The sequence below is a fragment of the Hymenobacter segetis genome (assembly GCF_054776495.1).
Genome location: NZ_BAAHBV010000004.1, coordinates 1 through 54,135 on the forward strand (window position 1 = coordinate 1; position 54,135 = coordinate 54,135).

62 protein-coding genes (1 of these 62 only partly in view) are annotated in these 54,135 nt (G+C 61.1%); 39 read left to right on the forward strand and 23 right to left on the reverse strand.

Translation table 11 applies throughout. From position 1 onward, the window contains the following. Positions 1-182: 182 nt before the first annotated feature. Positions 183-935, reverse strand: coding sequence for a DUF6794 domain-containing protein (locus ACYU70_RS20815; RefSeq protein WP_342300163.1), 753 nt, complete (start codon positions 933-935; stop codon positions 183-185). Positions 936-1,063: 128 nt separating this feature from the next. Between ACYU70_RS20815 and ACYU70_RS20820 the strand changes: the two genes are divergently transcribed. Further along, on the forward strand, positions 1,064-1,624 hold the full coding sequence (locus tag ACYU70_RS20820) for a hypothetical protein (RefSeq protein WP_342300161.1): 561 nt from the start codon (positions 1,064-1,066) through the stop codon (positions 1,622-1,624). A 144-nt stretch (positions 1,625-1,768) separates the two neighbouring features. On the opposite strand, the gene ACYU70_RS20825 is transcribed toward ACYU70_RS20820, so the two are convergent. Further along, the gene (locus tag ACYU70_RS20825; RefSeq protein ID WP_342300158.1) at positions 1,769-2,116 is read right to left on the reverse strand and encodes a hypothetical protein; all 348 of its coding nucleotides are present in this window, start codon (positions 2,114-2,116) and stop codon (positions 1,769-1,771) included. A 557-nt stretch (positions 2,117-2,673) separates the two neighbouring features. Here ACYU70_RS20825 and ACYU70_RS20830 point away from each other — a divergent pair. The 9 genes from ACYU70_RS20830 to ACYU70_RS20870 all read left to right on the forward strand — a co-directional run bounded on the left by ACYU70_RS20830 (position 2,674) and on the right by ACYU70_RS20870 (position 11,301). Continuing rightward, positions 2,674-2,952 carry a hypothetical protein gene (locus ACYU70_RS20830; RefSeq protein ID WP_342300156.1) on the forward strand — a complete coding sequence of 93 codons (279 nt, stop codon included), beginning with the start codon at positions 2,674-2,676 and terminating at the stop codon, positions 2,950-2,952. Between the two features lie 156 nt (positions 2,953-3,108). Further along, positions 3,109-3,717, forward strand: coding sequence for a TetR/AcrR family transcriptional regulator (locus ACYU70_RS20835; protein WP_342300154.1), 609 nt, complete (start codon positions 3,109-3,111; stop codon positions 3,715-3,717). Between the two features lie 77 nt (positions 3,718-3,794). Next, positions 3,795-5,060 carry a TolC family protein gene (locus tag ACYU70_RS20840; protein WP_342300152.1) on the forward strand — a complete coding sequence of 422 codons (1,266 nt, stop codon included), beginning with the start codon at positions 3,795-3,797 and terminating at the stop codon, positions 5,058-5,060. A 13-nt stretch (positions 5,061-5,073) separates the two neighbouring features. Then, entirely contained in the window at positions 5,074-5,982 is a 909-nt protein-coding gene (locus tag ACYU70_RS20845) for an HlyD family secretion protein (protein ID WP_342300150.1), read from the forward strand. Positions 5,983-6,049: 67 nt separating this feature from the next. Further along, positions 6,050-7,003, forward strand: coding sequence for an ABC transporter ATP-binding protein (locus tag ACYU70_RS20850; RefSeq protein ID WP_342300148.1), 954 nt, complete (start codon positions 6,050-6,052; stop codon positions 7,001-7,003). After that, entirely contained in the window at positions 6,984-7,772 is a 789-nt protein-coding gene (locus ACYU70_RS20855; protein ID WP_342300147.1) for an ABC transporter ATP-binding protein, read from the forward strand. The genes ACYU70_RS20850 and ACYU70_RS20855 overlap by 20 nt, the downstream gene beginning before the upstream one ends. 72 nt (positions 7,773-7,844) lie before the next feature. Beyond that, a complete protein-coding gene (locus ACYU70_RS20860) occupies positions 7,845-8,957 on the forward strand; it encodes an ABC transporter permease (RefSeq protein ID WP_342300146.1) in 1,113 nt (370 codons plus the stop codon). A gap of 141 nt (positions 8,958-9,098) precedes the next feature. Then, entirely contained in the window at positions 9,099-10,217 is a 1,119-nt protein-coding gene (locus ACYU70_RS20865) for an ABC transporter permease (RefSeq protein ID WP_342300144.1), read from the forward strand. A gap of 517 nt (positions 10,218-10,734) precedes the next feature. Further along, positions 10,735-11,301: a hypothetical protein gene (locus tag ACYU70_RS20870; RefSeq protein WP_342300142.1), complete on the forward strand. Its 567-nt coding sequence runs from the start codon at positions 10,735-10,737 to the stop codon at positions 11,299-11,301. A 124-nt stretch (positions 11,302-11,425) separates the two neighbouring features. Here the strand turns inward: ACYU70_RS20870 and ACYU70_RS20875 are convergent, their stop codons facing one another. Further along, positions 11,426-11,713 (reverse strand): DUF7710 domain-containing protein, encoded by a 288-nt coding sequence (locus ACYU70_RS20875; protein ID WP_342300141.1) that lies wholly within the window; start codon positions 11,711-11,713, stop codon positions 11,426-11,428. A gap of 106 nt (positions 11,714-11,819) precedes the next feature. On the opposite strand from ACYU70_RS20875, the gene ACYU70_RS20880 reads away from it, so the two are divergent. Continuing rightward, the gene (locus ACYU70_RS20880) at positions 11,820-12,326 is read left to right on the forward strand and encodes a hypothetical protein (protein WP_342300140.1); all 507 of its coding nucleotides are present in this window, start codon (positions 11,820-11,822) and stop codon (positions 12,324-12,326) included. A gap of 524 nt (positions 12,327-12,850) precedes the next feature. Here ACYU70_RS20880 and ACYU70_RS20885 read toward each other — a convergent pair. From ACYU70_RS20885 to ACYU70_RS20895, 3 genes are all read right to left on the reverse strand, one after another. Beyond that, complete coding sequence (locus ACYU70_RS20885; protein WP_342300139.1) at positions 12,851-13,507, reverse strand: toxin-antitoxin system YwqK family antitoxin; 657 nt, start codon at positions 13,505-13,507, stop codon at positions 12,851-12,853. A 156-nt stretch (positions 13,508-13,663) separates the two neighbouring features. Beyond that, the gene (locus tag ACYU70_RS20890; RefSeq protein ID WP_342300138.1) at positions 13,664-13,897 is read right to left on the reverse strand and encodes a hypothetical protein; all 234 of its coding nucleotides are present in this window, start codon (positions 13,895-13,897) and stop codon (positions 13,664-13,666) included. A 92-nt stretch (positions 13,898-13,989) separates the two neighbouring features. Beyond that, the gene (locus ACYU70_RS20895) at positions 13,990-15,438 is read right to left on the reverse strand and encodes an FG-GAP repeat domain-containing protein (protein ID WP_342300137.1); all 1,449 of its coding nucleotides are present in this window, start codon (positions 15,436-15,438) and stop codon (positions 13,990-13,992) included. A 160-nt stretch (positions 15,439-15,598) separates the two neighbouring features. Between ACYU70_RS20895 and ACYU70_RS20900 the strand changes: the two genes are divergently transcribed. From ACYU70_RS20900 to ACYU70_RS20935, 8 genes are all read left to right on the forward strand, one after another. Continuing rightward, the gene (locus tag ACYU70_RS20900; protein ID WP_342300135.1) at positions 15,599-16,138 is read left to right on the forward strand and encodes a contractile injection system tape measure protein; all 540 of its coding nucleotides are present in this window, start codon (positions 15,599-15,601) and stop codon (positions 16,136-16,138) included. 54 nt (positions 16,139-16,192) lie between these two features. Next, a complete protein-coding gene (locus tag ACYU70_RS20905; RefSeq protein WP_342300134.1) occupies positions 16,193-16,357 on the forward strand; it encodes a DUF3606 domain-containing protein in 165 nt (54 codons plus the stop codon). A gap of 49 nt (positions 16,358-16,406) precedes the next feature. Further along, positions 16,407-16,925 (forward strand): hypothetical protein, encoded by a 519-nt coding sequence (locus ACYU70_RS20910; protein ID WP_342300133.1) that lies wholly within the window; start codon positions 16,407-16,409, stop codon positions 16,923-16,925. A 147-nt stretch (positions 16,926-17,072) separates the two neighbouring features. Beyond that, positions 17,073-17,291: a hypothetical protein gene (locus tag ACYU70_RS20915; RefSeq protein ID WP_342300132.1), complete on the forward strand. Its 219-nt coding sequence runs from the start codon at positions 17,073-17,075 to the stop codon at positions 17,289-17,291. A 249-nt stretch (positions 17,292-17,540) separates the two neighbouring features. Further along, positions 17,541-18,299 (forward strand): toxin-antitoxin system YwqK family antitoxin, encoded by a 759-nt coding sequence (locus ACYU70_RS20920; RefSeq protein ID WP_460616094.1) that lies wholly within the window; start codon positions 17,541-17,543, stop codon positions 18,297-18,299. Between the two features lie 113 nt (positions 18,300-18,412). Beyond that, entirely contained in the window at positions 18,413-18,745 is a 333-nt protein-coding gene (locus ACYU70_RS20925) for a hypothetical protein (protein ID WP_460616095.1), read from the forward strand. A 157-nt stretch (positions 18,746-18,902) separates the two neighbouring features. After that, the gene (locus ACYU70_RS20930; protein ID WP_460616096.1) at positions 18,903-19,370 is read left to right on the forward strand and encodes a hypothetical protein; all 468 of its coding nucleotides are present in this window, start codon (positions 18,903-18,905) and stop codon (positions 19,368-19,370) included. Between the two features lie 136 nt (positions 19,371-19,506). Continuing rightward, on the forward strand, positions 19,507-19,938 hold the full coding sequence (locus tag ACYU70_RS20935) for a hypothetical protein (protein WP_460616097.1): 432 nt from the start codon (positions 19,507-19,509) through the stop codon (positions 19,936-19,938). A 74-nt stretch (positions 19,939-20,012) separates the two neighbouring features. Here ACYU70_RS20935 and ACYU70_RS20940 read toward each other — a convergent pair whose 3' ends face one another. Beyond that, positions 20,013-20,264, reverse strand: a complete 252-nt coding sequence (locus ACYU70_RS20940; RefSeq protein ID WP_460616098.1) for a hypothetical protein — start codon at positions 20,262-20,264, stop codon at positions 20,013-20,015. 115 nt (positions 20,265-20,379) lie between these two features. Between ACYU70_RS20940 and ACYU70_RS20945 the strand changes: the two genes are divergently transcribed. Beyond that, entirely contained in the window at positions 20,380-20,760 is a 381-nt protein-coding gene (locus ACYU70_RS20945; RefSeq protein ID WP_460616099.1) for a DUF2750 domain-containing protein, read from the forward strand. A gap of 121 nt (positions 20,761-20,881) precedes the next feature. After that, entirely contained in the window at positions 20,882-21,730 is an 849-nt protein-coding gene (locus ACYU70_RS20950) for a hypothetical protein (RefSeq protein ID WP_460616100.1), read from the forward strand. Between the two features lie 157 nt (positions 21,731-21,887). Here ACYU70_RS20950 and ACYU70_RS20955 read toward each other — a convergent pair whose 3' ends face one another. Then, on the reverse strand, positions 21,888-22,433 hold the full coding sequence (locus ACYU70_RS20955) for a hypothetical protein (RefSeq protein WP_460616101.1): 546 nt from the start codon (positions 22,431-22,433) through the stop codon (positions 21,888-21,890). Between the two features lie 149 nt (positions 22,434-22,582). Here ACYU70_RS20955 and ACYU70_RS20960 point away from each other — a divergent pair, with 149 nt between their 5' ends. Continuing rightward, positions 22,583-23,089 (forward strand): hypothetical protein, encoded by a 507-nt coding sequence (locus tag ACYU70_RS20960; RefSeq protein ID WP_460616102.1) that lies wholly within the window; start codon positions 22,583-22,585, stop codon positions 23,087-23,089. A 108-nt stretch (positions 23,090-23,197) separates the two neighbouring features. On the opposite strand, the gene ACYU70_RS20965 is transcribed toward ACYU70_RS20960, so the two are convergent. Then, the gene (locus ACYU70_RS20965) at positions 23,198-23,770 is read right to left on the reverse strand and encodes a hypothetical protein (protein ID WP_460616103.1); all 573 of its coding nucleotides are present in this window, start codon (positions 23,768-23,770) and stop codon (positions 23,198-23,200) included. 260 nt (positions 23,771-24,030) lie between these two features. Here ACYU70_RS20965 and ACYU70_RS20970 point away from each other — a divergent pair, with 260 nt between their 5' ends. The 5 genes from ACYU70_RS20970 to ACYU70_RS20990 all read left to right on the forward strand — a co-directional run bounded on the left by ACYU70_RS20970 (position 24,031) and on the right by ACYU70_RS20990 (position 26,733). Continuing rightward, on the forward strand, positions 24,031-24,399 hold the full coding sequence (locus tag ACYU70_RS20970; protein ID WP_460616104.1) for an ArsR/SmtB family transcription factor: 369 nt from the start codon (positions 24,031-24,033) through the stop codon (positions 24,397-24,399). After that, positions 24,396-25,019, forward strand: coding sequence for a mercuric transport protein MerTP (gene merTP, locus ACYU70_RS20975; protein WP_460616105.1), 624 nt, complete (start codon positions 24,396-24,398; stop codon positions 25,017-25,019). Before ACYU70_RS20970 ends, merTP begins: the two co-directional genes overlap by 4 nt. A gap of 10 nt (positions 25,020-25,029) precedes the next feature. Next, entirely contained in the window at positions 25,030-25,260 is a 231-nt protein-coding gene (locus tag ACYU70_RS20980) for a GDCCVxC domain-containing (seleno)protein (RefSeq protein ID WP_460616106.1), read from the forward strand. 479 nt (positions 25,261-25,739) lie between these two features. After that, positions 25,740-26,117, forward strand: coding sequence for a hypothetical protein (locus ACYU70_RS20985; RefSeq protein WP_460616107.1), 378 nt, complete (start codon positions 25,740-25,742; stop codon positions 26,115-26,117). Between the two features lie 76 nt (positions 26,118-26,193). Beyond that, positions 26,194-26,733, forward strand: a complete 540-nt coding sequence (locus tag ACYU70_RS20990) for a helix-turn-helix domain-containing protein (protein WP_460616108.1) — start codon at positions 26,194-26,196, stop codon at positions 26,731-26,733. A gap of 54 nt (positions 26,734-26,787) precedes the next feature. On the opposite strand, the gene ACYU70_RS20995 is transcribed toward ACYU70_RS20990, so the two are convergent. Continuing rightward, positions 26,788-27,189, reverse strand: a complete 402-nt coding sequence (locus ACYU70_RS20995) for a hypothetical protein (RefSeq protein WP_460616109.1) — start codon at positions 27,187-27,189, stop codon at positions 26,788-26,790. A 115-nt stretch (positions 27,190-27,304) separates the two neighbouring features. On the opposite strand from ACYU70_RS20995, the gene ACYU70_RS21000 reads away from it, so the two are divergent. The 3 genes from ACYU70_RS21000 to ACYU70_RS21010 all read left to right on the forward strand — a co-directional run bounded on the left by ACYU70_RS21000 (position 27,305) and on the right by ACYU70_RS21010 (position 28,274). Beyond that, complete coding sequence (locus tag ACYU70_RS21000) at positions 27,305-27,664, forward strand: hypothetical protein (RefSeq protein WP_460616110.1); 360 nt, start codon at positions 27,305-27,307, stop codon at positions 27,662-27,664. An 86-nt stretch (positions 27,665-27,750) separates the two neighbouring features. Beyond that, on the forward strand, positions 27,751-28,071 hold the full coding sequence (locus ACYU70_RS21005) for a hypothetical protein (protein WP_460616111.1): 321 nt from the start codon (positions 27,751-27,753) through the stop codon (positions 28,069-28,071). Positions 28,072-28,109: 38 nt separating this feature from the next. Continuing rightward, complete coding sequence (locus ACYU70_RS21010; protein WP_460616112.1) at positions 28,110-28,274, forward strand: DUF3606 domain-containing protein; 165 nt, start codon at positions 28,110-28,112, stop codon at positions 28,272-28,274. A 49-nt stretch (positions 28,275-28,323) separates the two neighbouring features. Here the strand turns inward: ACYU70_RS21010 and ACYU70_RS21015 are convergent, their stop codons facing one another. From ACYU70_RS21015 to ACYU70_RS21070, 12 genes are all read right to left on the reverse strand, one after another. After that, on the reverse strand, positions 28,324-29,373 hold the full coding sequence (locus ACYU70_RS21015) for an LLM class flavin-dependent oxidoreductase (RefSeq protein ID WP_460616113.1): 1,050 nt from the start codon (positions 29,371-29,373) through the stop codon (positions 28,324-28,326). A 77-nt stretch (positions 29,374-29,450) separates the two neighbouring features. Beyond that, the gene (locus tag ACYU70_RS21020) at positions 29,451-30,575 is read right to left on the reverse strand and encodes an LLM class flavin-dependent oxidoreductase (RefSeq protein ID WP_460616114.1); all 1,125 of its coding nucleotides are present in this window, start codon (positions 30,573-30,575) and stop codon (positions 29,451-29,453) included. A gap of 91 nt (positions 30,576-30,666) precedes the next feature. Further along, complete coding sequence (locus ACYU70_RS21025; protein WP_342298944.1) at positions 30,667-31,572, reverse strand: NmrA family NAD(P)-binding protein; 906 nt, start codon at positions 31,570-31,572, stop codon at positions 30,667-30,669. Positions 31,573-31,618: 46 nt separating this feature from the next. Beyond that, positions 31,619-32,365 carry an NADPH-dependent F420 reductase gene (locus ACYU70_RS21030; RefSeq protein WP_342298942.1) on the reverse strand — a complete coding sequence of 249 codons (747 nt, stop codon included), beginning with the start codon at positions 32,363-32,365 and terminating at the stop codon, positions 31,619-31,621. A gap of 96 nt (positions 32,366-32,461) precedes the next feature. Next, positions 32,462-32,737, reverse strand: coding sequence for an ArsR/SmtB family transcription factor (locus tag ACYU70_RS21035; protein WP_243514952.1), 276 nt, complete (start codon positions 32,735-32,737; stop codon positions 32,462-32,464). Positions 32,738-32,818: 81 nt separating this feature from the next. Then, a complete protein-coding gene (locus tag ACYU70_RS21040) occupies positions 32,819-34,249 on the reverse strand; it encodes a TolC family protein (protein WP_342298938.1) in 1,431 nt (476 codons plus the stop codon). Between the two features lie 5 nt (positions 34,250-34,254). Next, positions 34,255-37,440, reverse strand: coding sequence for an efflux RND transporter permease subunit (locus ACYU70_RS21045; protein ID WP_342298936.1), 3,186 nt, complete (start codon positions 37,438-37,440; stop codon positions 34,255-34,257). A gap of 15 nt (positions 37,441-37,455) precedes the next feature. Further along, positions 37,456-38,616 (reverse strand): efflux RND transporter periplasmic adaptor subunit, encoded by a 1,161-nt coding sequence (locus ACYU70_RS21050; protein ID WP_342298935.1) that lies wholly within the window; start codon positions 38,614-38,616, stop codon positions 37,456-37,458. A 260-nt stretch (positions 38,617-38,876) separates the two neighbouring features. After that, a complete protein-coding gene (locus ACYU70_RS21055; RefSeq protein ID WP_342298933.1) occupies positions 38,877-39,164 on the reverse strand; it encodes an ArsR/SmtB family transcription factor in 288 nt (95 codons plus the stop codon). A gap of 358 nt (positions 39,165-39,522) precedes the next feature. After that, positions 39,523-40,419, reverse strand: coding sequence for an IS3 family transposase (locus tag ACYU70_RS21060; protein WP_342298931.1), 897 nt, complete (start codon positions 40,417-40,419; stop codon positions 39,523-39,525). Continuing rightward, on the reverse strand, positions 40,416-40,550 hold the full coding sequence (locus tag ACYU70_RS21065; RefSeq protein WP_342298929.1) for a hypothetical protein: 135 nt from the start codon (positions 40,548-40,550) through the stop codon (positions 40,416-40,418). The genes ACYU70_RS21060 and ACYU70_RS21065 overlap by 4 nt, the downstream gene beginning before the upstream one ends. 45 nt (positions 40,551-40,595) lie before the next feature. Further along, on the reverse strand, positions 40,596-40,733 hold the full coding sequence (locus tag ACYU70_RS21070; RefSeq protein ID WP_342298927.1) for a hypothetical protein: 138 nt from the start codon (positions 40,731-40,733) through the stop codon (positions 40,596-40,598). Positions 40,734-40,985: 252 nt separating this feature from the next. Here ACYU70_RS21070 and ACYU70_RS21075 point away from each other — a divergent pair, with 252 nt between their 5' ends. Beyond that, a complete protein-coding gene (locus ACYU70_RS21075) occupies positions 40,986-41,573 on the forward strand; it encodes a DUF1345 domain-containing protein (RefSeq protein ID WP_342298926.1) in 588 nt (195 codons plus the stop codon). Between the two features lie 197 nt (positions 41,574-41,770). Beyond that, a complete protein-coding gene (locus ACYU70_RS21080; protein WP_460616115.1) occupies positions 41,771-42,253 on the forward strand; it encodes a hypothetical protein in 483 nt (160 codons plus the stop codon). A gap of 436 nt (positions 42,254-42,689) precedes the next feature. Here the strand turns inward: ACYU70_RS21080 and ACYU70_RS21085 are convergent, their stop codons facing one another. After that, a complete protein-coding gene (locus ACYU70_RS21085; RefSeq protein WP_342298921.1) occupies positions 42,690-43,397 on the reverse strand; it encodes a S1C family serine protease in 708 nt (235 codons plus the stop codon). A gap of 275 nt (positions 43,398-43,672) precedes the next feature. Here ACYU70_RS21085 and ACYU70_RS21090 point away from each other — a divergent pair, with 275 nt between their 5' ends. From ACYU70_RS21090 to ACYU70_RS21120, 7 genes are all read left to right on the forward strand, one after another. Continuing rightward, entirely contained in the window at positions 43,673-44,242 is a 570-nt protein-coding gene (locus tag ACYU70_RS21090) for an RNA polymerase sigma-70 factor (RefSeq protein WP_342298919.1), read from the forward strand. Between the two features lie 117 nt (positions 44,243-44,359). After that, positions 44,360-45,361, forward strand: coding sequence for a FecR family protein (locus ACYU70_RS21095; RefSeq protein WP_342298917.1), 1,002 nt, complete (start codon positions 44,360-44,362; stop codon positions 45,359-45,361). Between the two features lie 130 nt (positions 45,362-45,491). Continuing rightward, positions 45,492-48,956: a SusC/RagA family TonB-linked outer membrane protein gene (locus ACYU70_RS21100; protein WP_342298915.1), complete on the forward strand. Its 3,465-nt coding sequence runs from the start codon at positions 45,492-45,494 to the stop codon at positions 48,954-48,956. Positions 48,957-48,974: 18 nt separating this feature from the next. After that, positions 48,975-50,444 (forward strand): SusD/RagB family nutrient-binding outer membrane lipoprotein, encoded by a 1,470-nt coding sequence (locus ACYU70_RS21105; RefSeq protein WP_342298914.1) that lies wholly within the window; start codon positions 48,975-48,977, stop codon positions 50,442-50,444. 93 nt (positions 50,445-50,537) lie between these two features. Further along, positions 50,538-51,818: a DUF5689 domain-containing protein gene (locus ACYU70_RS21110; RefSeq protein WP_342298913.1), complete on the forward strand. Its 1,281-nt coding sequence runs from the start codon at positions 50,538-50,540 to the stop codon at positions 51,816-51,818. A gap of 71 nt (positions 51,819-51,889) precedes the next feature. Continuing rightward, positions 51,890-53,389: a calcineurin-like phosphoesterase family protein gene (locus ACYU70_RS21115; RefSeq protein WP_342298910.1), complete on the forward strand. Its 1,500-nt coding sequence runs from the start codon at positions 51,890-51,892 to the stop codon at positions 53,387-53,389. Between the two features lie 2 nt (positions 53,390-53,391). After that, on the forward strand, positions 53,392-54,135 hold the 5' portion of the coding sequence (locus ACYU70_RS21120; protein WP_342298908.1) for a glycerophosphodiester phosphodiesterase family protein. Its footprint extends 141 nt past the window's final position; the window shows 744 of its 885 coding nt (coding positions 1-744); the start codon lies at positions 53,392-53,394; the stop codon falls past the right edge of the window.

Consider the following 54,135-nt stretch of genomic DNA (forward strand, 5'->3'; position numbering starts at 1 on the left):
GAAACTAGCTAGATGCGCGCTGATGCGCGCATAAAAAGCCCATTTAAGCGCCTTTTTAGCTTAAGTCGGCTCGTCGACCACTCCTTTAGCGGCTTCACTAAGAGTTCTGCAACAGCCACGACCCTTTAAGTGAACTTCTTCAATCGGCTTGCGCAAGGATGGAGCGTAGCCGCCTCCATTGATTACGTCTGCGCCCGGACGTAATTCTGGTGCCACCGCAGCCGTACGGTGTCGTTTGTTACGGCGTTGCACTTGATGACCCGACGTTTTCTACGGGCGTCGACGTAACGCGTGATTTTCATGTCCAGGTCGTTCCCCACCCACTGCACCACCGTTCCCTCGAGAAGCGTGCGTTCGCCCATGGGCAGCAGGCCGCACTGGTAGTCGATGTAGACCCGCAAGTGAGCGCCCGGATGCAACGTGGCTTTCTCCGTTTCGAGTTGCTTATTCTCGTGCGCCCTCCGGGCGGAATCCTGTTGCGCCTGCACCGTGGCCCGGTACGCCGGGTCGGTTTTCCAACGTTGTTCGTGCACCGCGGCCGCTTGCCAGTAGTCGCGGTAAAACTGGACCTGTTGGTCCAGTTGCCAGTCCTGCCCGCGCAAGGTCCGATAATAGCAGGTGAGGATAACGCCCGACATGTCGTCCGGGTGGTAAATGCCCAGGGTGTGAAAGTGCTGGGCCAGCGGCCCGCCCCGCCACAGGCCCCAATTATTGCGCATCCACATCCCCACCCCGAAGTGGGCGCGGGCAATGAATTCGGCTTCCGTTTGAGCGATAATGCGCTGCTTGAGCGAATCGCTGTGGATTTTCTGCAGTTGCCCAACGGCCGCCTCCAAGGTCCGAGGCTGGTACTTCTGGTCCGCTTTGGAGAGCGGCTGGCCCAGCGCCGTCGCGGCGAGGAAGCAGGCGAGCAAGAGTAGGGCTAAGCGTTTCATGGCAAAAAGTCCAAAATACTTTAGCGCAACATAACCCTCCTTCAACTGAAATTGCCGCGTTTACCTTCGGACCCTTTTCTTAAACGCGAAACAGGCCTTATCTACCTTTAGGTGTTCCCCCTGCCCTCATGTATCGATTGCTCTGGCTTTTCATGTTCTTTCCATGGCCGTCCAGGGGGCAGATGGCTCCCGTGACTCGGCAGGACAACCAAGTCCACTTCCAAGCACCCGTGGAAGTTTACTTCCGATTGAACTCCCCCGTTGCGGAAGCCGAATACGTGTTGGTGATGGAAGCGGCCTTGGTGCCGGTGCTGGATACCCTCTCGTTTCAGGGGTTGCTGCGCCACCCAGGCATCTACTTTTCGACCCTGTACAGCAGCACCGCTCCGGTAAAACCGACAGGAAAATACCGCCGGGCCCGGCCGGTAGCGCAAGGCACAGGCGAGTACCCCTTCAACAACCAAAAAGTAAACGTGGCGCCCTTGGAACGCCCGATGCAGGGCCGGTTCTACACCCGAAAAGAAGCCGCCGCCAATTACGCACGGCATTTTCGGCGAAAAGCCCCGTCCGACTTTGGGCCGGCTATTACACCCGATACATTGCCCGGGGTGGATTCCGTCCGCGTGGTTTACGTGCTGGAGAAGCTCCCGCTCACGAAACGAGGGCCGGGCAAAATGGCAAGGAAATAATGCGCGCGTTTACCTTCGGACCGTTTTCGCGGATTGGCCACCAGTCGAGGCATTCTGCCACTTCCTATCGACCAGCATCAGGGCCACAGCTAACTCAACCCGCATGGGCTTACCCACGAGGCTGCGTAAGCCGCTCGTTTCCCTCTACAAAGCCGTGTAGGTGGTCGTGCGAACGAACTGGGTGCCACTTACGGAAACACTGGTTTCCACGTAGGATAACGTCGTGGCCGTGAGCTCCTGTATCCGGTAATGAATATCGGGGGGAGTGCCCGGGTCGAAAAGCATTTCCGTTTCATTCGAGGCGAATTCCCACTTTCCGCTAGAGGTCTGCGCGCCCGAAGGCGAGCATTTAACGGGTCCCTGGTTCACGACCACCGTCCTATCCGTATTAAAATGGGTATAGTCGTCCTGCGCGCACGGCAGTGTGGCGTTGTAAGGCCGCACGTCGTTGGTAACGGTGGTGCCCGAGGGGGCTGTTTGGACTTCTATCATGCTCGACAACTTCCAATTAGGCGTCGTCAGCAGCACTTCCCGCGCTGAGGGCTGTTTGGGAACGGGTTCGCTGGACTTGCCGCATCCAGCGAAGGCGAGGGTAGCAAGCGCGAGCAGGTAGCAGTGTAAAGAAGTGGCCATCGTCGAAAGGAAGAGGGATAAGTCGTTGTCAAAAGTACAGGCCAACTGCCTTCTTTTGACTAGTATCAAGGTGCTTGGCCGGACTTAAATCATAAAGAACTGCCCTGTAGCGAGCGGCACCGGCCAGAACATGTAAAACAAAATGGCTCCTTCAACTGAATTGCTGCGTTTACCTTGCTACCGTTAAAGTGAACAAACTAGTTTTTATGCGAGCAGCCCTTCATGCGTTGCATATATTCGCCGCTATGCTCTTACTGAGCAACTTGGCCTGCACGCCCCAAGACGACCTAGTTTCAACGGTTAGCGCGGAATCCTCCGGTTACAAACTCGCTGGCCAACGGGTAGAGTGCCAAGCAGCCGTTACGACCAGCGGCATGGAGACGGGGGGCGAGCGGTTTGATTTGGTTTCCGTTTCCTTGACTAGCCTCTCGCAGCCAGAACCTGACGCCCCCAGCCTTATCGTAGACTTTGAGAGGCCAGCGGGACAGCCAACGGGCCCCTACCAACTCAAATATATCCTCTACCTCAAAGGCGATAACGACCCGCCCGTTTTTTACGAAAACGCCCACGCAACCCTCACCGAAACGGGTCGCGGCTTGTTTTCCGGCACCTTCTCCGCGACCAGTCCAACGGAAGGTGCTATCACGGAAGGCAGCTTCGCCAATACGCGCGTCATCAAGGACTACCCTTGGTAGCGAACCCCCTCACGTTAAACAACGCGTTTAGGCTACCACCGTTTAGGTAGACACCAGTACATAAAGCAACTGCATATCCAAGCATTGGATTTTTGGATATGCTGAATACCACGCATATTTGCCGTATCTTAACCAAATAGTTAAACCACCTGCTCAATGGATACACAGAAGCTTTCCACCGAAGAACTGATTCTAGAAGCTGCCCAAGCAGTGTTTCTGGAAAAGGGCTTGGCGGGCGCGCGCATGCAGGAAATTGCCGACCGGGCCGGCATTAATAAAGCGCTGCTGCACTACTACTTCCGCAGCAAGGAAAAGCTGTCGGCGTTGATTATCGACCGGGCCATTGGCGTGATTTTGCCGCGGGTAATGGCCATTCTGGAAACGGACCAGGACCTTTTCGACAAAATCCGGCAGGCCGTGGACCAGTACCTCACTTTCGTGAGCCGCAACAGCTTCCTGCCTTTGTTCATTGTGAACGAGGTAAACCGCAACCCGCAGTTTTTCTTCCGCAACGTGGTGGCGCACGAGAAGCCTCACCTCGACAAGTTCCGCCGGCAGGTAGACGAAGCCGTAGCACAGGGCCGAATTCGCCCGGTAAGCTCTGCGCAGCTATTGATGAACATGATGTCGATGCTCATCTTCCCCTTCCTCGGCAAGCCCGTTTTTCAGGTCGCGCTTGGCTTGTCCGACGCTGATTTTGAACGCGAAATGGAAAGCCGCCGCATCGAGGTGGCGGAATTTATCATCCGAGCCATTCAGGTTTAATATTTTTTGCCCACTCGTTAACCAATTAGTTAAAGTGCATGGATAAGAAACAAATTGTAACATTCGTCCTCTGCCTAATGACCCGCGCGGTCCTCGGGCAGCCAGTGGCGCCTGCCGCCACTGGTCCTGTGCTGACGCTGGCGCAGTGCTACGAGTTGGCAACGGTACAGGCTCCCCTACGACGGCAACAGGCCTTGAATGACACTCAAGCTGCCAACAATACTGCCCGGCTGGCCACCCAGTTGCGCCTGCCCCAGCTAGCCATCAACGGCCAGGCGAGCTACCAGAGCGAGGTAACCAAAATCCCGCTGGAAGCGCCCGGCATCAACATCCCAACGCTTTCCAAAGACCAGTACCGGCTGACCCTCGACGCCAGCCAGACGCTGTTCGATGGGGGCGCCACCCGCCGCCAGCAGGAACTGGAAACCCTGAGCAGCCAGGTGAGCAACCAGCAGGTAGAAGTGAGCCTGCATCGGCTGCGCGAGCAGGTGAACGGCCTGTACTTCGGTGCCTTGCTTAGTGAGGAAACCACTCGCCTGCGTCAGGGCCTGCGTGCCGACTTGCAGCAGCGCCGCAAGGCCCTGCTGGCCCGTCGCGCCAACGGCGTGGCCACCGGCCAGGACGTGGCCCGCCTCGATGCCGAAGTGCTGAACCTCAACCAACAGTTGCGCGAGTTGGCCACCACCCGCGCCGGCCTGCTGCGCCAGCTGGGCGAGCTGCTGGGCCAGCCCCTGCCGTCCGACACCCGCCTGACCACTCCTGCCGAGCTGCCCCCGGCCGCGCCCCGGCCCGAATTGGCCTTGTACACGCAGCAAAAAGCGCTGTTGGCCGGGCAGCAAAAGCTCAGCGATGCCCGCCTGGCGCCCCGCTTGAGTGCGTTTGGGCAGGTGGGCTACGGCCGGCCCACGCTCGATTTCCTGCGCAACGACTTTCATGGCTACGGCCTGGCCGGCCTGCGCCTCAACTGGAACCTGAGCAACTACTATACGCGCCGCCAGGACCGCGAAACCATTCGCCTGGGGCAGGAGGCTGTGGCCGTGCAGCAGGCAGTGTTCGAGCAAAACCAGCGCGTGGCCCTCGCCGGCCAGCAAACAGCCGTGGAACGCTACCAGACCCTGCTCGGGACCGACGCCGCGCTGATTGCCCTGCGCGAGAAAATCCAGGCCACGGCCGCCGTGCAGCTCGACAACGGCATCATCGGCTTCAGCGACTATTTCACCGAGGCCAACAACCTGAGCCTGGCTCGCCTCAACGAGCAGTTGCACCGCCTGCAGCTGCTGCAAGCCCAGGCCGACGAGCAAACTACCCGCGGCACCATGCCGTCCGCTTCTCCCACGCGCTAATCACCTCGCTTTCATGAAAATTTCCCTGCTTTCTCTCCCGACGGCGCTGAGCGCGGCGGCCGGCTTCCTACTCATCGGCTGCCAATCCGAAGAACCCCGCTTCGATGCTTCCGGCAATTTTGAAACCACCGAATACGTGGTGGCCGCCAAGGCCCAGGGCCAGCTCTTGCGCTTGGCCGTGGCCGAAGGCGACGAGTTGCCCGCCGGCCGCGAAGTTGGCGTCATCGACACCACGCAGCTTTATCTGCGCAAGCGCCAGCTGCAGGCCAGCACCCGCGCCGTGCGCCAGCAAACGCCCAACGTATCGGCCCAGCTCGGTGCCCTGGCCCAGCAGCTGGCCAACCTGCAGCGCGAGCGCCGGCGCGTGGTGAATTTGGTGAAAGCCGATGCCGTGCCCAGCAAGCAGCTCGATGATATTGACTACCAGATTGCCACTGCCCGCCAGCAGTTGGCCGCGCAGCGCTCGGCCCTGAGCACGCAGGCCAGTGGCACCGCGGCGCAATCGGCCCCGCTGCAGGAGCAGGTGCGCCAGGTAAACGACCAGCTGCGCCAAAGCCGGGTGCTGAACCCGGTGGCGGGCACCGTGCTCACGGTGTATGTGGAACCCAGCGAGGTGGTGAGCTACGGCCAGCCGCTCTACAAAATCGGCGACACGAAAACGCTGCTGCTGCGGGCCTACGTGGCCGGCGACCAACTCACGCGCGTGAAGCTGCGCCAAGCCGTGAAGGTGTTGGTGGACGCGCCCGGCGGTAAGCGCCGCGAGTACCCCGGCCGCGTGCAGTGGATTTCGAGCAAGTCGGAGTTCACGCCCAAAGTCATCCAAACCAAAGAAGACCGGGTGAACCTGGTGTACGCTATGAAAATAGCCGTGCCGAATGATGGCAGCTTGAAAATTGGCATGCCGGCGGACGTGCTGTTTTAAAAACCAGGGAATAAAAGTAGGACGTTCTAACGCACTGCCCGCCACCTCAGCATTTTACCACTCCGCCATGCCCGCCGTCGAATTAACCAATATCAGCAAAGCCTACGGCACCACTGCGGCCGTGCGCGACGTGAGCCTGACCGTGGAGCCGGGCGAACTGTTCGGCCTTATCGGGCCCGACGGAGCCGGCAAAACCACCTTGTTCCGCATCCTGGCCACGCTGCTGCTGGCCGATGCGGGCACCGCCACCGTGGCCGGGCACGATGTGGTGCGCGACTTCCGTGCCATTCGCAACGTGGTGGGCTACATGCCGGGCCGCTTCTCGCTCTATCAGGACCTGACGGTGCAGGAAAACCTGGCGTTTTTTGCGGCCGTGTTTCGCACCACGGTGCAAGAAAACTACGAGCTGGTGCGCGATATCTACGAGCAGCTGGCGCCCTTCAAAGACCGGCGGGCGGGGGCCTTGTCGGGGGGCATGAAGCAGAAGCTGGCCTTGTGCTGCGCCCTTATCCACAAGCCCGAAGTGCTGCTGCTCGACGAGCCTACGACGGGCGTCGATGCTGTGTCGCGGCAGGAGTTCTGGCACATGCTGGGCACGCTCAAGGCCAAGGGCATCACCATTGTCGTGTCCACGCCTTACATGGACGAGGCCGCGCGCTGCGAGCGGGTGGCGCTGCTGCAAACCGGCCAGGTGCTGCGCGTCGATACGCCCGCTGCCCTGCGCGCGGCCTATCCCTGGCCGCTGTATGCGGTGCGGGCCGCCCGCATGCACCCGCTGCTGCAAGACCTGCGCGCCTATCCGGGCACGCACAGCTGCTACGCCTTTGGCGAAACCGCCCACCTGAGCCTGGCCCGGCCCGATGCGGAAGCCACAGCACACCTCACAGCCTACCTCACCGGCAAGGGCCACCGCGACGTGGCCGTGACGCCGGTGCCGGCCACCATCGAAGACACCTTTATGGAGTTGCTCACGCAACAGCAACCCGCTAACCCTGAGCCTCATGAACCAGCAGCCCAGTAACGTAGTCGCCGGTGCCGGCCGCACCGCAGCGGCCGGCCCGGTCATCACCTGCGCGAAGCTTACGAAGCGTTTCGGCGACTTCGTGGCCGTGAATGCCATCAGCTTCGAGGTGGCGGCGGGGGAAATTTTCGGTTTCCTAGGTGCCAACGGCGCGGGCAAAACCACGGCCATGCGCATGCTCTGCGGCCTGTTGGGGCCCACCGAAGGCGCTGCTGCGGTGGCGGGCTTCGACGTCTTCACCCAGGCCGAGCTTATCAAGCAGCACATCGGCTACATGAGCCAGAAATTCTCGCTCTACGAAGACCTGACCGTGCGTGAAAACATCCGCTTCTACGGCGGCGTGTACGGCCAGACCACGGCCGCCATCCGCCCAAAAACCGACGCCCTGCTCCAGCGCCTGGGCCTAGAAGCCGAGCGCAACACGCTGGTAGGCAGCCTGCCGCTGGGCTGGAAGCAGAAGCTGGCTTTCTCGGTAGCCTTGCTGCACGACCCGGCCGTGGTGTTCCTCGACGAGCCCACCGGCGGCGTCGACCCCATCACCCGCCGCCAGTTCTGGGACCTGATTTACGAAGCCGCCGCCCGCGGCGTCACCGTCTTCATCACCACCCACTACATGGACGAGGCCGAGTACTGCGACCGGGTCAGCATCATGGTCGATGGCAAAATCGAAGCCCTCGACACGCCCGCCGGCCTCAAGCAGCAGTTCGCCGTGGGCACCATGGACGAGGTGTTTCTGCACCTGGCGCGAGGGGCGAAAAATGTGGAGTAATAGAGATGCTTCGACAAGCTCAGCATGACGACCAGGAATAATTCATCACAGCACTTCAGCTAATCAGCCCCCATGAAAGCCTTCCTGATGTTCGTGCGGAAAGAGTTTTACCACATTTTCCGCGACCCGCGCACGCTGCTTATTCTCTTTGGGATGCCGGTGGCACTGGTCACGCTGTTCGGCTTCGCGCTTACCAACGAAATCAAAAACGCCGACGTGGCCGTGCTCGACTTCGACCACGGGGTGCACGCCCGGCAGGTGCAAAACCGGCTGTTTTCGTCGGGCTATTTCGGGCTGCGCGACTACGCCCGCAGCTACCCTGACGTGGCCGCTGCTTTTCGCCAGGGTCACGTGAAGCTGGCCATAGTATTCCCCGCGGGATTTTCCCAGGACCTCGACCACCTGGGCCACGCGCAGGTGCAGCTCGTGGCCGACGCCTCAGACCAGAACACGGCCATCAGCCTGGTAAACTACGCCACGGCCATCATCCGCAGCTATGAGCAGGAGGTTGCGCCGCGCCGGGCGGGCAGCCCCGGCCCGCGGGTAGAGGCCGTGGCCCGCCTGTATTTCAACCCCGGCTTAAAGGCGGCCTATACTTTCGTGCCCGGCACCATGGCCCTGATTCTGCTGCTGGTGTCGGCCATGCTCACCAGCATCACCATTGCCCGCGAGAAAGAAACCGGCACCATGGAAGTGCTGCTGGTGTCGCCGATGCGGCAGCTGCCCATCATCATTGGGAAGATTCTGCCTTACTTCCTGTTGTCCTTCGTCAACGGCCTCATCATCTTAGCGTTGGGCGTGTGGGTGTTGCACATCCCGGAGCGCGGCAGCCTGGCCTTGCTCATCGGCGAAACGCTGCTCTACATCTTGGTGGCCCTCACGTTGGGCGTGCTGATTTCGACGCGGGCCGCCTCGCAGCAAACCGCCATGCTCACCTCCATGCTGGGTTTGCTGCTGCCCACGCTCATTCTCAGCGGCTTCCTGTTTCCGATTGAGAGCATGCCCCTGCCGCTGCAAACCATCTCACGCATCATTCCAGCCCGTTACTTCATCGTTATCCTGAAAGGCATCATGATAAAAGGCCTCGGCCTGCGCGAGCTCTGGCGCGAAACGGCGGTGCTCATCGGCATGGCCGGCGGCCTGCTGCTGCTAGCGCTGGGCTCGTTGAAAAACCGCTTGGCGTGAATTCTGACCCGCACCTGCCAGCACGTCATGCCGAGCGCAGTGAAGCATCTCGCGTGCTTCGTTGAACGATTCAATTACTACCACAAGCGAGATGCTTTGCTGCACTCGGCATGACGTTCTAAAATTATCAGCTCTCTCACTATGCGTACCGTCTGGTTTCTCATCGAAAAAGAAGTGCGGCAGCTGCGGCGCAACCGCACGCTGCTGGCCTTGCTGCTGGTGGCGCCCATCGTGCAGCTGGTGCTGTTGTCGTTCGCGGCCAACTACGAAATCAAGAACCTGAACCTAGCCGTGGTCGACCAGGACCACAGCCCCGCGGCCCGGCGCCTGCTCGACAAGTTTCAGTACACGCCCTATTTCCGGCTGGTGCAGGTACGCCCCAGCAGCGCGGCCGCCGACCAGGACCTGCTCAGTGGCCGTGCCGATTTAGTGCTCGTCATCCCGCCCCACTTCGAGCGCGACTTGGTGCGGGGCGGGCAGGCGCGGGTACAACTGCTTGTTAATGCCCTCGACAACGTAAAGGCAGGCCTGGCCAGCTCCTACGCGGCCGGCATTGTGCAGGCCTACCAGGGCGAGGTGCGGCCCGCCACGGTGGCGGCCGCGGTGGGTGAGGTGCGCGGCCTGGAAGTGGTGCCGGCCTATTGGTACAACCCGCTACTGAACTACAAAACCTTCATGGTGCCGGGCATCTTGGTCGAAATTATCAGCTTGATTGTGATGATGGTGACCACGCTCAATATCGTGCGCGAAAAGGAAATCGGCACCATCGAGCAGCTCAACGTGACGCCCATTCGCAAGTGGCAGTTTATTCTGGGCAAGCTGCTGCCGTTTTGGGCGGCCGGCCTGTACCAGTTCACCATTGGGCTGCTGCTGGCGCGCTTTCTGTTTCACGTGCCCATGGTGGGGAGCGTGCCGCTGCTTTATGGCATCATGGCCGTGTTTTTGGTGGTGCCGCTGGGGCTGGGGCTACTCATTTCTTCGGTAAGCGAAACGCAGCAGCAGGCGCTGTTCGTGGCCTTTTTCTTCCTGATAATCTTCATTCTGCTCTGCGGGCTGTTCACGCCCATCGAGTACATGCCGGCCTGGGCCCGCGCCTTCGACCGCCTCAACCCGCTGGCTTACATTATCGACATTGCCCGCCGCATTTTGCTCAAGGGCAGCACCCTGCGCGACGTCCTCCAGCCCGTGCTCACCCTGCTGGGCATGGCCGTACTGGTGAACACGCTGGCCGTTTGGCGCTACCGCAAAACGTCTGGCTGATGCTCCACGGATGGTAGCAAGGGGATTGTTGTTCGCCTTAACGCAAAATTCCCGCAGGGAAGGGGCGTAGTCTCTAGGCGAGGTCATGACTCGTGGACGCACCGCCAAGCGAGCGTCGGGTCGGGCAGGAACTGTTAGCGGCAGGTAATGTGCGCCCGGCCCAGGCGTTTGCTTTTGGCAAGAGCGCGCCTCATGGCCCAGCGGGCCCGGTCCTGACAAGGAATGCTTTTTAATGCCCCAGTCAGTGGCCTGCATCCGCTGGGAGTTGTTCTATCCTGCTGCCGCTTGCAGCACCGGTTTCGCCTGCTTGAGGGGCATCATTGCTGGACGGCGCTGGCAGCCGACGAGCAGTCACAAGGCAAGCGGCAAAACAGAACGGAACGCACGAGTAGATATGTCATCGCAAGTGAAGTGGGAAAACGGACAAGTTAGACGGGACTTTTTATGGAACCGCTCCTTTGAATGAATGGAGTAGTTTAGTGCACCACCCTTTTCCTGAACTACGCACATGTTTGCTATGCGCTCAGCTTATGCCTTGTGGGGCGCACTTGGCCTTTTCTGCTTTACGGCCTGCGTCCGCTTGCCGGGCCATGTCCTGCTTCCTTCCCTGCCACCCGCCGTCACGCTCGGCGTGTTGCCCGGGACTTCGCGCACGGAGGAAATGGTGTTGTATTATCCTTTTCCGAGGCGGGTCTGGCAAGCGGGGCCATTGCTGGGGATCAGGACCGCAGGCGGGCAAGTAGAATACCGCCGGACGGGGGTATGGCGCACGTTCTACCGCAGCGGCAGGCTCATGAGCCTGCACGACTACGGCACCTTGCGGACCACTTACTTCCAGCCGGATGGTCGCCTGGTCAGCGACACGTACAATGACAAAGAAGAGGCGTACCCAGGGGATTCGCTGCAGCGAGCATCGGAAGTGCTCTTTGCTCACGGCAGCCGGACCGATACGCTGGTGGTGAAGCATACCGAGTACCGAAATAATCGGTTTTTGCGCCGCTTCTATTCGAAGGATTTTGCCGGTAACCAGCGTGTTGCTTTTCCGGAAACACCTGATAAACCGCGTTCGAAACAGAGAAACTAAGCATGTTTGATAATATGCTCGGAAGGTAAATGAAGTGAGCCTCGTTCACTGCTCCTGAAACCCTCCTTTCACCAAACAATGCGCGTTTACGGCACGACCGTTTTGGCGAACGGCTGCGTGTTATTCATCCGATGTCGTTTGGGTCGTAGTGGTAGTGCTCTTGGCTGCCCGAGGTAAACCGTTGAATAAAGGCGGCTTCGGTGTGTTCCGGCTTGGTGGGCTGGAACAACTGCTTTTCTTGAGCCCAATCATATACGCCTTGGTCCATGGGGTAGCGCGTTAACACCCCGGTTAGGTCGTGCTGGTGAATCCACGCCTCGGCCTTGTCACGCGTGGTGAACACCCCGCTGGCAAACCGGCCGCCCGCGCCGTGAAAGACCCAAACGCCGGAATCGACATCCTCTTGCTCCATTGTTTATTTTCAGCTGAGTGAGAAGGCGCAAACCTACGGCAGTTACACAATGACGCGTTTATCTTCGGACCGTTTCGCTGAACCAGAAAGCCGAGTACCTTCGGCCATGACCTGGCGCCTGCTCCTGCTTGCCCTGCTGCTGTTGCACGGCTTTCTGGCCGCGGCCCAGCCCACGCACTACGAATGGCCCCGCGCGGCGGGCACCGACTCCATCGCCTTCGAGGGCGTGCTGCCCTGGCCGGCGGAAGCCGGCACCGAGGCGGAACGAGCAGCCCTGGTCCGGCGCTGGTACCACACCCGGCTCAACGAAACCCAAGACCACGGGCTGATGGAATGGCGGGCTCCCGAAGCGCGCACCTACGCGGGCCTGCCGACGGGGGCGCACCAGGAGTTACCGTTAACCGAAGAGGTCTGCCGCCTCACCTTCCGGCTGGCCTTGCGCCCCACCCCGGCCGGGCTCGCGTACCGCCTCTGGGCGTTTACCATCGGCCGTGCGGGGTTCGACAACGCGACCGTTTCCGACCTGGAGCAGGTGCTGCGCGAAGTACCCGGGCCGCACCCCGAACTGGACCGGATGCAGCACCGCCTGCGCGTGGCCTTAGCACATTGGTAGCCGTGCTGCGCTGATTAATTCACCATTTTAGTGAACACATCATTCGTTCGATAGCGTTTTGGCTTATGAGTAGCATGTTACTTCTGAAATACTTATTTCCGGATGAGCCACCGGCCTGTTCGGTCCTTATCGACCGCATCAGTTCTTTGGCCGGTGAGGGTCTGGCATACGACGAAGAAGTGGACATGTACACCTGCCCGGCCATGGACAACGAGTTGTTATGGTTCGATTCCATTGAGCAGGACGGGCAGCGGGGCTACCGCGTTAATTCCTTTGCCTTCCCGAGCTCTTACTTAGTAGATGCCACGATTGCTGTGCTACGGGCGGCGGGCGGCGTTGGCCCAGCCCCGAGACACGACGTATCGGGGCGGTCTTGGCGGGATGCTAAAACACGCTATCCCCGCTGGCTCCCATAAGGCCAGAAAATGTGAGGGTACCACTCGTTTGATTGAATGGAGCGCGTTTACCTTCGGACCGTTCAAGTAAACCGTGAAGGCCGGCCGTGGCCACGCTGAAAATGCGCCTCAACGCGGCAGGCCAAACAGGTAGGTGGTGACGGGAAACGTGTCGATGAACTTGCTGCGGATGACCCGGCCGCTCTGGTCGTAGAACACTTGCTCGAGGAGCCGATTGTGGGGGTTGGTTGGCCCGGCCTTAATCAACTCGTACTGCAAGTACCCGTCCTTTCCGTAGCAGTATTCGCCCGATACCAGCGTGCCGTTCCGGTAGAAGGCTTTGCGCCGGATGCGCCCGCTCGGGTAGTAGTAGTCGTAGTACCACCCGTCCAGTTGCCCCTGGGCAAAGGGCGCTTCGATGGTTTTGCGGCCCTTGCGGTACGCCACCCACGGCCCGTGGTAGCGGCCCTCGCGGTACGAAATTTCCTGGAAGAGGTACCCTTTCCGGTAAAGCCGGAACGGCCCGTCCAACTCCCCGTTTTGGTAATGGGCTTCGTGGTGCAGGTCACCGTTGGGGTTGTACCCCGTGGCCAAGCCGTGGCGCAGGCCGTGGGCGTAGGTGGCGACTTCTTTAATTTTCCCGGACGGGTAACGGGTCGTCACCTGGCCGGTGAGCGTATCGGCCCGCACCGCCGGGCCATGGGCCGCGCACCGCGCCGGACGGACGGAAACCAACTCGGTGAAAAGCACTGCCCTGAAGGACCACAACAGCAACAGGAAGGTCATCGACGGCGGCGTGATACAGGTGGTCGTTGGGGTTAGGCTGCGCGTAAGGTAGCAGGTAACTGCATTTTCGTCTAAAGGCTCCTTCAACTGAACAGAGCGCGTTCAGGGCACGACCCTTTTCGTGAACGCAGACAACAGGCGGCTTTACATTTGGGGTTAACTCAGCACCTTCAACGGCGGCGGTCCCTCCCGGCGAACCTTTTCGATGGCCTCCTGCCAGTACGCCCAAAAGGCACTATCGGCGGGGATGTCGGGGGCAAGGTATTCGCCGCCGCTTAAAATGTCGGTCAAATCGGTGGAGTTCGTCGCTTGCCAATAGGCGGTGAGCGTGTAGAGCATGGCTTCGTAGCCTTCCTTGTCGGTGATGGTTCGAGTGCTCGTTATTTTCATACGCGGGACCACAGGGCATCAAAGTGAACAAGAGGACAAAGTTGAAATTACGCTCGTTATTCTGTTCGGACCGTTAAAGTGAACAGCTTCCGCTACGGTACGCTCAGCCGCGCGGCGGGCAGCTGGCCAACGACGGCACCGCCCATGCCCAGGGCGCGCAACTGCACGATATACAGCCCCGGTGCCCACGCCGCCGTTGGCAGTTCGGCCTGGGCGGCGCCGTGGCCCACCGGCAGGGCGTAGGAGCCCACGAGGCGCCCCGTGGCATCGAGCACGGTGGCCTGCACCGCGACCACCGCCGGGGGCAAGCCCGCCAGCGCGAGCCGGGCGTGCTCCGCGGCGGGGTTGGGGGCGAGCGTGGCGCGGGCCCCGGGCAGGCCGGAGCGGGTGGCCAGCGGCGTGGTCTGCAGCAACACCGCCGCGGCCGCGCTGGTGTAGTTGGCCGCCAGCAGGTCCCGCTGGCCGTCGCCGTTCACGTCCGCGGCCACCACGTTGAACGGGGAGGCGAGCGGCCCCGCGCCGCTGCCGGTGGCAAAGGTGAGCGGCGCCTGGAAGGTCCCGGTGCCCGTGCCCAGCAGCACGCCCAGCGCATCGGTGCCGAAGTTGGCCGTCACCACGTCGAGGTGGCCGTCGCCGTTGAGGTCCGCCGCCGCCAGCCCGGCCGGGGTGCTGCCGGGGCCCGTGCTGTAGGCGGCCACCGCTTGGAAGGTGCCGTTGCCGTTGCCCAGCAGCACGCCCAGCGCATCGGAGCCGTAATTGGCCGTCAACAGGTCGGGGCGGCCGTCCGCGTTCACGTCCGCAACGGCCACTTCGTAGGGCGTGCTGTTCGGGCCGGTGCTGCAGGAATGTTCCGCTTGCAGGGACCCATCGCCGTTGCCGAGGAGTACCCCCGCCGAATCGCCGAAGAAGTTGGCGGTCAGCACGTCCAGCCGGCCGTCGCCGTTGACATCGGCCAGGGCCAAGCTGAAGGCACTGCCGCAGGCGTAGGCGCGGGCGGCCTGGAACGTGCCGTTGCCGTTGCCCGGCAGCACCTGCACCGCGCCCCCGTTCGCCGCCGCCATGAACGAGGCCGTGACCACGTCGAGCCGCCCGTCGCCGTTCAGGTCGCCGACGGCGACGTAGTCGACCGTGAGCCCCGGGGCGGAAGTCAGGCGGGCGACGGCTTGAAACGTGCCGTCGCCGTTGCCCAGCAGCACGCCGACGGCCCCCACGCCCTGAATGTCGGCAAACACCAGGTCCGGCCGGGCGTCGCCGTTCACGTCGGCGACCACTACGTTTCGGGGGCTGGTGCCCGCGCCGGTGGCGTAGGTAACGACGGGCTGAAACGTGCCGTTGCCGTTACCCAGCAACACGCCCAGCAGGCTGTTGTACGTGTTGGCGATGACCACATCGGGGCGGCCGTCGCCGTTGACGTCGGCGAGCGCGAGGCCGTACGGGCTGAGTCCGCCGGAAGGGTACGCCACCACGGGCGCAAACGTCGGGGCCTGCGCCTGGGCCGCTAGCCCAGCCAGCAGCAGGGGGCCAAGGAAGGAGTAATTCATGCCGACAAGCTACGCGCAAAACCCAAAAGTGGCCGCTCCCGGGATTGCAAATGGGCCGGTCCTCCTCTGCGTGAATGGAGCGCGTTTACCTTCCGACCGTTATTTTGAACTTGTAATCGGGTTCCTACCGGGACTTCTTCCATCCTACTTGCCGACCCGAATGTCTTTCCGTCCCCCTGCCCCTGTTTCCGAGCCGGCCGAAGCAGCCGCCCTGGCCAACGCGGGCTTGGTCCTGCTCTGGCCTTTTCTGCCAACGCTCTTCGAGCGCCTGGGCTACTTGGCGCAGCAGCAGTTCCAAGACGCTGCCCGTGCCGCGCGGGCGGTGCACCTGCTGCAGTTTCTGGCAACGGGCGAAGAACCCCCGCCCGCGTCCCGGCTGTTGCTCAACCAACTGCTGTGCGGCGTGGAACCGGGCGGCTCCCTGGCGGGCGAACCCGCCTTGACGGACGCCGAAAAAGCCACCGGCGAAGACTTGCTCCGCGCCGTGCTGAGTCGGTGGGAAGTCCTGAAAAACACGAGCATCGCCGGCCTACGGGAGACCTTCTTGCAGCGGGCCGGCAAGCTGACCTGGTTCCCGGATCGTGTGACGCTGACCGTCGAAACCAAAACCCTTGACATCCTACTCGACCAGCGCCCCTGGTCGATTGCCCTGATCAAGCTGCCGTGGATGACACGCCCGCTCTACGTCAATTGGCGCTAGCCACCGTTTTCTTGAATGCCCTCTTTTTTTTCCGCCCGCTTGCGTATAGCTGGTATGCTCCCTTCACCCCCTGCCGATGCCGCGCGCGTCAACCTGGCTTCCACCGTGGAAGTCAACTACTGGTGCCAAACCCTGAACTGCACCGAAACCCGCCTGCGCAACGCCGTGCTCGCCGTCGGGCCGCTGGCTGCTGACGTGCAGGCCTACTTGCAGCGGTAAAAACGGCCCCGCAATAGATGCTGCTACTTCGACCGTTTATTTAGACTCCATGCCTGCTTATCCTTTTCGCTTTCCCCTATTTGTTTGCGTCGTGCTGTTGTTTCTCTCTGGATTGGGAACCTCCTGCAACACCAAACACGCGGGCACGCACTACATAGCGGGCTTCTCCAACCTTACCGTCTTTATCGATTCCTTGGTCGCCGACCAAGCGACCATTGATAACACGCTCCACCTGGAATTGATGACTGCGCGGGATACCTTCCTCGTCAAGCCTGTTGGCCAAGAGCTGCGCTTTCCGCAGTTAAAGGATTCCCTAATTCAAGTCAATATTTGGTATCAGGACTGGTATTGTCCGATACAGGGCGAGATGCTGCGCGAGGAGTACCCAGCGATGTATTTCCCGGGCCGCAATGCCACTATCAGCATCACGACGGATTTCGCCGAGCACCCCGTGGCCAAAAGCGGGGAGAAGCTGCAACCCGAGCGGGTATTCTACCGGATTAAATTTGAGGAAGAAGGCCGGTTCTTTTTCGCCCCTTTGACTCACGTCAACCGGAGCACGAAGTAGGGAAGGGCTTCAATAAAGGGGGATGCTTATAAAATCCTTCTTCAACTGAACAGAGCTGGTTTACCTTCGGACCCTTTGGCTGTACTTGCGGCATTAGCCTCCTGGACCTACCTTAGCACTTGGTCTTTTTCTGCCTGCGAACGCTTTATGCCGTGGCTCCCCTCTTTCGTTAAGCTGTTCCTGCTTTTTGTAACGGGCCTCGTCCTGCTCCTGGTAGGCTCCATTGGCGAGCTGCAATTGGTGGACAATGGGATGCTGCGCAACCTTTTTGGGGCCTTGTACCTGGTGGGCCTGTTGTTGATGGTTGGCAGTCCCCTTCTGATTGGGCTCAAGTTTTTCGACCGATTAGACCGAAAGCCGAAATAGGGTCAAGCATCGGCGAACTCCACCTTTTAGCCTTCGGACCGTGGCTGTTGCAGAACCCTGTGGACCAGTCGAAAACGGCATTGTCGCGCTGGTCGGCTTTTGTAAAAAGGGCCTCTTACGGCTTTTTCGCTTGGTTCGGCTCGTGGGAACCTGGCCTACAAGGGTCGCGCTGAGCTCTGCAACAGCCACGACCGTTTGCTTAACCAAGCTATGGGACGAATAATCCGCACGCTATTCCGTCTAACAACTTTGCTACTGCCCGCATGCGGGCCGCGCGAAAAGGTAAAGGTAGAATACTACCCCACGGGGGAGGTTAAATACCGGGCACCCCTTGATGGGCAAGAGTTGGTGAATGACACGGCGAAATACTTTTACAAAAACGGCGCGCCAAGCGACGTTCTGCCTTATCGCCATGGCCGGCTTGACGGACTGGTAAAAAGGTATTACCCCAGCGGGCAGCTCGAGTCCACCGAGACCTGGAAAAACGGAGAACGGTTTGGGCCGGAAAGGTTTTATTACCCGACTGGCCAACTTAAAAACAAGGGGTTCCGGTACGGAAGCATCCATCGGGACACGACGCGCTCGTATCACCCCAATGGCGAAGAGAGCCAAATGATTGCGTACAACGACCAGGGGCGCCGAGTGGACTTCGGGGTGTGGCGTCCGAACGGACAGGTTGACACCACGTACACCCGTCCTTTTTTCATTACGGACCGCGACACGTTGCCCGAAGGCCAAGATTACGCCTTTGAAGTGGTGCTGGGCAACCGGCGTTCTGATGCGGTGAATGTAAAAGTGCTGCGTCCTTCGACCGGGGTAGACAGCACGAAAGGCGTGTATTCCCGCACCCGGTTCCTCATCCGCCGCCCCACGCGTGGTCGGCATTCGGTAACGGTGGAAGTGCTCAACATTTGGAGGGCTCACAAAGGGAGCGATACCCTCTGGTACAACAATTTCAAACCGATGAGTAAATCGTTCTGGGTGCTTTCAGCCCCTGGCGAGAAATAACGCTTCTTTCACCAAATAGCGCACCTTTCGCTATTCGGACCATTTAAGTGAACTTGAATAGGTATGGTCAAACCTATTGCTGCACGGTGTTCATTTGTGGAATGACAGATAGCGTGTCCACAGAACTAGCCGATTTTATCCGCCACAAGTGTGGCTTTTCGGACGAGGAAGAAATCAACTCCCATACGGGCATGTCACGCGATTTGGGCGTGTACGGTGATGATGCGGTCGAATTCCTTATCGCGTACGGCGCGCACTTTCACGTAGACGTCTCCGGCTTTATGGCCGCGGATTATTTCGATGGCGAAGGCATGGACGTATTGGGTGGGCTCCTGCGTGCAGTGGGGCTGGCCAAGAGTCGGAATCGGAAGGAACTGACCGTGGGCCACCTGCAACGAGGAATAGCAGCCCAAAGGCTGGATGAACAGGTCATTGCGGGCGGGTAACTACTCCGGTTGACACATAACTTAAAGGCTCGTTATTCGATTCGGACCCTTTCGCTGAACGACTGATTACTTTTAAGACACCGCTATCAGACGTCTGACGGCCGTAATCCCGAAAACACCCGCCCGAAGCGAATAGGCCATGAAATATCCCGCCCTAATGCCCTTGGTCGCAGCCTTGCTCGTGGGTCATCTCGCCCGCGCCCAGGCCGGGTGGGTCACGGCCCGCGGCTATGAAGGCGTCATTTTTGCGCAAGAGCATTCCGTATCCCCCGCTCCGGACCTGCCCGGGGCCCGCTTCACGCCCACGCGGGCAGAGGTGGCCGCCGCCGAAGCCATCCTGGCCCGTCAACTTGCCGCCGCCAACGCGGGCGCGCCGGAGCAGGGGGGCGGGTGTCCGCTCATTCACCGGCGAACCCGTGCCTACTGGCGGCAGTACGTGGGTTTTGTCAACGGGCAAGGCCAGAAGGTGATTTGGGTCAACCTGCTCTGGAAAGACCCGGCCCGCCGGTCCGCCTTGGCGCAGCACGTGGTGCAGGTGCTGGACGGGTGCAGTTACTACTGGAACGTCAAAGTAAACCTCTTAACCGGCCGCTTGTACGAGTTGCGCATCAACGGGAGGGCATAAACCCTCTTTCAGCTGAACGAAGCGGGTTTACCTTGCTACCGTTTACTTGAACGCAGCAACATATTTGCTTGAGCGACGAAGTGGCGCAGGCGGCGTGGTAAATACCTTCGCGCTCCAACGTTCTTTCCCCTGTCACATGATGCCCCTCCTCACTCGGGTCGGCGCACTGCTCTTGCTCGTGGGCGGCGGGGCGTGTTCACCCCGCCGCCTTGTAACCAACCACTACTACGTGCTGAACGACGTCCCACAGCGGAATATGATGCTGCGGCTCGACCAGGACGGCCGGTATGTCTTGCGGAATCGGGTGCACGGGTCCTTGGCCTTCGGCGCAGAAGGCAGGTGGGTGTCCCTGGCAAAAGGGCGGCTCCTGCTGCTAAAAGCGCAGGACAGCCTCGGCGTATCGGGCACGAGTGCGCGGGTTGCCGCTCCCTACGGCGAAGCCCTGGACCTGCAAAAAGCCTTGGACAACCGCGCGTATATCTTCCCGGCCATGCACCACGACACCGTGGTGGTGCTCCCCCACCACATCCTCAACTTACACGGTTACCCATTTAAACTGAGGCGCTAAACCCTCGTTTACCTTCGGACCCTTTGATTGAACAGCGTTTCCGCCATGTTGCTGGGACAACTGCTCGCTTTGCACTACTGGCTTTTGCTGCTAACTGCCACGACCCGTCTCCCTTCATCGGTGATAAAGTAATAGGAACGCCCCGCCACTTCTTGGCTTTTGATTAATCCCGCCGTGCGCAAGGCGTCGAGTTCTTTCATCAACTGCCGGCCGTTGAGCCCGATCGTCGCGCTCAGCGCGCGGTCGAGTTGGTACCAGTACCACTCCCCGTCGTGTTTCTGGATATAGGTCAGCAGATGCAAGCGGAATTGGAAGTCGTCCAGCATGCTGTAAACTTATTCAATACGCTCGTTCTTGCATTTGGACCCTTTTCTTAAACCAATGCCTAGTTACAGCGGGCATATGGAATAGCTTGCGGGGAGATTACCCGAAAGCCTGCCGATGAATACGCACAAACGAGAAAACATCTATAACCTGCCGGCGGCCGAACGCTACGGCTACCTGATTCGCACCGTGGCCGACGCCGAGGCCATCTGGGTCATTCGGGACGGCACCCAAACGGTGCTGGTTGGAGAGGCAACGGCCCAGGACTTGATTCCGGTGTGGCCCGAAGAGGCGTTTGCGCAGCGGCATTTGACCGGCGAATGGGCCGACTACCGTGCCGAGGAAATCCCCCTAGATGACTTCTTGCCCTGGTTGGATGAGTTACAAGCCGAAGGAGTCGCCATTGCGGCCTTTCCCAAAGAGAACATGCAAGGAATTGTGGTGGAGGCCCGCGAATTGAAAGCTCATCTGCTGCACGAACTCCAGCAATACGAGTAGCTAACCCCTCGTTTTGCTCTTCCGACCCTTTCCCTAAACTAGCCAGTATCTTGCTACCACGACGTCAAGTCGTTTCGGCCGTACCTGCTTACGCCCCGACGCGTTATTAGCGCCCATTCCCATGATGTTGCTACGCCCGGTTGCTTGGTTCTTGCTGATTGGAATTCTTGGGTGCCAACCCCAGGCCGGCCACACCCCTGCCTTTGCGCCCACTGGCGGGGAGGGCTTTGCCGTTCCCGTGCTGACCCAAGCCCCTTCCGCCATGCGGCACCCAAGGTCCAACGCTCCGGATACCGTGCTCCGGGTGTGGCCTTCCTTTGTGGGGCGGTATGCCTTTGCCCCCTCCATAGCCCTGGAACACCCCGACAGCGTCTCTGGGAGGGACTACCTTGCGGGCCGGGAGTTGAACCGGCTGGAAGAATCCGACTCGCTGACCACCGACGGCTTGGAGGTCTTGGCTGACTATGGCCGCACCATCCTCGACGTGCCGCTGGCCGACTCCGTTGCCCACCGGACGTATCCGGTGTACGTCGCCAACGCCACCCCCCGAACCAAGTACCTCTACGGCTGGAGTTCGGGGGTGTACGCCATTCAGGAAGCCAAGGACCGGGCCGGGTTCTGGCGGCCCATTGAACGGATGGGCAGTGCCTGGTGTGGCAACGGGGCGTGGGCCCTGGCCCTTCGGTCCCGGCACATGGCGGTCTTCTTGGCGCGGAAGTACGACGGCCCCTTCGCCACCCGCTTGCGCATCCGCCTGCAGAACGGTGAGAGCCGCTACGTCACCGGGTCGTACCCCGGGCGCATCGACGAACGGCAATTCACCGTGTCACGGCAAGAATTTCACTACTTAGAGGAAAATCACTTGGCGTTTTATCCCTTGTATTTCGGGGCCAAGCCGGACGCCCTGGACTCGATTGAGCAGCGGCAGTGGCGGAAGAGCGACGGATACCGCCTGATGGGGAACCCTTGACCCGCTAACCGCGGTAACCGTACCTAGGGTACGAAAAAGGCTCCTTTGATTGCACGGGCTGCGTTCAGGGCTCGACCGTTTTTGTAGACGGGTATTCTTTTGCTTGTGTGATGAACGATGTTCGCGAAAGGCTTTGCAAAGGGCCTCCAGAGGTTTTTTAAGGAGCCGGCTGGTAATTGCAAAATTGGCCGCGCACTACTTGGAATAAAGTTGTAGTGTTGCTCAACAAAAAGGCGTACAGGGTGCGGCCGTCTGCCGACAGCCGACGGCAGTTAATAACGGGGCCATTTTTTCTGCACGTGATGCAGGGCCGTTGGTTGGGGGCAGAACCAAAGCCGTAGATCACACCGATCACTTGGGCGGAATCTGCGCTCACCTGGAGCGTATACTCCGCCCCGGTTTCCTCAAAGCCCCCTGAAGGCAAATACTTAACCGTCCGCTCCACGCTGCTTACATCATGGTCGCCGTTGGCATAGTAGCGCCATTGCCCCACCTTTCGACCTCGCACGTAGTTCCCTTGTGCTGCCAGTCCTCCCCACGGATATAAAAACACCCAGTGCCCCCTCTTAAGCCCTTGGGCATCCGTTTGATTGTGCTGGGGGTGCTGCGCTACTTGTGCGCTTAGATGCCCGGAGGCGGTTAGCAAAAGCGCCGAAAGGAGCAGGATTTGGTTAATGATAGGCCTGATGCTTCGAAAAATCATGAGGGGAAAGACGTGAAGAAGTCGTTTGCCTACTTGCGATGCATAAAGTGTTAAGTATGCACAATACGCAGCTAGTTGCACGCTAACGCTCCTAATTCTGAATTGGGCGCGTTTAACTTTCGACCGTTTTCCTATACACTAGCCCGCTGATGCAACAATCCCCCACGGCTCAAGAGGCTATCCGGCAATGCTTCGAAGACGATGATGTTTTCTTTGAATGCCTGCTCTTGGAATACAACTACGCGCCCACCGCGCACTCCTTCACGTGGGTCGGTGCGCCTGGCCTGTTTTTCGGACCTGACCGGCCCGGGCGCTTGTTTGTCCGGCTGCATTTCACCGGCGTTTCAGAATTTCAGCACCCCTACCCGACGGGACCAGGCACGGCAATGACAGAAGCGACGCATTCGTTTTTCGCGCCCGACTACAAGGGAACGTACGAGTCAGAAGAAAGCCGCCTCACCAATCAGGATGGCCGCTACCACCTAACCATCACGTTGCCCCATCGGTTGGGAACCCTGCACTTTCACTTTGTCGAGGTGGAGGTTTCGTTTTTATTGGCCACCCCGGTGCCAACGGGCGAAACGGTCACGTACGTTTCGCCAACGCAGCAAGTCCTGGATTTCTATCGGCCGTTTAGCTCCCAAAATGACCGCTGACGAATGACCGTTTACGAGTCGGAGGCGAACCCTCCTTCGATTAAACGGAGCGCGTTTACCTTCGGACCGTAAACGTAAACGTGTACCATCTTTTAGAAGTGGTATTTCTTACAAAACGGGTGGCTTGTAGCGCGCTAAGGATTGGAATGGGCCTGGTTTAGCATGGAACTGGCGGTGCTCTAACACCTGGCAGGCCTCGGAAATACGCCACGTTTCTTGGCTTCCCGTCACAAAGTTCGTATCCCGGTAGCGCCACCCGGCGGGCCCCGCTACCCCGTCACAATCCCCGCCCGTGCGGCCGGATTCGACGGTTTCGCCAATTCGAATGAACGTGCCGGTTTGGCACCGGAACACGGTGCGGATGCGCCAAAACCAGTTGCTGGCGCTGTAGTGGTCCAGCACCAAGGTGCCGCGTTGAATGAGGACGCGGCGAAACGTTTCGTGGTCCTGGCCCCCACGGCCCAGCACCGCGTGAGTGGAACGGGCCGCGAGCTGGTACCCGGTGGCCGTGCCCCAGAGCACCACCAACACCCGTTCCGGCCGCCGCGGCGCAGTGGCGGCGGTGTTGCGTAGGCAGAGCACCAGCGCGGCGTCGGAGCGGCCGTCGCCGTTCAAGTCCCCCACGGCGCGGCCGAAAGGGAATGGCTCGTACCCCGTAGGAATAAATGCCTCGAGGGGCAAGCTATGCGCGGATGACAACGCGGCCATTTGGACAGGTTCCAGCCCGGTTAATCCGTGCAAGTGAAACCCCCACATGCAAATAGCTGGCGTCAGCGACGGAAAGTACATGGATGTAAAGAAAGGCTCGTTTCAATAAATGGCCGCGCTTTCGACCGTTTTCTTGAACCGATAATCCTGTACCATCGTGAAAATATGAGCAACCTTTTCTTGTACTTTAGCATTTGCTTAAATACGAGAAAAGAATTTTGCTCCCTTTCCCAATGGATACCCCTTCCTGCGGTCGGGTCTTTGCTGACACCAACTACATTCAGCAGTGCCAGCAACGTCTCAATCAGGCCGCTCCCGCGCTTAGCTCGCTCGCCCACGTGCTGGCCTTGGCTGGCAACGAAGTGCGCCTACAAATGCTTTTCCTGCTCGCCGATGAGCAGCTCTGCGTGTGCGACCTGGCCGACGTGCTCCAAATGACTATTTCGGCCGTGTCCCAGCACCTGCGCAAGCTCAAAGACGGCGGTGTCGTGACCGCCCGCAAAGCGGGCCAGACGGTGTTTTACACCCTCAGCGCCGAACACCTGCCGGTGCTGCAGCCCCTGTTGGCCCGCCTCACCACCCAACCCGAACCGGCCCTATGAACAATGCCCCCGTCCAACCGTCCAAGTCATTGTTTGGCGCCGGCTTATTGGCCGCGCTGGCCGCCTCGCTCTGCTGCATCACCCCGCTGCTGGCTGTGGTCGGCGGGCTCGGCGGTGCGGCCAGCGCCTTCGCCTGGCTCGAACCCTACCGCCTCTACCTGGTCGCCCTCACCGTGGGCGTGCTCGGCTTCGCCTGGTACCGCCAGCTGCGCCCCGCGCCAGTGGCCGCCGACTGCTGCGCCGTGCCCACGAAGAGCTCCATCATGCAGTCAACGGGCTTCCTGGCGTCCGTTACGGTCCTGGCAGTCCTGCTGTTGGCCTTTCCCTACTACGGCGCCAAACTTTACCCCACCACTAAGCCCACTGTTCAGGTGGTCAGCCCCCCCGGCGGCGCCCCCATCTGGCAAACCCGCACCTACCGTATTCAGGGCATGACCTGCGAAGCCTGCGCCCACCACGTCGAGCAGGCCGTGCAGCAAGTGCCCGGCGTGCAGTCCGTGGCCGTTTCCTACGACCAAGCTACTGCCCAGGTGCGCTACAACAGCGCCCAAGCCCAGCCTGCCCAGGTCGAAAGCGCCATCAACGGCACCGGCTACCACGTCCAGAACCCCACCCACTAACCGCCGCCCCATGACGCCGACCCAACCCGTCACCCTCACCTCCGTGCTCACCTGCCCTGCCTGCCAGCACGCGCAGGCCGAGCAGATGCCCACCGACGCCTGCCAGTGGTTTTACGAATGCACCAGCTGCCACACCCTCTTGAAGCCCCTGGCCGGCGACTGCTGCGTGTACTGCTCGTATGGCTCGGTCCCGTGCCCGCCCATCCAAGAACAAGGCCCAAGTGCCTGCGGTTGCTGCTAATTATTTCCTCCTTTTACTTTTCTGCAATTATCTAGACAGTGTCTGGATAATTACTCCTGTTGCGATTCCGACCGTTTACCTAAACGCAACTCCTGCTCCTGTTCGGTGTCTTCATTCGTTCACCTTTCCATTGGTTATGCAACGCACTCCTTTTCTCCTGCTTGGCGTGGCGCTCCTGAGCCTTTACGGGTCCGCTTCCGCGCAAACAACGCCAGCCCCTCCACCCAAAACCCTCCCGGGGAAAGGGGGGCTGCGCCCTAAAAGCGCGGCCGCGCCCACGCGCACAGCCCCTACCGCGGCCTTTAAAATTGACACCGCCGCCCTTCGACGGTCCGGTCGCCCGGCGGACCGAATTCCAAGCCGCCCCCGAGTGAAGGAATAAGGTAGGTGAACGCCGTTGAGGCAATTGCTCCAATTTCTGAACGAAGCGCGTTTAAGCCACGACCGTATTCGTGAACCTCTATTCTTATTCAGTCCGCATGGCGTTGTACCTCTCCCGCTTAGAATTACAGGCCCGGGTTCACGCCGGCAAGGAAGTCGAACAATGGATGGGTCATGCCGACGAAGGCGATTACACGGTAATTAAGTGGCTTTGCCTAGCGCCAGAGGACGGGCACCAGTACAGCGTCAATTACCTCGAATCGTTCGATGAAGGCGACGAAAACTGGCAGCTCGTGCCCGAGTTCTCCCTATTGGACCCCGATGCCGAGGAGCGTGCGGCCTTTGATTCGGTGGAAGAAGCCGTTGCATACGCCGTGCAGATCTACGGCGCTTCGCCGGACCGATTTGTCCCGGGAGGCATGTTGGCCCAGGAGTACGCTCGGTACTGGCAAGGCAAAAACGCCTCTGCCAAGTGAACGCTCTGGACCGTCTTGATAAGTTGACATAAGCTGAGATGCAGGCCGTTTGAAGGATTACTAATACCTTCCGCCAATGAAAGAAGTGCCGCCCGTCAACCTGCCCTACGACTACCGCAATCCCACCCAGCCGCATGTGCCACCGCCGGCCCTACCGCGGGTGGAGCCCGCGCCGCCCACTGGCCGTGTACTGCTGCCACGGCCAGTCGCGCCCACGGTTAAGCCCCCCCGGAAGGCCAAGCGCAAAGTCGCGTTCCTGGTGGAGCGCACGCGGACGGGCTACTCGGCCCACGCCGAAACGCATGGCATCAATACGGTGGGCACTACCGTAGCCGAACTGAAGGCCGCGATGGTCGAGGCAACTAATCTGTGTTACCAGGACGAAGGATTGGTTTACACAGTGGACGACTTGGCCATCACCCCCGACGTGGCGCAGTTCTTCGAGTATTACCATGTGCTCAACCCCGAGGCACTGGCCATCCGCATCGGCATGTCCGCGCAGCTGCTTACCCAACTGGTCCGCGGCCATCGTAAACCGACACGCCGGGAAGCAACTCGTATCCTGGCGGGACTAAAGGACCTCGGGCAGGAACTCGCAGCATTGGAGCCACTCTAAGATGACCATGGGGGCCGTTTGGCTAAACCTATGCTAGGTTAAGTACATTGTGCGTTAATGCTGTTGGTCGTCAATGAGGGCCTTCACTAAGCGTGAAAACGCCTGATTCCCGATGTGTAACGCGTCTTTTGAAAGCTGCAGGGAGTGGGCAATTTTGACGGCGCGGCGTATTTCCTGCCATTCCGTGACGGTCCATCGGGCCGGCAGCAGTTCCTCGCCAACGCGCGCCAATAGCCATTCCCGCTCGACCAGGTACTCGACCTTTCCAATCACCTGTGGGGGCTGTGGATAGCCGTACAGCCGGGCAAACTGCTTTTTTGTGACCCCTTGGTAAAACCGGAAGTGCGATTCGTGGCGCTGGTTTTCGGGGATGTGGTCATAACAGGCAACCCATGTCCGAAAGCGAAGCGGCAATACGTTGCGAAGGGGTGGCGGGAACTGCTCGACCGGATTCATGCGGCCAAGTTCGCAGGATTCCCCTGCTTTCGCAGCTTCGACTATTAACGTGAACGGCAATTCTACTTTGTTACAAGTGGTAAGCCTTGTAGGCATAACCAGATGAACTTCTCGCATGATGACAGAACAGCATAACCTCGTTTCTGACAGTAAGCCACCGGAACGCTTTACCACGCTTATCGAGCTGCTTGCGGCTATCAAGCGTCGGCCGGCCATGTACCTGAGCAAGAATTATATCTCATGCCTCAGAGCCTTTTTAGACGGATGGTTCCTCTTGGCTTATCAATACGGTATCGACTTCGATGCCGAGTGCATGGGGGCGTTTCAGGATTGGATCGTCGCCAAGTATGGTATTACCACCAGCCACGGGTGGGCCAATATCATTTTGTTCTACTCGCAAGATGAAAGCACGGCGCTCAGGGATTTTTTCACGCTGTTTGAAGAATGGCAGGCGGGCGTGGACGTCAAGGCCTGACATCGACCCTCCAATTTTTGAACGGAGCGCGTTTAAGCCACCACCCTTTTATCAAACTGGTAGCCAATGTTTCAGTACTTGCGCCCATGAATCCAGCCGCACCATTACCACCGTTATCGCTTTCGTTCCGGGTCGGAATTGCCCTCGTTGCGTTGGTGGTGGATGTGCTGGCCGTTGGGTGGCTGCTGCTGGAAGGCACGGGCTTCGAAATCCACGACACGCCCGATTTAATGGCTTCCCATCGCCTATCTGCGGGAGCCAAAGGGCTGCTCGCCGGGCTGCTGCTGGCCAATGGGGGCCTGCACTTGTTTTTGCGGCATACGCACAAACGCCAGGCGGCCCGTTGGTTCGGCATAGGGGCCTTGCTTCCCATGATTCTGCTCGTGCTCAGCCTTTGGAATGGCTAACCCGCGGGTTGCTTTCCATTCCCGTGCGTATACCCACCATGCTCCCTTCTCCTCCGGCCGACGCCACGCGCGTTAACCTCTCTTCCACAGTGGAAGTCAATTACTGGTGTCAAGCCCTGAACTGCACCGAAACCCGCTTGCGCAACGCCGTGCTCGCCGTCGGTCTGCTGGTCGCCGATGTGCAGGCGTACCTGCAGCGCTGAAGATGCACCAAGACGTACGTGTGCTGCTAAGACCGTTAAAATGAACGTTTTATTCGCTATTGCCATTAATCTCCGCCATGATTTCGGCGAATAGGCGAGCGGATTTTATCCGGTCTTCCAGCGCGTACATGGTGGAGGCCGTAATGAGCTCATCCGCGCTGGTTTCGGCCAAAAACGCCTGTACTTGCCTCTTTACGGTTTGCTTGCTGCCCACAAAGGAGTACTTCAGCATTTGCTGCACGGCCGGATGGTGCCACATGCCCTCCAGTTCCTCCGTCATTTCTGTGGGCGGCTGCAAAGCCTCTTTTGCCCCGCTGGTGAGCAGGGCCACGAACATGCGGATGAGGCTAGTAAACTGTTGCTGCGCGTCCTCATCGGTGTCGGCCACGTAGGCGTTGATGCCGACGATGGTGTAAGGCTGTTGCAGCATGGCCGACGGCTGAAACTCTTCACGGTAAATCCGTATAGCATTAAGTAAATGAGTGGAAGCAAAATGGCTGGCAAAGGCATAGGGCAAACCCAGCTGGGCCGCCAGGTGCGCGCTGTCGGTACTAGAACCGAGAATATACAGGGGAACGTCGGTGCCCTCGGCCACCGGGGCACGGACGACGGCGTGCTTATTTTCTGGCGAGAAGTACTCCTGGATTTTGCTGACTTCGCGGGGGAAAGAGTGGGCTGCCTGCATGAAATCCGAGCGGATGGCCTGCGCGGTTTGCGAGTCGGTACCGGCGGCCCGTCCCAGGCCCAAATCGATGCGGCCGGGGTACAAGTGCGCCAGCGTGCCGAACTGCTCGGCCACAATCAAGGGCGAGTGATTCGGCAGCATGATGCCGCCCGAACCCACGCGGATGGTGGCCGTGTTTTCAGCGACGTAGCCGATGAGCAGGGAGGTGGCGCTACTGCCGATGTTGTCCGAGTTGTGGTGTTCGGCCAGCCAGTAGCGGGTGTATTGGTGGGATTCGGCGGCCCGGGCCAAGGCCAGGGAGTCGTGGAGGGTCTGTTGTATCGTGCGGCCCTGCGACACGATGGCCAGGTCTAAGATAGAATAGGCGACCGGTGGCTTTTCCGGGCGGTTGGACTCGTTAACAGGAGGAGGCATGGCTTCTTTAGATAAGTGCCCACGGGGGTAACAGCAGGCCAGATGCTTGAATAGCAGGATTGGAAAGCAGGCGCCGTTTAAATAGTTCGGAATCCTGGTTTTGGTAGGTCAAGATTTCCCCGCAGGGTTTCGGCCTCGTACTCTCGATGGAAAAGGCCGCGTTCCTGCAGAATAGGTACCACCAGCTCAATAAAGTCCCGTAGCCCGTGGGGGTGGTCTTGTCGAACCATGAACAGGTCGATGGCCCCGGCCTCGTACCACCGCTGTATTTCCGTGGCAACTCGTTCGGCCGAGCCCATAAACAAGGGGACGGGGGTGTGCGAGTACGGGCCCAGCGCTAGGATTTCTCGGTACTTCTGATAGGCCTCGGCATCAGTGCGGCCCACGATGGGGTTTTGCGAAATGGCGCCCACAAAGTGTTCCGGCAGCCGGCCTTTTTCAAGCAGCTTTGTTTTCAGCGCATTCGCGAGCAATACCGTTTCCTCGAAGGTGCTGCCCGCCATAAAGACGCCGTCGGTGTAGGACGTGGCTAGGTCCACGAAAGTGGGCGAACTGCCGGCCATGTACAGCACCGGCCGGCCCTGCACCGAGCGGCTCAGGTTCAACGGGCCATCCACCGAGAAGTACTTTCCCCGGAAGTTGACGGGGTGCATCTTGCGCGGGTTCAGGAAGACACCGCTTTCCTTATCCCGGGGAAAAGCGTCGTCCTCGTACGTGTCCCAGAGGCCCAGCAGAATTTCCAGAAACTCCTGGTGCATGGGGTATTGGTCGGCTTTGCCGAGGTGACCCCGGCTGAAGTTCACCATCCCACCCGGATTGGAGGTGATGGCGTTCAGCGAGGCCCGGCCCTTGCTGAGTTTGTCCAGCGACAAGACCTGCCGGGCGAGGTTGTAGGGGTCGTTGTAAGACGTTGAGGCCGTCAAGGAGAGGCCGATGCGCTCCGTTTTCATGGCGAGGGCAGACATGAGCGTCCCCCCTTCGAACATGCTCAGGTAGTAGGGAATGTTGCCGGGGCCGACGTGGCTGACGTCGTACAAAAACAGGGTTTCGAACTTAGCCTGCTCCGCCAGCTGGGCCTGTTGAATGAAGAAATCAATGTTTTCGCCGGCGTCGGCGGGCATATCGGGGTGTCGCCAGGAGGAGAAATTCCACCCCGGCCCATCAATGACTGCGGCCAGCTTTAACGTTTTTCGGTTGGTCATTACAAGGAGTATAAATGCGTGTTTTTGCCCCGGCAGAACCTTCTCTGCAAGCCAAGGGTCTGGCCGATGATATCCAGCACCTGCATGTCCTTTACCCCGTTACCGCTGATTCCCTAATTGCAGCCTTGTGCTCCTCCAGAAACTCCCGGAGGGTCTTGGCGGGTCTGCCCAGGACGTACGGAACATCGTTTTGCACCATGGACATGTAGGACATTCTACCGTCGAGCATCTGCGTGACAAAGTCAATGTTGGCCTTGGCGTACCAGCTCTCCGCCCCATTGGCCAGCAGCGTTTCAATCAGCTCTTTGAAGCCTGCCAGGCCTTTGTCTTCGTGCTTGATTTCCAGGCCGGTCACCTCGCTCAACAGCGCCGCAATTTCCTGTCCGTTAAAGCTTTCTACACTTAACCAGTAATGCTGACCACCGTGACGCGCTGGCCCGTCGACGAGGGCTTTGGCGGCCACCGCCGCGATGTCGCTGGAGGCGATGTAGCCAACTCGGCGGTCGTCCCAGTAGCTGGTGTAGGTTAGATTCTTCGGGATATACAGCCCCGTGAACACCTCCATGAACATGTTCGGATGAAGGTGGGTCCAGGCAATGCCGCTGGCCTCGATGTACTTTTCAATCAGCTGGTGCCACGCAAAGTGCGCGTCGGTCGTGTCCCACTCCGCGAACACGCCCACGTGCACGATATGGCGGACGCCGGCTTTCTTGGCCGCATCTACCAGGGTCTTGCTCTGCGTGAGCATGGCCACCGTGTAGCCGGTTAGCAGAAACACCCGGTCCACCCCGGCCAGCGCTAGCGCAAAGGTTCTGGGGTCATCCAGGTCCAGGTAGTGGCAGTCTTTTCCTTCGCGGCGAAGCTGTTCTACCATCTCTTGGTTGCGCGACGTGATGCGTACGTTGACGGCTTGACCTTCCAGGTCTTTGACCACTTGACGGCCGATAGTTCCGCTGGCGCCCAAAACAAGGACAGTCGGGTGTTGCTGGTTTTCCATGTGAGTTTGCATTGAAGTTGTATTCGGTTGGTAGGGCCTGGACTGGCTAGGATTTACCTAGCTGCCGGGCGCGGTTGCCGGCTACTACTTCTTCGCGGGTGGGCCATGCTTCGCGTTGCAGCAGCTCCGAGATAATCTGGTCGCGTATCTGCGGGGCCTTGCCGGGCACAGCATTGGCCAAGGCGTGGGTTAGCTCCGGGGCCGTGAGTTCGGTGCAGTAGGCCGGCGTGCCGGGCTGCTGCCGCCACGAGTCGGCCAGGCTGCCCCCGTCCACCACGTCAAAGCCGAAGTCGTTGCAGAGGTCGGAAAGAATTTGTTTGGCGCGCTCATCGTCGCCCGCAATGGAGAGGGCAATGCGGCCGGGTGTTCCGGGCGCGGTGCCGCCGCTGGCAATCGTCTCGGCCAGCAGGTTGTTGAAGGCTTTCAGCAAGGGGCGGCCCAGCTGCTCGGCCGCCAGCACGCTCTCCGGCTGGCCCTGCTCCAGCGCCTCGATTTTCTCGTCCCGGAAGGGGTAGTAGTTGCCGGTATCCACCACGATTACCTCGGGGGGCAACGACCGGAACAGGTCCTTGGGAAACTCGTCAATTACCTTGAAAGGCACGGCGATAAAAACGAGGTCCACGTCCTGCACCACGTCATGCAGAGTGGCGGGGCTAGCCCCCAATTCCTGGGCTTTGCGGGCCAGTTCGGCCGGCTGGCGGGTGTTGGTCACTTTCACCTGATGGCCGAGAGCAGCCAGGTTTTTGGCGAGGGAGCCGCCAACGGGGCCGGTGCCAATGATTCCGATTTTCATGCAATGGGGATTGAATAGTTTATCGTTTCCCCGACGAGGGCTTGCTTCGACCCGTCTTGGAAACGCATGGTTAAGCAGTGACTTGCTGCAAGAGAGCTAACTCATCTTCAGCAACTGCAGAAAGCTTTCCAGCTCCTGCAGCTTTTCCGTGTTGATGGTCAAGTACATGTTGCGGCCTTCCTTACACGAATTCACCAGCCCTGCATCTACCAGGGCCTTCACGTGCTGCGACATGGAGGGCTGGCTGATGGGCACAAACTCATACAGATTGGCGCATCCCAGCCGCTGCGCCCGCGCAATCTCCTGCAGCATGCGCAGGCGGGTGGGGTCGCTCAGCGACTTGGCTAGCTTGACGAGGGACTTGGTATCCATGGGAATGGGGTGGGAATAGGAGGATGTCGCCTGGCATTCGATGGTCGAAGTAGGGAGGGCAAGGAAGCTGGATAAGGCTTATTACTGCCAGCCGCCGCCCACGGCCCGGTACAGCTCCACGTTGGCTTCCAGCTGGCTACGCTTCAAGGAAGCCAACTCCAGCTCGCTTTGCAGGGCGTTGCTTTGGGCCGTAATGACTTCTAGGTAGCTGGCCAGGCCGCTGCGGAAGAGCTGACCGGCGCTGGTGGTGGCCAGGCGCAGGGCCCGCACCCGGTCGGTGGCAATGGTTTGCTGGGTTTGGGTGCGGGTGACTTGCCCGAGGGCGTCGGAAACCTCGCCCACGGCCACCAGCACCTGCTGCCGGAACTGAATAACGGTGCGCTCCCGGTCCAGCTGGGCCAGCTCGTACTCGGTGCGCAGGGCGCGGCGCTGTAGCAGTGGCTGCGTGAGCCCCCCGGTGGCCAGGCCAAACAACGACGCCGGCACACTAAACCAGTTGCTGGCCTGAAAGGCGTTGAGGCCACCCTGGGCCGTAATGGAAAGCGTAGGGTACAGGGCGGCTTTGGTGTAGCCCACCGCGGCGTTGGCCCGGTCGAGGGCCAGTTCGGCGGTACGCACGTCGGGCCGTTGGGCTAGCAGGGCGGCCGGCACGCCGGCCGACGCTACCACCGGCACTTGCAGCGCCAGCAGGTTGCCGTTGCGGCGGATGCCGCCCGGAAGGCGTCCGGCCAGGATGCTCAGGGCGTTTTCCTGCACCGTGATGCCTTGCTCGAACTGCGGGATGAGGCCGGCCGCCAGCAGGCGCTGCGCCTCCACCTGCTGCACGGCCAGGGCCGTGACCTGGCCGGCCGTGAACTGCAGGCGCGTAAAGCGCAAGGTGCTGTCGGTGAGCGCGAAGTTGCGCCGGGCCACGGCCAGCTGGGTGTCCAGCAGCAAGAGGTTGTAGTATCCCTGGGCTACCTGGGCCACCACCTGGGTTTGCACGGCCTTGCGGGCTTCCTGGCTTTGCAGATAGGCGGCCCGGGCCTCGGCCGTGCGGTTGCGGATTTTGCCCCAGATGTCGGCTTCCCAGCTCACGGCCGCCGCCAGGTTGTAGTCTTCGATGTGCTTGGTGCCCAGAAACTGGCTGAGGGAAATGCCGTTCAGGCTGTTGCCCGAGGGGCGGTTGGTGGTCACGCCCGCCTGCAAGCTCACGGCCGGCACGTTACCCCAGCGCGCCTGCTTGAGGGTGGCCTCGGCCGAGGCGATGTTGCGCAGCGCCAGCTGCAGGTCGTTGTTGCGCACGGTAGCGCTGTCGAGCAGCTGCTGCAAGGCCGGCTCAGTGAAGAAACTGCGCCACGGCAGGCCCGCGATGGAGGCCGTATCGGCGGTGAGGGCCGTGCGGTAGGTGGCGGGCAGCGGCAGCGTGGGCAGCGGAATGTTCTTGGCCACGTTGCACGAGGCGGCGATAACCAGCAGGGTGGCTAGTCCCAGCGCCAGCAGGCGCCGGGGGGTATTCTTAAGAGTAGTCATGGATGTTAGCTAACTGTGGCGTGGGCCGGCACCCGGGCCGGCTTGGCCGGGACGGGCTGGGGCGGGCCACTGAGGCGCTCGTTCAAGCGTTGAAAAATCACGAACAGCAGCGGGATGAGGAACAAGCCCAGCACCACGCCCGAGAGCATGCCGCCCGCCGCCGCGATGCTGATGGAATGGTTGCCCAGGGCCGAGGGGCCCTGCGCCCCCATCATGGGCAGCATGCCGGCCACGAAGGCCAGCGAAGTCATCAGGATGGGGCGCAGGCGCGAGGCCGAGGCGTTGAGCGCGGCCCGCACCAGCGGCTCGCCCGCGTGGCGGCGCTGCAAGGCAAACTCCACGATGAGGATGGCGTTTTTGGCCAGCAGGCCGATGAGCATAATCAGGGCCACCTGCACGTAGATGTTATTGGTGATGCCAGCAAAGCCGATGGCCGCGAACACCCCGACCATGCCCGCCGGCAGCGACAGCAGCACCGCGAAGGGCAGAATGTAGCTCTCGTACTGGGCCGCCAGCAGAAAATACACAAACACCAGGCACATCAGGAACACGACGGTCGACTGGCTGCCCGACGAGATTTCCTCGCGCGTGAGGCCCGAATACTCGTATGTGTAGCCCGAGGGCAGGTGCTTCTCCGCCACCGCCTCCACGGCCTTGATGGCGTCACCGGAGCTGTAGCCCGGCTTGGGCGTCGCGTTGATAGTGAGCGAGTTGAAGAGGTTGAAGCGCGAGGCCGTCTCCGGCCCGAACACCCGCTTGAGGCGCACCAGCGTGCGCAGGGGCACCATCTCGCCCCGGTCGTTTTTCACGAAGGCCCCGTTCAGGGCCGTGGGGTCGGCGCGGTTGGCCTGGTCGGCCTGCACAATGACGCGGTAGTACTTGCCAAAGCGGTTGAAATCGGAGGCCTGGGCGCTGCCGAAGTAGGCCTGCATGGTTTGCAGCACCGCTTTTACGCTCACGCCCAGCTGGGCGGCTTTCACCTCGTCTACTTCGGCTTCCAGCTGCGGGTAGTCGGCCCGGAACGAGGTGAAGGCCACCCCAATGGCCGGCTGCTTCATCAGCTCCCCGATAAACGCCTGGCCTACCTCCCCGAGCTTGGGCAGCGAGCCGCCGGTGCGGTCCTGCAGCACCACTTCCAGCCCCTCCACGTTGCCGAAGCCCGGCACCGTGGGCGTGGTAAACACGAAGGTGTCGGCCCCTTTTATGGCCGCCGCCTTCTCGCGCATCGTCGCCATGATGGCGTTGATGTCCTGCACCGCCCCCCTCTCCTTGGTGGGCTTCAGGATGACGAATAGGGTGAGGGCCGAGGAGCTGCTGGAGGAAGTCAGAATGTTAAAGCCGCTGAGTAGGTTGATTTTGTCAACGGCTGGCATGGCTTGCAACTGCTGCTCAATCTCCTGGGCAATGTGGTTGGAGCGGTCCAGCGACGAGCCGGCCGGCAGCGCCATCGAAATGGCAATAAAGCCCTGGTCTTCGGACGGGATGAAGCCCGTGGGCGTACGCTTGGCCAGCCAGCCGGTGAGCGCCACCACCAGTACTAGGCTGCTCAACCCCACCCATTTGTGACGCACCAAAAACCGGATGCTGCCCACGTAGCGGGCAGTTAGCCGCTCAAAGCTGCGGTTGAAGCCCGCAAAGAAGCGCGTCTTGAACGTGCTGGGCGCAGGGTGCTCGGCGTCGTGCTCGTGCGGGGTATGCTTGAGAAAGAGCGCCGCCAGCGCCGGGCTCAGGGTCAGCGCGTTCACGGCCGAGATGACGATGGCAATGGCCATGGTAAAGGCAAACTGCCGGTAGAATACGCCGGTCGAGCCTTCCAGAAAGCCCACCGGCAGAAACACGGCGGCCATGACCAAGGTAATCGAAATAATGGCCCCCGTAATCTCGCTCATGGCGCTGGTGGTGGCTTCTTTGACCGAGTGGGTGCCTTCTTCCAGCTTGCTATGCACGGCCTCGACGACCACAATGGCGTCGTCGACCACAATGCCAATGGCCAGCACCAAGGCAAAGAGCGTGAGTAAGTTGATGGTGAAACCCATCAGCTGCATGAAGAAGAACGTGCCCACGATGGCCACCGGCACGGCAATGGCCGGAATCAGCGTGGAGCGGAAGTCTTGCAGGAAGATGAACACCACCAGAAACACCAGAATAAACGCCTCGACCAGCGTGTGTTCGACCTGCTCGATGGACAAGTCCAGCGCCACTTTGGTGCTGTACATCGTTTGCTGCTTCACGCCGGCGGGCAGGTTCTTTTCCAGCTTCTTCATCACCTTGCCCACGGCAATCTGCAGCTCGTTGGCGTTGGAGCCGGCCGCCTGAAACACGCCGATGTTAATGCCCGGCTTGCCCGAAATGCGCACGTTGCTGTTGTAGGAGGCCGAGCCCAACTCGACCCGCGCCACGTCCTTGAGGCGCAGCATCGAGCCGTCGGCGTTGGCCCGGATAATCATGTTTTCGTAGTCCAGGGGCTGGCTGCGCTTGCCTTTGTACTTGATGACGTACTCAAAGGCTTCCTGGCTGCTTTCGCCCAGGCGGCCGGGGGCGGCCTCCAGGTTCTTGTCCTGAATGGCGGCCATCACCTCGCCCGGGGTGAGGTTATAGCTGGCCAGCTGGGCCGGCTTCAGCCAGATGCGCATGGAGTAGGCGCGGTTGCCCCCAAACAGCACCGTCGACCCCACGCCCGAAATGCGCTTGAGCTCGGGCACCAGGTTGATTTGGGCGTAGTTGTCCAGAAACGTCTGGTCGTATTGCTTCGGGTCTTCTGAGTATAGGTTCAGCAGCATCACGAAGCTGTTCTGCTGCTTGGCCACGGTCACGCCCTGCTGCACCACCTCGGCCGGCAACTGGCTGGTGGCCTGGGCCACGCGGTTTTGCACGTTCACGGCCGCCTGGTCGGGGTCGGTGCCCAGCTGGAAGTTGACGCTAATCACCAGCGAGCCGTCGTTGCTGGCCGTCGAGCTCATGTACACCATGTGCTCCACGCCGTTGATGGCTTCTTCCAGCGAGGGCGCCACTGAGCGCAGCAGCGTTTCGGCGTTGGCGCCGGGGTAGAGCGCCGTGACTTGCACGGCCGGGGGCGCAATGTCGGGAAACTGCTGAATGGGCAGTTTCCACAAAGCCAGCGCCCCCACTATCACCAGCAAAATGGAGATGACGGTTGAGAGGACGGGCCGCTCAATAAATACCTTAAACATGAGACGAGTAGCTTATTACAACGTAGAGGAAGCCGCGGCCTTGCCCGTGGTGAGGCTGACGCTGGCCGGAGCCGGCGCGGTGGGCTGAATAATCTGGCCTTCCTGCAAGTGGTCCACGCCTTGCAGCACAATCCGGTCGCCGTTTTTCACGCCCTCGCTTACCAAGTAATTCGCGCCATTCTTGCCCTGAATGGTGATGGCCCGGCGGCGGACGCGGTTGCTGTCGCCCACGGCGTACACGAACACCTTATCCTGCATCTCGATGGTGGCCGCGGCCGGCACCAGCAGCACGTTGGGGTGTGGCAGGGCCAGGCGGATGGTGCCCGTGTTGCCCGAGCGGAGCAGGCCGTCGGCGTTGGGGAAAGTGGCCCGCAACGTGACCGAGCCCGTTGTGCGGTCAAATTGCCCGGCTACCACATCCACCTTGCCCCGCGTAGGATAGGTGCTTTGGTCGGAAAGCACCAACGCCACGGGGGGTAGATGCCGGAGCTTTTCTTGCAGGGTGCGGCCCGCGTACTGGTTGCGGAAGGTGATGAAGTCGTCCTCGCCCAGCGCGAAGTAGGTGTGCACCTCGTGCACGTCGGAGAGCTGTGTCAGGGCCTGGGCATCGGTGGGACCGACCAGGCTGCCCTGCTTGGTTTGCAGCCGCCCCAAAAATCCGCTCACCGGCGCCGTAATGGTGGTGTAGCCCAAGTTGATTCGGGCGCTGTTGACGGCTGCCTTGGCACGCTGCAGGTTGGCCTGGGCCACGGTGAGGGCTGCCTGGGCCGTTTTAAGCTGCACCTCCGACACGACCTTGTTTTGCACCAGCGGCGCGTACCGGTCCACTTCGACCTGGGCGCTGGTAACGGCCCCAGCCGCCGCCTGCTGGGCGGCCACGGCATTGTTGAGTTGCTCGCGGTAGGGCGCGTCGTTGATTTTAAACAGGGGCTGGCCTTTGCGCACCGCCGCGCCCTCATCCACCAGGATGCGGTCGAGCACCCCCGCTACCTGCGGGCGAATCTCCACGTTGACGACGCCCTCAATAGAAGCCGGGTAATCCTGGTAGGTGATTGCGGTGCCGGTATGCAGGGCTTGTACTGGCAGGGCCGGCGGGGCCAGTGCCTGTTGCGGGGCTTGTTGCTCCGCGCAGCCCGCCAGCAGCACGCTGCCGGCTAAAAGAGAAGATAGTTTCATGGAAAAATGCGGCCCAGAGAAGGGTACTGAGTGAAATGCGAGGTGCGTTGGAAGGGTAGTAATTGGCCTTAATACATTATATAATAAGCATGTGCTTATGTAATAAGGCAAAAAAAGCCTGGACAAATGCATATGCTGGCAGCGAGTACCCTTCTTATTACGTTTCAGCAAAGGTACTACCCATAAATGCATAAGCAATCGATAATGTTTTTAAAGATGTAAAAACCGCTGACGATAACGCCAGCGGTCCACGGGATTTGTTAGGCTTTAACAGTAGCCGGTTTGAGCAGTTGCAGGAAATCTTCCAACTCCTGCAATTTTTTGGCATTGATGGACATGTGCATATTCCGGCCCTCTTTGTGCGACTCAATTAAGCCCGCATCTCCCAAGGCCTTAAGGTGCTGAGACATCGAGGGCTGGCTGATGGGCACATGTTGAAACAAGTCGGCACACACGGCGATATCCCCTTTTGCAATTTCCTGCAACAGGCGAAGACGGGTGGGGTCGCTTAGCGACTTAGCTAATTTGACGAGGGACTTGGTATCCATAGGAGACAAAGGTACGCAATGTTTTTAACTCATGCGCATGGATTAATGTTTTGTAATTGCTAGCTAAACAACTCTTGAACCATCCAATAACCGGTGGCGAGAAACGACTCAGAGAACATACGTTTCTGGCCGTGTGAACATTCGTTTAAAGCCTCCAAAAAACGAGCGTTTTTTGGAGAACTGGGGGAGTTTACGAAACTCATCTCCTCAGCACGTTTCGTAAACGTTGAATCGTAGACGGGTTTCTTAAACTCTCCCGGGCACTGCAGCAGCTGGTGGGCACCTGGCTTCGGGCCGCTGCGAGTAGTTTAGCAAAGGGAGCGTTTTCGCAGTAGAGCCTGGTACTGAGGTGGTCTAGCTAGGCCGGACAGAGTTGGGACGTTGTTTGAAGTTGGGTTTCGAAGTGGTTGGGCGAGCGGTAGCCGAGGGCGGAATGGCGGCGCTCGGCGTTGTAATAGGCGATGTGGTGGCTGATTTCAGGCTTGGCTTCGGCCAGGCCGGGGAAGCTGCCACCGTCCAGCAGCTCGGCTTTGAAGCGGCTCCAAAAGAATTCGGCATGGGCATTATCGTAGCAGTTGCCGCGCCGGCTCATGCTCTGCTGCGCGCCGTAGCGGGCAAGCAGTTGCTTGAAGCGGGTGGCCGTGTACTGACTGCCCTGGTCGGAGTGCACGACGAGTCCAGCTGGCGGGCGGCGCACCACGAGGGCCCGGCGCAAGGCCTCGCTGACCAGGTCTTCGGGCATGGTGTCGCGCACGTTCCAGCCCACGATTTTACGCGAGCAGCGGTCGAGCCAGACGGCCAGGTACAGCCAGCCGCCGCCCTGGCGGGGCAGGTAGGTGATGTCGCCCTGCCGGGTACGACCCACCCACACCCGGTTGGGGGCCGTGGGGGCCGGCTGGCCCGGCAAGCGGTTGGGCGCGGCGCGCACGGCCGGGTCGGAATTGGTGGTGCGCGGCACGAACGAGCGCGGCTGCTGCGCGCGCAAGCCATGGGCTTTGAGTACGCGGCGGATGCGCCAGCGCCCCACGGCGTGGCCCTGGGCCTGCACTTCGGCCCGCAGCCGGCGCGTGCCGTAGCGCTGGCTGTGGTCGGCAAACGCTTCGCGCACGGCGACTTGCCAGGCCGGCTCGGTAACGGGCCGGCCCTGCTGCCGATGCCAGGCGTAGAAGCCGCTAGGGGCCACGCGCAGCACCTGGCAGAGCTGGCGCACGGGCACTTGGGCCCGCTGCCGGGCAATGTGCTGGTACACGCTCACGGGGTCGGCTGGGCAAAGATGGCCAAGGCTTTTTTTAAAATATCGAGCTCCTGCGCCAGCCGCTTGTTGGCGGCACGCAGGGCGCGTACTTCCGGGTCGCGGGCCACTTCCTCGCTGCCCACCTCGGCCACGACTTGCGCCTGTTGCCAGCGGTAGAGCAGTTTGGGGCTGATGCCCTACCGGGTACGACCCAGCTGCCGCGCCGCGGCCAGCGTGCTGCGACTCTCGCTGGCCAGGCGCAGCGCTTCAGCCTTAAAAGCCTCGTCGTATTTACGTCGTTTGTCGGGCGGTGCCCCGTTGGTTTTGGTTGCCATAACAGAAGAAATATACGTCCTTCTTCTGTCCGCCATGCCTAGACCACCTCTCTTTCTGCTTCGATGGGGATGTACTGTTTGATTTTCGGTTGGTAATTGACATACATGAACTGGCCTCTGGTCACGCCGGTGATGCTCAGCACCAAGCTGGTCTGCCCATTTAACTTTTGTACCAAACTTTTAACCAAGGCCATTTTTCAGGCTCTGCGGCATGTGGTCCGGCTACCTGCGCATAGGCGCTTTGCGGCGGCAGTGGTCCTGGGATTGGCGGGCTACGCGGTGGCCCCGGCCGAGTTGACCAGCGAGGGGCGGGCCGTGGTAGCTTGGGACGCTTTCGCAAGCGGCTGGCTGCTGCTGCTCTGGCCCATCATGCTCACGGCCGATGCCGGGCTGACGCGAGTCGCCGGGGGCCATGGTGTCGTTTGGCTTCGTGCTGCTGGCCCTGTCCAGCAGCCTGGCGGCGGTGGTGCTACTGCTGAGCACCGGCATGATGCCCACGCTGCCGGCCGCCACGCGGGGACTGCACGTGGCCCTGGCCGTGGGCGGCGTGGCGGCGGCCTGGCTGCTGTTGCACCGGTGTTTGCGCTGCGCTACGCGCATCTGTACTACGACAAGCCCCCCGCGCCCGGCGGCCTCACCATTCCCGACGGCTCACCGCCCCCGCGCTATCTGGATTTTGCCTACTTCGCCTTTGTGATTGGGATGACGGCCCAAACGGCCGACGTGAGCATCTATGACCCGACCATAAGGGCTACCGTGCTCGTGCACGGCCTACTGGTGTTTGCGTTTAACACGGCAGTAGTAGCCCTCAGCATCAGCGGGTTGATGGGCGTCCTGTAATGGGCCAGCGGTAATAGAGCTGCGGTTGCCAAGGCCAGGGAAATGTGCTTGTTGTGAAGCGGGGGCCTGACCGCGCCGCGCAAGCCCTGCCCTTCCATCCGCGAGCCCGGTGCCCCGTAAGGTTTGCCCGTTGCCGGCGTCTGCCTACCCGTTCCCCACCGCTTCCCCGGCGAGGGTTTCCCGTTTTTGGTAGTGTTATGAGTATCCTGCGTTTTTCATCCCCCCTCCGGGCCGCTCTCGTGGTGGCTATTACCTTATCATCCTGGCTGGAAGCCCCAGCAGTCGCGGCCGCACCGTGTTGCGCGGCGCACGAGCCCGACGCACCGGGTGCAGTTGCCGAGCCGGGCCGCCGGGCCGCCCCGTGGTCGTTTATGGCCCCGGCGGCCCACCTGACCCACCTTGCTCGCGCGGGGCGGGCTGACGGCAGCAGCAAGCAGTTCGATTACCGGGTGCAGCAACACGTCTGGCTGACGGGAGGGGTGCACATGCTGCCCACGGGCATCCCCTTCAGTGCCGAAACCAGCAATGCCGACCGCACGGCGTATTCGCAGGCCGGCTTGGGCCTGGGCTACACGATTTCGCCCGCCGTGCGGGCCATTTCTTGCTGGAGCACCGGTTTGGGCCGCTTTAGCGCGACGCCCGGCCGCCAATTTACCGTGGGCGTAAGCCTTTATTACTGATGGTGGTGGGGTCGGCCTTGGTGAGCACCGACCCACTATTGCCGTAACATTCAGGCTGGCCCATGGCTCGGACGCCATCCCCATCCGGGGCAGGTGCCAGTCGTCATGGGCGGCAGCTCGTTTGCCAGCCTCTTAACCAACCAGCCTCTTAACCAAGGTTCTGCGCATCTCCTACGGCCTGCGATTCGCAAAGCCCGTGCGTAGTATAGTAGTATATTGGTAAAAAGGCTCCAGCATCCAGAGAGACGCTGGCTGGTGGAATGCACCCTGGCCTGGCTCAGCGCCAATCGTCGCTTTTTGAAAGAATATGACCGCCTGCGGACCTTAGCCAATGCCTGGATGATGTGGGCCACCCTTCGCTGAATCCTTAACTCCTGCTCACGCCAACAGCTTCGAGAGCAATCTCGCTCCTGAGAGTTGACCGGGTAATCCGCAATCAGGCAGCGGCTAACACCCGCGCGGGCCGGGCCCCACTCGCTATCGGGGTAATCCGCAGTTCCAGCTTGTGCTGGCTCCGCAACACCGTCAGGTACTGAAAAGCCCCGATTTTCTCCTGGGTCAAGAGTCGGAACAGGTCGTCACTACTAGCTACGGGCTGGTCGGCGAAGGCCACCAGAAAATCCCCTTCGCGCAGACCCGTCGCCTCAGCCGGCGTGCCAGGCTCTATGCCCACCACAAACAGCGCTTGTTGCTGCGTCAGGCCATAAAAGTTCCGCACCCGTGGGTGTAATTCCACTTGCTGGGTGCTCAGGCTCAGGTAGCCTCGCCGCACCCGGCCCTCACTCAATAGGGCCGGGAAAATGGCCGTGGCCGTGTTGATGCCGATGGCAAAGCACAGTCCCTGGGCCCCGCGAATGGTAGCCGTGTTCACGCCCATCACCTGGCCCTCGGCGTCGATGAGCGGGCCGCCGCTGTTGCCCGGGTTCAGGGCCGCGTCGGTTTGCACGATGTGGTCGATGAGCCGGCCGGTTTCGGTACGCAGCGTGCGGCCCAGGGCGCTCACGACGCCACTCGTGACGGTGTGCTGGAAGCCATAGGGGTTCCCGATGGCAATGACTAATTGGCCGATTTGCAGCTCGGACGAGTTGCCCAGCCGGGGGGCCGGGTAGCCGGCGGCGTCGCTGTGGAGCAGGTCCCCACACACTGGCCGTGCCCGCGCTGAAAGCCGGTCTGTACACCATTCGGTTCGCGCACGAGGGCCGGGCGGCGTATCGCAAGCTGGTGGTGGAGTAGCCAACACCGCGGCCGCTCGGGGCTGTTCGCCCAAGAAAAGGCGAACTCACAATAGAAAAAGGCCCGACTCACCGTCGGGCCTTTTTCTGTCTTTCGCAGGAATCTAATGGATTAGATGCGCTTAATCATAAGCTAACACAGCAGTAATCCTGGCCTTTTACCCGGCGGCTAGCTTTGTCGGCTGGGATGACTTTCGCACTAAACGCCACTGATAAGCAGTACCTCGATGCCTTGGCCGGGAGCAGCGAGCCGGCGTTCGACGCGATGTTTACCCGCTACTACGCCGGGCTGCTGCGCTACGCGAAATCCCTGCTGCCCTACCCCACCGATGCGGCCGAGGACGTAGTGGCCGACCTGTTTGTGGCCGTCTGGACCCAGCGGGCGCAGTTGGCCGTGCAGGGCTCGCTGGCCTCCTACCTCTACGCGGCGGTGAAGCACCGCAGCTTCGACAAGCTTCGGCAGCAGCGGCGCACCCCCATCGAAGCCGAGCACGACCTGCCCCTCACCCAGCCCGAAGCGGCCTACCTGCAACCCGACCAGCTGCTCGACTACCAGGAACTCAACCAGCACCTGCTCCAGCTGATTGAGCGGCTGCCCGAGCGCACCCGGCAGGTGTTCCAGCTGCACCGCGACGGCGGCCTGACCTACGAGGAGATTGCGACGCTGCTGGCCCTTTCCATCAACTCGGTAAAAACCCACATGTTCCGGGCCCTGCGCTTTCTGAAAAGCGCGCTTTCCGTTTCCGGCGTGCAGTAGCGGTATTACGGCCAGATTACGGGCATTACCCTTTGGTTACGCTTGGTTTTTCGTGTCACGAGGCGGGCGGGCGGAAGCGTCCTGATAGCAGACGGCCGTAATCAGGGCCGATGCCCCTTGGAAGCCGAAGAAATCTACCTGCTCATTACCCGCTACCTGGCCCGGCAAACGTCGTCGGACGAGAACGAGCGGCTCGCCACCTGGGTCGCCCAATCGTCCGACCACGAACGGACCTTCGAACAACTCAAAGCCGTCTGGCAGGCCAGCCCGACGCCCCCCGCCCCGGCGGCCACCGCCGCCGCGCTCCGGCAGGTAAAAGCCCGGCTGGCCCCGCCGGTCCCCGTGGCCCCGCCGGCCATTCGTCGTTGGCGCCTGGCCCGGCGATACCAGACGGCAGCCCTCCTGGTGCTGCTGAGTGTACTTGGCGGCGGGTATTTCTACGCGCGGCCTACGGTGCCTGCCTACCGGCTGAGCCTTACGCCGGCCGGCCGGCAGCAAACCATTCGCCTGCCCGATGGCTCGCTCGTGACCCTGGCTCCGCAGAGTCAGCTGCGGTACCCGGTCCGGTTTAGCGAAACCTCCCGCGAAGTCTATCTGGAAGGCGAGGCTTTCTTTGAAGTCAGCAAGAACCCGCACCGGCCGTTTCGGGTGCACAGCGGCACCTGGGTGACGCAGGTGCTGGGTACCAAGTTCAACGTCAGTGCGGTTCGCGGAGCCAGCCAGACGGCCGTTTCACTGGTCGAAGGCCAGGTGCAGGTCAACGATGATCACGGGCAGTACCTCCTCGCGCCGGGCCAGCAGCTGCTGGGTGACCACGCTACGGGCCGCATCTACCGGCAGGCGTTCAACAAGGCCAGAGTCACGGCCTGGCGCAGCAACAAGCTGGTATTTCAAAACGAGAAGCTGGCCGATGCTGCCAGTCAAATCGAGCGCCTCTACGGCGTGAAGCTGGTGTTTGCCGACCCGGCTACGGCCGAAATCCGCCTCTGGGCCACCTTTAATAATGAGCCGCTGACCGCCGTGCTGGGCGCTCTGCACCAGGCGGGCTCCCTCGATTACCGGCGCGAAGGCAAGGTGATATACCTGCGGCAAGCGGCCGCGAAATCGTCTGGTGAATAAAGCATTTCAAGAGGAAGACAGCGGGTTGGCGCCCACTGCCTTCCGGTAAAAAACCGGCAGTTCGTACCTGCCGGCGAGTTGGAGAGTCCATTAAATCCGAAAAAACTTAACAACCCTCACACACAAATCTATGAAAAAGACGAGGTACCCCGAAACGGGGCGGCGCTGGCGGCGCGCGCTGGTGGGATTGAGCCTTACGGCGCTTAGTCCGGCCCCGCTGCCGGCCCTGTCTGCCGGGCTGGCCCTGGTGCAGAGCCCTGGCGCCACGCCCTGCGCCATCACGGCGCGTCAGCAGCCGCTGGCGGACGTGCTGGCCAGCATCGAGCAGCAAACCGGCTACCGGTTTCTGTACGCGGACCAGGCTAATGTGCTGAGCCGTAAAATCAGCGTGGATGCCCCGCACAGCACCCTGACAGAGATTTTGCAGCTGATTTCAGCCCAGGCCGGCGTGCAGTTCACAGTGCAGAACAAGCGCATTCTGATGAAGAGCGGCAGCGCCGCCGCCCCCAAGCCCGTGAAGGGCCGCGTGGTAGACGCCAAAGGCGAAGGCATGCCCGGCGTTTCGGTGCGCATAAAAGACACTACTACCGGTACCACCACCGACCCCAACGGCTCCTACGAGCTGACCGCGCAGCCCGGCAACGTGCTGATTTTCTCCTTCATCGGTTTTGAAGGCCAGGAGCTGACCGTGGGCGACAAAACGACCTACGACCTGACCCTGCGCGAAGACATCACCAGCCTAGACGAGGTAGTGGTGACCGCACTGGGCATCAGGCGCGAGGAAAAGGCGCTGGGCTACTCCGTGACGCAGGTGAGCAACGAGCAGCTCACCCAGGCCAAATCCAACAACTGGACCGATGCGCTCTCGGGCAAAGTGGCGGGCCTTAACCTGGTGAAATCCGGAGGCGGGCCGGCCGGCTCCAACAAGATTGTGCTGCGCGGCGAAAGCTCGCTGGCCGGGGACAACGATGCCCTGATTGTGGTGGATGGCGTGGTGCTGGGGGGCAGCAACCGCGCCACCGGCAGCGGCAGCACGGCCTATCTGCAAAGCGAGTCGCCGGTGGATTTTGGCACCAGCCTCAACGACATCAACCCCGAGGACATTGAGTCGGTGACGGTACTCAAGGGGCCGGGTGCTACGGCGCTCTACGGCTCGCGCGGCGGCAACGGCGCGGTGATTATCACCACCAAATCGGGCCGGGCACGCCAGAAGGGCATTGGCGTGACGTTTAACTCAAACGCGGCATTTGACCCGATTTCGCGTTGGCCCGACTTCCAGTACGAGTACGGCCAGGGCGCGGTGGGCGAGAACTACTACTCCTACGGGGCCACGGCCGACGGGCCCAGCACCCGCAGCACCAGTTCGGCCTGGGGGCCGAAATTCGACGGGCAGTCCTACTTCCAGTACGACCCCACCACCAACGCGGCCGGTACCGAGCGCACGCCCTGGATGCCCTACAAAAACAACCGTAAGGACTTCTTTGAAACGGGCAAAACCTTCACCAACACCGTGGCCATCGACGGCGGTACCGACCGCACGGCCGTGCGCCTCTCGCTGACCAACCTGCAGAACACCTGGATTATCCCGAACACGGGCTACGACCGCAACACCGTGGCGCTGTCGGCCAGCCAGAAGATTACAGACCGGCTCACAGTGTCGACCAAAGTCAACTACACCAACCGCAACAGCGACAACCTGCCCAGCACCGGTTACAACAACCAGACGATAATGTACTGGACCATGTTCCAGCTGCCCAATGCCGACCTCAACTGGATAAAGGACTACTGGGCCCCCGGGGCCACGGGCATCACGCAGCGCTACCCCTTCAGCAGCCTGGTGGACAACCCATACCTGATTACCCAGCAGATGCTGAACAAGAGCAGCCGCAACTCCCTCACCGGCAACGTGCAGGTGAACTACAAGTTCAGCAAGGACTGGAACCTGATGCTGCGCTCGGCCCTGGACTTTTCCTACGAGGCCCGCTCGCAGCAGCGCCCCTTTGATACCGAGAAGTACAAGGAAGGCATGTACCGCACGCAGAACATCTTTTCGCAGGAGATGAACCACGATTTCCTGCTGCAGTACGCCCACAAGTTTGGCATGTTTGAAACCAGCCTCTCGGGCGGGGGCAGCACCCTGCGCAACCGCTACAACAAGGACGAGCTGCGGGCCGAGCGCCTGCTGTTCCCCGGGGTCTACTACACCTCCAACGTGCGCGGTTCCTTGCTGGCGCTGCCCTACAAGGCCGAGTTCGCGGTGAATAGCTTCTACGGACTGGCCTCCATCGGCTACCATAATTTCCTGTACCTCGACCTGACGGCCCGCCAGGACTGGACCAGCACCCTGGCAACCGCCGGCTCGACGGCCAACACGGGCTTCTTCTACCCGTCGGCCAGCCTGAGCACGGTGCTCTCGCAGGTGCTGCCGCTGCCGGAGTTCGTGTCGTTTGCCAAGCTGCGGGGCTCCTGGTCGCAGGTGGGCAGCGGCACCACCACGCCCTACCAAACCTCCTACACCTACGCCGTGGCCACGGGCTACCCTTCGGGCCTGAGCAACCCCGATGCCATTGCCAATGCCGGCCTCAAGCCGCGCCGCACCGAAAGTGTGGAGCTGGGCGCCGACCTGCGCTTCCTGCGCAACCGCATTGGCCTCGACGTGGCGGTGTACCGCAACAACACCTTCGACCAGATTCTGCGGGTGCCCATCGACCGCGCTTCGGGCTACAACTACGCCGTGCTCAACGCCGGCCTGGTGCGCAATCAGGGCCTGGAAATCCAGGCCAACGCCACGCTGATAACCAGCCCGAAAGGCTTCAACTGGAAAGCCTACGGCACCTTCACTGCCAACCGCAACATGGTGGTGGAGCTGGCCGACAGCGTCGGGACCTACCAGCTTCAGCGCGGCCCCGGCGGCCGGGGCTCGGTGGAAGCCCGGCCCGGCGGCACGATGGGCGCCATCTACGGGCGCGGCTATGAGCGCGCGCCCGATGGCCAGATTATCTACCAGAACGGCTACCCGGTGCTGGGCGACGAAATCAAGTACCTCGGCAATGCATTGCCGCAGTGGAAAGCCAGCGCCGGCACCGAGTTCAGCTACAAGCAGCTGCGCCTGAATATCCTGTTCGACGGGCAATTCGGGGCCAAAGCCTACTCGATGACCAACGCCGTGCTGGCCGAGCAGGGCAAATCCACCCTCACCCTGCCGGGCCGCTACAACGGCATCATCGGCAACGGCGTGATTGCCAACGGCGACGGCACCTTCCGCCCCAACGACGTGGTGGCCGAGAACATCCCGGCCTACTACACGGCCCACTACGGGCGCGACAACGTGGAAGCCAACCTTTTCCGTACCGACTTCATCAAGCTGCGCGAAATGCGCCTTGACTATGCCCTGCCCGCTACGCTGCTCAGCAAGCTGAAGCTCACGCAGGCCTCCATCGGCGTGTACGGCCGCGACCTGTTCATTTTCACCAAGTGGCCCGCCTTCGACCCCGAGTTCGGCACCCTGAACGACGGGACCATCGACCTGGGCTTTGAGCTGGGCCAGTTTCCCAGCACCCGCACCATGGGCATCAACCTAACCGTGGGCATCTAAGCGCCTCAAGCACTCCCCATGAAAAAGAGCAACTTATTCGCCGGGCTATTCCTCGTCGCCACCGGCCTGAGCACCCTTTCGGCCTGCACCAAGGGCTTCGAGGAAATGAACATCAACCCCAACCAGAACCCCAACGTCATCCCCGAAACGCTGCTGGCCCCGGCGCTCACCGACCTGGTGAAGCGCAACATGGACCGGGCCTTCCGCATCACTAATGAGTTGATGCAGGTGCACGTCTCGCGGGTCGACAACGACGAGTTCCACCGCTACGTCATCCGCCCCGCCGAGGCGGACTACATGTGGAACGGCTGGTACACCCAGCTCACCGACTTCCGCGACATGTATGCCAGCGCGGCCACGGTGAAGAGCAGCACCTTCATGGCTATCGCCCGCATCTGCGAGGTCTGGACTTTCTCGCTGCTCACCGACACGTTTGGCGACGTACCGTACTCGGAGGCCATTCAGGGCCGCAGCGGGCAGCTCCAGCCCAAGTTTGACCGGCAGGAGGACATCTACCGGGACCTGTTTGCGAAGCTGGAAGAAGCCAACGAGCTGCTCAAAGCCAATACCAACCTCACCGCCGACCAGGCCCTGCTCGACCCCCTCTACCAGGGCAATGCCCTGAAGTGGCGCAAGTTTGGCAACTCGCTCTACCTGCGCCTGTTGCTGCGCGTCTCGAACCGCACCGAGGCCATTGCCCCGGGCGGGCTGAGCCCGCAGGCCAAGCTGCGCGACCTGGTGAATACGCACGCCAGCGACTATCCGCTCATCGCCAATAACGCCGAGTCGGCCATCGTGCGCTGGACGGGCACGGCCCCGTACCAGTCGCCCTTCCAGACCTGGCGCACGGCCGATTTCAGCTCGTTCAGCTCGATGAGTGAGTTCTTCATCAACAACCTCGTGGAGTGGAACGACCCGCGCCTGGCTAAGTGGGCCACCCTCTCCAACGGCACCTACGAGGGTATCCCGAGTGGCTACCTGCCCACCCAGATTCCGGTGGCCAAGTCCACCTACCCCGCCGCCTTGATGACGGAGCCGCTGCTCGGCAACATCCTCAATTACCCTGAAGTCCAGCTCATCCTGGCCGAAGTGGTGCTGCGCGGCTGGGCCACCGGCGATGCCAAAACCTACTACGAAACCGGCACCACCAACGGCATCACCCTCTGGGGGCTTACCGTGCCCACCGGTTACCTCACCGGCGGCGACGTGAAGTGGGAGCCCGCCAACAGCACCGTGGTCAAGCTCGACCAGATTCACCTCCAGAAATACTACGCGCTGTTTTTCACCGATTTCCAGCAGTGGTTTGAGTACCGCCGCAGCGGCCACCCGGTGTTGCCCCTGGGTCCCGGCCTGAAAAACAACCGCCAGATGCCCGCCCGAATCAACTACCCCCTCTACGTGCAGAGCCTCAATCAGGTGAACTACCAGGCCGCCGTGGCCGACCAGGGCCCGGATGATATCAACACGAAGGTGTGGTGGCAATTGTAGGGGCCGATGTCTGAATCCATACGAATCAACCAGAACGGCCTGCTTCGGCGACAATCATCCGGACGGCCCACCCATTTCACTCCCCAAGCAGCAATGAAACATTCCCTTGTAACCAGCCTCCTGGTGCTGTTTGCGGCCCTGGCCTGCACCAGTTGCCTGGAGGAAAACCCCGACTACGCGGGCGGCCAGCCCAGCCCGAACGTTTCGCTCGAAGACCTGCGCCGGCTGTACACCGGCTCGAACGTGGTGCTGGAAGCGGCCCAGCTTTCGGGGGCGCACCAGGTGGTGGGCCTCGTGATATCGGATGCCGGCGGCGCGAACGTACCCGGTGGCCCCACGACCCTCGTGGTGCAGAACAAGCGGCGCGGCGTGGTGCGCGGCATCATTATTCCGCTGAATGGGAATTCCAATGCGGCCGTGGGCGACTCGGTGGTGGTGGACATTGCCGGGGCCACGCTGACCAAAACGGCCGGCGCCCTGCGACTCGAAGGCGTGACGGCCGACCGCGTGCGCAAAGTGAGCAGCGGCAACGCCGTGACCGCCCGCGACCTCAATATCGAGACCCTGCTCACCAACTTCGATGCCTACGAGGGCACGCTGGTGCGCATCACGGGCGGCAGCATCACGCCGCTGCCCGTTTCGGGCGATACCTACGCCGGCAACAAAACCCTGGCCGATGGTGCGGGCAAACGCCTCACCCTGCACACCGAAACCAGCGCCAGCTTTGCCACCCGCCGCATCCCGGCCAGCGCCACCTTCGTGGGCATCCCGGTGGGTGGGGTCGATGCTGCCCAGGCTGCGGCCCCGCAGCTCTGGCTGCGCACCGCCGCCGATGCCGTGGACCCCAGTGGCCCCATCTACCGCAACTTCCCCGAGAGCTTCGAATTGGTGCCCGCCGCCAGCAAAGGCAGTTACGACATGAACACCGCCGCCGTGCCCGACAATACCGTGACCTTCGGCAGCGGCCCGTGGAAGCTGTACCAGTCCATCCTGGGTAATACTTCGGGGCGCGACCGCTACACCGGCACCCAGGGTATCCGCATGCAGCAGGGCCTGACGGTGCCGGCCATGGTCGAAATGAAGTTCGACCTACCCAACGGCGCCACCAAAGTCACGCTCATTTACGGCGCCTACTACACCGATGCGGCCAGCTCCTGGAAGCTGGAATATTCGCAGAACCAGGGCGCCACCTGGCAGCAAACCGGCGCTACTGTCACCGATGCCGGCAACTGGCAGCACTCCATCACTTTCCTGATGAATATCAGCGGTCCGGTGCGCTTCCGCATCAACAAGCTGGGCCTGGGCGTGAGCGCGCCGCCGGCCGTGCTCAACGGCCGGCTGGGGCTGGATGACATTGCCATTTACGAAAACTAACTGACGCTGAGTAATCAGGAACGTCCTGCCGAACGCGGTTCGGCAGGACGTTCTTCTAACTTCCCCCTCCCATGTTTCGCAGACAATTCCTTCAAAATCTCGGTCTCGTCAGTGCCGGCCTGAGCCTGCCGTTTGCGCCGGCCGCGCTCGCCGCTGAAGAAATCCCGGCCGCGCCCGGCGGCCAGCCGCTGAGCCTCGCGCCGCTCACCATCAGGGGCAAGGTGCACCAGAACGGCACCGGCATCGCGGGCGTGCCCGTGACGGACGGCAACAACATCGTCCTCACCGACAAAGCCGGCAAATACACGCTGGAAAGCAACGCCACGGCCGAGTTCGTACACCTCACTATTCCGCGCGGCTACGCGTTTCCGCACGAGAAGGGCGTGGCGCAGTTCTTTCAGCCCATCAAGCCGGGTACGGATAAGATGACGGCCGATTTCGCCCTGCAAAAGCTGGCCGGCGACGACACCAGGCACACGTTCATCGTGTGGGCCGACCCGCAGATGATTAGCAAGAAGGACTGCCACGAGCTGCTTACCAGCTCCGCGCCTGACCTCAAAAAGCTGGCCGCCCAGTACGATGGCAGCACGTTTGCCATTGGCTGCGGGGATTTGGTGTGGGACAAGCACGAGCTGTTTGAGGACTACAAAAAAGCCGTTGAAATCACCGGCCTGCCCTTCTTCCAGGTTATCGGCAACCACGACATGAACCTCACGGCCCGCGCCGACGAGGGCTCGGCCCAGACGTTCAAAAGCCTGTTTGGCCCCACGTATTATTCCTTCAACCGGGGCGAAATTCACTACGTCGTGCTGGATGACGTCTTCTTCATTGGCCCGCCCAAAAAGTATATCGGTTACCTCACCGAGAAGCAGCTGCAGTGGCTGGAGCAGGATTTAAGCCACGTTAAACCCGGCACGACGGTGGTGGTGGCCCTCCACATTCCGGTGGACAGCGGCGACCAGCGCCGCAACAAGCTCAAAGAGGAATCCCTGGGCGGGGTGGTCTCGAACCGGGCCGAGTTGTACCGCCTGCTCAAGCCTTACGCGGTGCACATCATGTCGGGCCACACCCACGTGTGCGAGAAGATTTTCAATGAAAACACCATCGAGCATACCCACGGCGCGGTGTGCGGCGCGTGGTGGACCGGCCCCATCTGCACCGACGGCACGCCCAGCGGCTACGGCGTGTACGAGGTGAGCGGCGGCGAGGTGAAGTGGTACTACAAATCCGTCGGCCACGACCGCGAGCACCAGCTCCGCTCCTACCCCAAAGGCAGCGTGGCGGGCCGGCCCGATGACATCGTGGCCAACGTGTGGAACTGGGACCCGCAATGGAAAGTCGTGTGGTTTGAAAACGGGGTGCGCCAGGGCGACATGCAACAGCAAGTCGGCCTCGACCCGCTGGCCGTGCGGCTGCAGTCCGGCGACCAGCTGCCCGCCAAGCACAAATGGGTGGAGCCCACTCTGACCGACCACCTTTTCTTTGCCCGGCCTTCGGCCAACGCGAAGGAAATTCGCATCGAAGCCACCGACCGGTTCGGGCAGGTGTACCACGATACCATCGCCGTCTGATGATGAGAAAACCACTCTTGCTTGCTGCCCTGGCGTTGCCGGGCTTGCTGGGCAACGCTGAGGCACAGCAGCGTCCGCTCGACCTGCAGGGCCACCGCGGCGGCCGCGGGCTGATGCCGGAAAACACCATTCCGGCCATGCGCAAGGCGTTGGATTTGGGCGTGACGACGCTGGAAATGGACATCGCCATCAGCCAGGACAAGCAGGTGCTGCTCTCACACGACCCGTTTATGAACGCCGACTTCGTGTCCCTACCCGACGGTTCCCTCATCACGAAGACAGAAGAAAAAAGCCTGCGGCTGTACGCGCTGCCCTACGCCGAAATCCGGCGCTACGATGTGGGCAGTCACGGCAACCCCAGGTTTCCCCGGCAGCAAAAGCTGCGCACCAATAAGCCGCTGCTGGCCGAGGTGATTGATTCCGCCGAGGCGTACGCGCGGTGGAAGGGCCGCCCCGTGCCGTACTACAATATCGAGACCAAAACCACGCCCGAGGGAGACGGCATCAACCACCCGGCCCCTGCCGAATTCGTGCGGCTGCTGCTGGCCGTCATCAATCAGAAAGGCGTTCAGGACCGGGTGATTATTCAATCCTTTGACCCGCGCACCCTGGAACTTGTCCACCGTACGCAGCCGGCGTTGCGCACGGCGTTGTTGGTCGAGAACCAGGAAGAGTTGACCGTTAATTTGCAGCGCCTTAGTTTCCGGCCGACGATTTACAGCCCCAACTACCAGCTGGTAACGCCC

Excerpts from the sequence above, each read along its gene's own strand:
- ACYU70_RS20815 (WP_342300163.1), bottom strand. The coding sequence starts at position 935 with ATGAAACGCTTAGCCCTACTCTTGCTCGCCTGCTTCCTCGCCGCGACG.
- ACYU70_RS20820 (WP_342300161.1), top strand. The coding sequence starts at position 1,064 with ATGTATCGATTGCTCTGGCTTTTCATGTTCTTTCCATGGCCGTCCAGG.
- ACYU70_RS20825 (WP_342300158.1), bottom strand. The coding sequence starts at position 2,116 with ATGATAGAAGTCCAAACAGCCCCCTCGGGCACCACCGTTACCAACGAC.
- ACYU70_RS20835 (WP_342300154.1), top strand. The coding sequence starts at position 3,109 with ATGGATACACAGAAGCTTTCCACCGAAGAACTGATTCTAGAAGCTGCC.
- ACYU70_RS20840 (WP_342300152.1), top strand. The coding sequence starts at position 3,795 with ATGACCCGCGCGGTCCTCGGGCAGCCAGTGGCGCCTGCCGCCACTGGT.
- ACYU70_RS20845 (WP_342300150.1), top strand. The coding sequence starts at position 5,074 with ATGAAAATTTCCCTGCTTTCTCTCCCGACGGCGCTGAGCGCGGCGGCC.
- ACYU70_RS20850 (WP_342300148.1), top strand. The coding sequence starts at position 6,050 with ATGCCCGCCGTCGAATTAACCAATATCAGCAAAGCCTACGGCACCACT.
- ACYU70_RS20855 (WP_342300147.1), top strand. The coding sequence starts at position 6,984 with ATGAACCAGCAGCCCAGTAACGTAGTCGCCGGTGCCGGCCGCACCGCA.
- ACYU70_RS20860 (WP_342300146.1), top strand. The coding sequence starts at position 7,845 with ATGAAAGCCTTCCTGATGTTCGTGCGGAAAGAGTTTTACCACATTTTC.
- ACYU70_RS20865 (WP_342300144.1), top strand. The coding sequence starts at position 9,099 with ATGCGTACCGTCTGGTTTCTCATCGAAAAAGAAGTGCGGCAGCTGCGG.
- ACYU70_RS20870 (WP_342300142.1), top strand. The coding sequence starts at position 10,735 with ATGCGCTCAGCTTATGCCTTGTGGGGCGCACTTGGCCTTTTCTGCTTT.
- ACYU70_RS20875 (WP_342300141.1), bottom strand. The coding sequence starts at position 11,713 with ATGGAGCAAGAGGATGTCGATTCCGGCGTTTGGGTCTTTCACGGCGCG.
- ACYU70_RS20880 (WP_342300140.1), top strand. The coding sequence starts at position 11,820 with ATGACCTGGCGCCTGCTCCTGCTTGCCCTGCTGCTGTTGCACGGCTTT.
- ACYU70_RS20885 (WP_342300139.1), bottom strand. The coding sequence starts at position 13,507 with ATGACCTTCCTGTTGCTGTTGTGGTCCTTCAGGGCAGTGCTTTTCACC.
- ACYU70_RS20890 (WP_342300138.1), bottom strand. The coding sequence starts at position 13,897 with ATGAAAATAACGAGCACTCGAACCATCACCGACAAGGAAGGCTACGAA.
- ACYU70_RS20895 (WP_342300137.1), bottom strand. The coding sequence starts at position 15,438 with ATGAATTACTCCTTCCTTGGCCCCCTGCTGCTGGCTGGGCTAGCGGCC.
- ACYU70_RS20900 (WP_342300135.1), top strand. The coding sequence starts at position 15,599 with ATGTCTTTCCGTCCCCCTGCCCCTGTTTCCGAGCCGGCCGAAGCAGCC.
- ACYU70_RS20905 (WP_342300134.1), top strand. The coding sequence starts at position 16,193 with ATGCTCCCTTCACCCCCTGCCGATGCCGCGCGCGTCAACCTGGCTTCC.
- ACYU70_RS20910 (WP_342300133.1), top strand. The coding sequence starts at position 16,407 with ATGCCTGCTTATCCTTTTCGCTTTCCCCTATTTGTTTGCGTCGTGCTG.
- ACYU70_RS20915 (WP_342300132.1), top strand. The coding sequence starts at position 17,073 with ATGCCGTGGCTCCCCTCTTTCGTTAAGCTGTTCCTGCTTTTTGTAACG.
- ACYU70_RS20930 (WP_460616096.1), top strand. The coding sequence starts at position 18,903 with ATGCCCTTGGTCGCAGCCTTGCTCGTGGGTCATCTCGCCCGCGCCCAG.
- ACYU70_RS20935 (WP_460616097.1), top strand. The coding sequence starts at position 19,507 with ATGATGCCCCTCCTCACTCGGGTCGGCGCACTGCTCTTGCTCGTGGGC.
- ACYU70_RS20940 (WP_460616098.1), bottom strand. The coding sequence starts at position 20,264 with ATGCTGGACGACTTCCAATTCCGCTTGCATCTGCTGACCTATATCCAG.
- ACYU70_RS20945 (WP_460616099.1), top strand. The coding sequence starts at position 20,380 with ATGAATACGCACAAACGAGAAAACATCTATAACCTGCCGGCGGCCGAA.
- ACYU70_RS20950 (WP_460616100.1), top strand. The coding sequence starts at position 20,882 with ATGATGTTGCTACGCCCGGTTGCTTGGTTCTTGCTGATTGGAATTCTT.
- ACYU70_RS20955 (WP_460616101.1), bottom strand. The coding sequence starts at position 22,433 with ATGATTTTTCGAAGCATCAGGCCTATCATTAACCAAATCCTGCTCCTT.
- ACYU70_RS20960 (WP_460616102.1), top strand. The coding sequence starts at position 22,583 with ATGCAACAATCCCCCACGGCTCAAGAGGCTATCCGGCAATGCTTCGAA.
- ACYU70_RS20970 (WP_460616104.1), top strand. The coding sequence starts at position 24,031 with ATGGATACCCCTTCCTGCGGTCGGGTCTTTGCTGACACCAACTACATT.
- merTP (WP_460616105.1), top strand. The coding sequence starts at position 24,396 with ATGAACAATGCCCCCGTCCAACCGTCCAAGTCATTGTTTGGCGCCGGC.
- ACYU70_RS20980 (WP_460616106.1), top strand. The coding sequence starts at position 25,030 with ATGACGCCGACCCAACCCGTCACCCTCACCTCCGTGCTCACCTGCCCT.
- ACYU70_RS20985 (WP_460616107.1), top strand. The coding sequence starts at position 25,740 with ATGGCGTTGTACCTCTCCCGCTTAGAATTACAGGCCCGGGTTCACGCC.
- ACYU70_RS20990 (WP_460616108.1), top strand. The coding sequence starts at position 26,194 with ATGAAAGAAGTGCCGCCCGTCAACCTGCCCTACGACTACCGCAATCCC.
- ACYU70_RS20995 (WP_460616109.1), bottom strand. The coding sequence starts at position 27,189 with ATGAATCCGGTCGAGCAGTTCCCGCCACCCCTTCGCAACGTATTGCCG.
- ACYU70_RS21000 (WP_460616110.1), top strand. The coding sequence starts at position 27,305 with ATGATGACAGAACAGCATAACCTCGTTTCTGACAGTAAGCCACCGGAA.
- ACYU70_RS21005 (WP_460616111.1), top strand. The coding sequence starts at position 27,751 with ATGAATCCAGCCGCACCATTACCACCGTTATCGCTTTCGTTCCGGGTC.
- ACYU70_RS21010 (WP_460616112.1), top strand. The coding sequence starts at position 28,110 with ATGCTCCCTTCTCCTCCGGCCGACGCCACGCGCGTTAACCTCTCTTCC.
- ACYU70_RS21015 (WP_460616113.1), bottom strand. The coding sequence starts at position 29,373 with ATGCCTCCTCCTGTTAACGAGTCCAACCGCCCGGAAAAGCCACCGGTC.
- ACYU70_RS21020 (WP_460616114.1), bottom strand. The coding sequence starts at position 30,575 with ATGACCAACCGAAAAACGTTAAAGCTGGCCGCAGTCATTGATGGGCCG.
- ACYU70_RS21025 (WP_342298944.1), bottom strand. The coding sequence starts at position 31,572 with ATGGAAAACCAGCAACACCCGACTGTCCTTGTTTTGGGCGCCAGCGGA.
- ACYU70_RS21030 (WP_342298942.1), bottom strand. The coding sequence starts at position 32,365 with ATGAAAATCGGAATCATTGGCACCGGCCCCGTTGGCGGCTCCCTCGCC.
- ACYU70_RS21035 (WP_243514952.1), bottom strand. The coding sequence starts at position 32,737 with ATGGATACCAAGTCCCTCGTCAAGCTAGCCAAGTCGCTGAGCGACCCC.
- ACYU70_RS21040 (WP_342298938.1), bottom strand. The coding sequence starts at position 34,249 with ATGACTACTCTTAAGAATACCCCCCGGCGCCTGCTGGCGCTGGGACTA.
- ACYU70_RS21045 (WP_342298936.1), bottom strand. The coding sequence starts at position 37,440 with ATGTTTAAGGTATTTATTGAGCGGCCCGTCCTCTCAACCGTCATCTCC.
- ACYU70_RS21050 (WP_342298935.1), bottom strand. The coding sequence starts at position 38,616 with ATGAAACTATCTTCTCTTTTAGCCGGCAGCGTGCTGCTGGCGGGCTGC.
- ACYU70_RS21055 (WP_342298933.1), bottom strand. The coding sequence starts at position 39,164 with ATGGATACCAAGTCCCTCGTCAAATTAGCTAAGTCGCTAAGCGACCCC.
- ACYU70_RS21070 (WP_342298927.1), bottom strand. The coding sequence starts at position 40,733 with ATGGCAACCAAAACCAACGGGGCACCGCCCGACAAACGACGTAAATAC.
- ACYU70_RS21080 (WP_460616115.1), top strand. The coding sequence starts at position 41,771 with ATGAGTATCCTGCGTTTTTCATCCCCCCTCCGGGCCGCTCTCGTGGTG.
- ACYU70_RS21090 (WP_342298919.1), top strand. The coding sequence starts at position 43,673 with ATGACTTTCGCACTAAACGCCACTGATAAGCAGTACCTCGATGCCTTG.
- ACYU70_RS21100 (WP_342298915.1), top strand. The coding sequence starts at position 45,492 with ATGAAAAAGACGAGGTACCCCGAAACGGGGCGGCGCTGGCGGCGCGCG.
- ACYU70_RS21105 (WP_342298914.1), top strand. The coding sequence starts at position 48,975 with ATGAAAAAGAGCAACTTATTCGCCGGGCTATTCCTCGTCGCCACCGGC.
- ACYU70_RS21110 (WP_342298913.1), top strand. The coding sequence starts at position 50,538 with ATGAAACATTCCCTTGTAACCAGCCTCCTGGTGCTGTTTGCGGCCCTG.
- ACYU70_RS21115 (WP_342298910.1), top strand. The coding sequence starts at position 51,890 with ATGTTTCGCAGACAATTCCTTCAAAATCTCGGTCTCGTCAGTGCCGGC.